At 61.3% G+C, this 57,019-nt stretch carries 55 protein-coding genes and 1 tRNA gene (2 of these 56 cut by a window edge); 27 read left to right on the forward strand and 29 right to left on the reverse strand.

The window, feature by feature from the left end; translation table 11 throughout:
• The 3 genes in view from GJR99_RS04580 to GJR99_RS17565 are tightly spaced (at most 1 nt apart) and all read right to left on the reverse strand, a layout consistent with a single transcriptional unit that may run on beyond the window.
• Window positions 1-1,177, reverse strand: partial view of a b(o/a)3-type cytochrome-c oxidase subunit 1 gene (locus GJR99_RS04580; protein WP_151109725.1) — the 5' portion only. Its footprint begins 590 nt before the window's first position; only the first 1,177 of its 1,767 coding nucleotides appear in the window; the start codon lies at window positions 1,175-1,177; the stop codon falls past the left edge of the window.
• Complete coding sequence (locus tag GJR99_RS04585; RefSeq protein WP_151109727.1) at window positions 1,177-1,710, reverse strand: cytochrome c oxidase subunit II; 534 nt, start codon at window positions 1,708-1,710, stop codon at window positions 1,177-1,179. Before GJR99_RS04585 ends, GJR99_RS04580 begins: the two co-directional genes overlap by 1 nt.
• A 1-nt stretch (window position 1,711) precedes the next feature.
• Window positions 1,712-1,888 carry a hypothetical protein gene (locus tag GJR99_RS17565; RefSeq protein ID WP_228717006.1) on the reverse strand — a complete coding sequence of 59 codons (177 nt, stop codon included), beginning with the start codon at window positions 1,886-1,888 and terminating at the stop codon, window positions 1,712-1,714.
• Between the two features lie 213 nt (window positions 1,889-2,101).
• Between GJR99_RS17565 and GJR99_RS04595 the strand changes: the two genes are divergently transcribed.
• The 6 genes from GJR99_RS04595 to mobA all read left to right on the forward strand — a co-directional run bounded on the left by GJR99_RS04595 (window position 2,102) and on the right by mobA (window position 7,140).
• Window positions 2,102-2,320 (forward strand): hypothetical protein, encoded by a 219-nt coding sequence (locus GJR99_RS04595; protein WP_151109731.1) that lies wholly within the window; start codon window positions 2,102-2,104, stop codon window positions 2,318-2,320.
• A gap of 1 nt (window position 2,321) precedes the next feature.
• Window positions 2,322-3,116, forward strand: a complete 795-nt coding sequence (locus tag GJR99_RS04600) for a sulfite exporter TauE/SafE family protein (protein ID WP_151109733.1) — start codon at window positions 2,322-2,324, stop codon at window positions 3,114-3,116.
• A 2-nt stretch (window positions 3,117-3,118) separates the two neighbouring features.
• On the forward strand, window positions 3,119-5,509 hold the full coding sequence (locus tag GJR99_RS04605) for a heavy metal translocating P-type ATPase (RefSeq protein WP_151109735.1): 2,391 nt from the start codon (window positions 3,119-3,121) through the stop codon (window positions 5,507-5,509).
• A gap of 100 nt (window positions 5,510-5,609) precedes the next feature.
• Window positions 5,610-5,930 (forward strand): hypothetical protein, encoded by a 321-nt coding sequence (locus GJR99_RS04610; RefSeq protein ID WP_151109737.1) that lies wholly within the window; start codon window positions 5,610-5,612, stop codon window positions 5,928-5,930.
• A gap of 137 nt (window positions 5,931-6,067) precedes the next feature.
• Entirely contained in the window at window positions 6,068-6,508 is a 441-nt protein-coding gene (locus GJR99_RS04615; protein ID WP_151109739.1) for a pyridoxamine 5'-phosphate oxidase family protein, read from the forward strand.
• A complete protein-coding gene (mobA, locus tag GJR99_RS04620; protein WP_151109741.1) occupies window positions 6,505-7,140 on the forward strand; it encodes a molybdenum cofactor guanylyltransferase in 636 nt (211 codons plus the stop codon). The genes GJR99_RS04615 and mobA overlap by 4 nt, the downstream gene beginning before the upstream one ends.
• A 165-nt stretch (window positions 7,141-7,305) precedes the next feature.
• Here mobA and GJR99_RS04625 read toward each other — a convergent pair whose 3' ends face one another.
• The 3 genes from GJR99_RS04625 to fdhF form a co-directional block, all read right to left on the reverse strand.
• The gene (locus GJR99_RS04625) at window positions 7,306-7,602 is read right to left on the reverse strand and encodes a hypothetical protein (RefSeq protein WP_151109743.1); all 297 of its coding nucleotides are present in this window, start codon (window positions 7,600-7,602) and stop codon (window positions 7,306-7,308) included.
• A 344-nt stretch (window positions 7,603-7,946) separates the two neighbouring features.
• Complete coding sequence (gene yqeC, locus GJR99_RS04630; RefSeq protein ID WP_151109745.1) at window positions 7,947-8,690, reverse strand: selenium cofactor biosynthesis protein YqeC; 744 nt, start codon at window positions 8,688-8,690, stop codon at window positions 7,947-7,949.
• Window positions 8,683-10,719, reverse strand: a complete 2,037-nt coding sequence (fdhF, locus tag GJR99_RS04635; RefSeq protein ID WP_151113846.1) for a formate dehydrogenase subunit alpha — start codon at window positions 10,717-10,719, stop codon at window positions 8,683-8,685. The genes yqeC and fdhF overlap by 8 nt, the downstream gene beginning before the upstream one ends.
• A gap of 93 nt (window positions 10,720-10,812) precedes the next feature.
• Here fdhF and GJR99_RS04640 point away from each other — a divergent pair, with 93 nt between their 5' ends.
• Window positions 10,813-13,554 carry a cation-translocating P-type ATPase gene (locus GJR99_RS04640; protein WP_151109747.1) on the forward strand — a complete coding sequence of 914 codons (2,742 nt, stop codon included), beginning with the start codon at window positions 10,813-10,815 and terminating at the stop codon, window positions 13,552-13,554.
• On the opposite strand, the gene GJR99_RS04645 is transcribed toward GJR99_RS04640, so the two are convergent.
• The gene (locus GJR99_RS04645; RefSeq protein WP_151109749.1) at window positions 13,529-14,236 is read right to left on the reverse strand and encodes a TVP38/TMEM64 family protein; all 708 of its coding nucleotides are present in this window, start codon (window positions 14,234-14,236) and stop codon (window positions 13,529-13,531) included. The genes GJR99_RS04640 and GJR99_RS04645 overlap by 26 nt on opposite strands.
• An 83-nt stretch (window positions 14,237-14,319) precedes the next feature.
• Between GJR99_RS04645 and GJR99_RS04650 the strand changes: the two genes are divergently transcribed.
• Window positions 14,320-14,763 (forward strand): universal stress protein, encoded by a 444-nt coding sequence (locus GJR99_RS04650; protein ID WP_151109751.1) that lies wholly within the window; start codon window positions 14,320-14,322, stop codon window positions 14,761-14,763.
• Between the two features lie 58 nt (window positions 14,764-14,821).
• On the opposite strand, the gene GJR99_RS04655 is transcribed toward GJR99_RS04650, so the two are convergent.
• Window positions 14,822-15,253 (reverse strand): universal stress protein, encoded by a 432-nt coding sequence (locus GJR99_RS04655; RefSeq protein WP_151109753.1) that lies wholly within the window; start codon window positions 15,251-15,253, stop codon window positions 14,822-14,824.
• 141 nt (window positions 15,254-15,394) lie between these two features.
• On the opposite strand from GJR99_RS04655, the gene GJR99_RS04660 reads away from it, so the two are divergent.
• Window positions 15,395-15,865 (forward strand): HTH domain-containing protein, encoded by a 471-nt coding sequence (locus GJR99_RS04660; RefSeq protein WP_151109755.1) that lies wholly within the window; start codon window positions 15,395-15,397, stop codon window positions 15,863-15,865.
• On the opposite strand, the gene GJR99_RS04665 is transcribed toward GJR99_RS04660, so the two are convergent.
• Window positions 15,866-16,528, reverse strand: coding sequence for a helix-turn-helix domain-containing protein (locus GJR99_RS04665; protein ID WP_151109757.1), 663 nt, complete (start codon window positions 16,526-16,528; stop codon window positions 15,866-15,868).
• Between the two features lie 250 nt (window positions 16,529-16,778).
• On the opposite strand from GJR99_RS04665, the gene GJR99_RS04670 reads away from it, so the two are divergent.
• A complete protein-coding gene (locus GJR99_RS04670) occupies window positions 16,779-17,765 on the forward strand; it encodes a class I SAM-dependent methyltransferase (RefSeq protein WP_151109759.1) in 987 nt (328 codons plus the stop codon).
• 93 nt (window positions 17,766-17,858) lie between these two features.
• Window positions 17,859-17,931, forward strand: a tRNA-Thr gene (locus tag GJR99_RS04675).
• A 253-nt stretch (window positions 17,932-18,184) separates the two neighbouring features.
• Here GJR99_RS04675 and GJR99_RS04680 read toward each other — a convergent pair.
• The 4 genes from GJR99_RS04680 to GJR99_RS04695 form a co-directional block, all read right to left on the reverse strand.
• On the reverse strand, window positions 18,185-18,679 hold the full coding sequence (locus tag GJR99_RS04680; protein ID WP_151109761.1) for a hypothetical protein: 495 nt from the start codon (window positions 18,677-18,679) through the stop codon (window positions 18,185-18,187).
• Window positions 18,680-19,127: 448 nt separating this feature from the next.
• Window positions 19,128-19,358 (reverse strand): Lrp/AsnC family transcriptional regulator, encoded by a 231-nt coding sequence (locus tag GJR99_RS04685; protein ID WP_151109763.1) that lies wholly within the window; start codon window positions 19,356-19,358, stop codon window positions 19,128-19,130.
• Window positions 19,359-19,467: 109 nt separating this feature from the next.
• Complete coding sequence (locus tag GJR99_RS04690; RefSeq protein ID WP_151109765.1) at window positions 19,468-19,668, reverse strand: DUF7542 family protein; 201 nt, start codon at window positions 19,666-19,668, stop codon at window positions 19,468-19,470.
• Window positions 19,669-19,860: 192 nt separating this feature from the next.
• A complete protein-coding gene (locus tag GJR99_RS04695) occupies window positions 19,861-20,436 on the reverse strand; it encodes a DoxX family membrane protein (protein ID WP_191967067.1) in 576 nt (191 codons plus the stop codon).
• A gap of 109 nt (window positions 20,437-20,545) precedes the next feature.
• On the opposite strand from GJR99_RS04695, the gene dph5 reads away from it, so the two are divergent.
• Window positions 20,546-21,358, forward strand: a complete 813-nt coding sequence (gene dph5, locus GJR99_RS04700; RefSeq protein WP_151109767.1) for a diphthine synthase — start codon at window positions 20,546-20,548, stop codon at window positions 21,356-21,358.
• A 146-nt stretch (window positions 21,359-21,504) separates the two neighbouring features.
• On the opposite strand, the gene artA is transcribed toward dph5, so the two are convergent.
• From artA to GJR99_RS04715, 3 genes are all read right to left on the reverse strand, one after another.
• Window positions 21,505-22,437, reverse strand: coding sequence for an archaeosortase A (artA, locus tag GJR99_RS04705; RefSeq protein ID WP_151109769.1), 933 nt, complete (start codon window positions 22,435-22,437; stop codon window positions 21,505-21,507).
• Window positions 22,438-22,615: 178 nt separating this feature from the next.
• The gene (locus tag GJR99_RS04710) at window positions 22,616-25,276 is read right to left on the reverse strand and encodes a BGTF surface domain-containing protein (RefSeq protein ID WP_151109771.1); all 2,661 of its coding nucleotides are present in this window, start codon (window positions 25,274-25,276) and stop codon (window positions 22,616-22,618) included.
• Between the two features lie 280 nt (window positions 25,277-25,556).
• Window positions 25,557-26,336, reverse strand: a complete 780-nt coding sequence (locus tag GJR99_RS04715; RefSeq protein ID WP_151109773.1) for a VOC family protein — start codon at window positions 26,334-26,336, stop codon at window positions 25,557-25,559.
• A 134-nt stretch (window positions 26,337-26,470) separates the two neighbouring features.
• Here GJR99_RS04715 and GJR99_RS04720 point away from each other — a divergent pair, with 134 nt between their 5' ends.
• Window positions 26,471-27,913 (forward strand): MATE family efflux transporter, encoded by a 1,443-nt coding sequence (locus GJR99_RS04720; protein ID WP_151109775.1) that lies wholly within the window; start codon window positions 26,471-26,473, stop codon window positions 27,911-27,913.
• Between the two features lie 23 nt (window positions 27,914-27,936).
• Here the strand turns inward: GJR99_RS04720 and GJR99_RS04725 are convergent, their stop codons facing one another.
• Together GJR99_RS04725 and GJR99_RS04730 are read right to left on the reverse strand one after the other, a co-directional pair.
• Complete coding sequence (locus tag GJR99_RS04725) at window positions 27,937-28,449, reverse strand: TIGR04206 family protein (RefSeq protein WP_151109777.1); 513 nt, start codon at window positions 28,447-28,449, stop codon at window positions 27,937-27,939.
• Window positions 28,446-29,555 carry an OBG GTPase family GTP-binding protein gene (locus GJR99_RS04730; RefSeq protein WP_151109779.1) on the reverse strand — a complete coding sequence of 370 codons (1,110 nt, stop codon included), beginning with the start codon at window positions 29,553-29,555 and terminating at the stop codon, window positions 28,446-28,448. The genes GJR99_RS04725 and GJR99_RS04730 overlap by 4 nt, the downstream gene beginning before the upstream one ends.
• Window positions 29,556-29,750: 195 nt before the next feature.
• Here GJR99_RS04730 and GJR99_RS04735 point away from each other — a divergent pair, with 195 nt between their 5' ends.
• The 6 genes from GJR99_RS04735 (at window position 29,751) to GJR99_RS04760 (ending at window position 33,826) form a co-directional block, all read left to right on the forward strand.
• Window positions 29,751-29,954 (forward strand): VNG_1110C family protein, encoded by a 204-nt coding sequence (locus tag GJR99_RS04735; protein WP_151109781.1) that lies wholly within the window; start codon window positions 29,751-29,753, stop codon window positions 29,952-29,954.
• A 45-nt stretch (window positions 29,955-29,999) separates the two neighbouring features.
• Window positions 30,000-30,365, forward strand: coding sequence for a DUF7541 family protein (locus GJR99_RS04740; protein ID WP_151109783.1), 366 nt, complete (start codon window positions 30,000-30,002; stop codon window positions 30,363-30,365).
• 131 nt (window positions 30,366-30,496) lie between these two features.
• A complete protein-coding gene (locus GJR99_RS04745; protein WP_151109785.1) occupies window positions 30,497-30,856 on the forward strand; it encodes a DUF6684 family protein in 360 nt (119 codons plus the stop codon).
• Between the two features lie 98 nt (window positions 30,857-30,954).
• Window positions 30,955-32,754 (forward strand): cbb3-type cytochrome c oxidase subunit I, encoded by a 1,800-nt coding sequence (locus GJR99_RS04750; protein WP_151113850.1) that lies wholly within the window; start codon window positions 30,955-30,957, stop codon window positions 32,752-32,754.
• 348 nt (window positions 32,755-33,102) lie between these two features.
• Complete coding sequence (locus GJR99_RS04755; protein WP_151109787.1) at window positions 33,103-33,366, forward strand: DUF7520 family protein; 264 nt, start codon at window positions 33,103-33,105, stop codon at window positions 33,364-33,366.
• A gap of 58 nt (window positions 33,367-33,424) precedes the next feature.
• Window positions 33,425-33,826, forward strand: coding sequence for a universal stress protein (locus GJR99_RS04760; RefSeq protein WP_151109789.1), 402 nt, complete (start codon window positions 33,425-33,427; stop codon window positions 33,824-33,826).
• 2 nt (window positions 33,827-33,828) lie between these two features.
• Here GJR99_RS04760 and GJR99_RS04765 read toward each other — a convergent pair whose 3' ends face one another.
• The 9 genes from GJR99_RS04765 to GJR99_RS04805 all read right to left on the reverse strand — a co-directional run bounded on the left by GJR99_RS04765 (window position 33,829) and on the right by GJR99_RS04805 (window position 46,007).
• Window positions 33,829-34,515 (reverse strand): thioredoxin family protein, encoded by a 687-nt coding sequence (locus tag GJR99_RS04765; protein ID WP_151109791.1) that lies wholly within the window; start codon window positions 34,513-34,515, stop codon window positions 33,829-33,831.
• 2 nt (window positions 34,516-34,517) lie between these two features.
• Window positions 34,518-35,261, reverse strand: coding sequence for an ABC transporter ATP-binding protein (locus GJR99_RS04770; protein ID WP_151109793.1), 744 nt, complete (start codon window positions 35,259-35,261; stop codon window positions 34,518-34,520).
• The gene (locus tag GJR99_RS04775; RefSeq protein WP_151109795.1) at window positions 35,258-36,016 is read right to left on the reverse strand and encodes an ABC transporter ATP-binding protein; all 759 of its coding nucleotides are present in this window, start codon (window positions 36,014-36,016) and stop codon (window positions 35,258-35,260) included. The genes GJR99_RS04770 and GJR99_RS04775 overlap by 4 nt, the downstream gene beginning before the upstream one ends.
• A complete protein-coding gene (locus GJR99_RS04780) occupies window positions 36,016-37,176 on the reverse strand; it encodes a branched-chain amino acid ABC transporter permease (protein WP_151109797.1) in 1,161 nt (386 codons plus the stop codon). The genes GJR99_RS04775 and GJR99_RS04780 overlap by 1 nt, the downstream gene beginning before the upstream one ends.
• A complete protein-coding gene (locus GJR99_RS04785; RefSeq protein ID WP_151109799.1) occupies window positions 37,173-38,141 on the reverse strand; it encodes a branched-chain amino acid ABC transporter permease in 969 nt (322 codons plus the stop codon). The genes GJR99_RS04780 and GJR99_RS04785 overlap by 4 nt, the downstream gene beginning before the upstream one ends.
• Window positions 38,142-38,267: 126 nt before the next feature.
• Window positions 38,268-39,566: a substrate-binding protein gene (locus GJR99_RS04790; RefSeq protein WP_154326041.1), complete on the reverse strand. Its 1,299-nt coding sequence runs from the start codon at window positions 39,564-39,566 to the stop codon at window positions 38,268-38,270.
• A gap of 620 nt (window positions 39,567-40,186) precedes the next feature.
• Entirely contained in the window at window positions 40,187-41,797 is a 1,611-nt protein-coding gene (locus GJR99_RS04795; RefSeq protein ID WP_151109801.1) for a long-chain-fatty-acid--CoA ligase, read from the reverse strand.
• 316 nt (window positions 41,798-42,113) lie between these two features.
• A complete protein-coding gene (gene acs, locus GJR99_RS04800; protein WP_151109803.1) occupies window positions 42,114-44,108 on the reverse strand; it encodes an acetate--CoA ligase in 1,995 nt (664 codons plus the stop codon).
• Between the two features lie 198 nt (window positions 44,109-44,306).
• Window positions 44,307-46,007 (reverse strand): acyl-CoA mutase large subunit family protein, encoded by a 1,701-nt coding sequence (locus GJR99_RS04805; RefSeq protein ID WP_151109805.1) that lies wholly within the window; start codon window positions 46,005-46,007, stop codon window positions 44,307-44,309.
• Between the two features lie 270 nt (window positions 46,008-46,277).
• On the opposite strand from GJR99_RS04805, the gene GJR99_RS04810 reads away from it, so the two are divergent.
• The 3 genes from GJR99_RS04810 to GJR99_RS04820 are packed head-to-tail and all read left to right on the forward strand — an operon-like array spanning window position 46,278 to window position 49,856.
• Window positions 46,278-48,203, forward strand: a complete 1,926-nt coding sequence (locus GJR99_RS04810) for a NosD domain-containing protein (RefSeq protein WP_151109807.1) — start codon at window positions 46,278-46,280, stop codon at window positions 48,201-48,203.
• Window positions 48,196-49,032: an ABC transporter ATP-binding protein gene (locus GJR99_RS04815; RefSeq protein ID WP_151109809.1), complete on the forward strand. Its 837-nt coding sequence runs from the start codon at window positions 48,196-48,198 to the stop codon at window positions 49,030-49,032. The genes GJR99_RS04810 and GJR99_RS04815 overlap by 8 nt, the downstream gene beginning before the upstream one ends.
• Window positions 49,029-49,856 (forward strand): ABC transporter permease, encoded by an 828-nt coding sequence (locus GJR99_RS04820; protein ID WP_151109811.1) that lies wholly within the window; start codon window positions 49,029-49,031, stop codon window positions 49,854-49,856. The genes GJR99_RS04815 and GJR99_RS04820 overlap by 4 nt, the downstream gene beginning before the upstream one ends.
• A gap of 24 nt (window positions 49,857-49,880) precedes the next feature.
• Here GJR99_RS04820 and GJR99_RS04825 read toward each other — a convergent pair whose 3' ends face one another.
• Window positions 49,881-50,531, reverse strand: a complete 651-nt coding sequence (locus GJR99_RS04825; RefSeq protein ID WP_151109813.1) for an FAD-dependent oxidoreductase — start codon at window positions 50,529-50,531, stop codon at window positions 49,881-49,883.
• A 285-nt stretch (window positions 50,532-50,816) separates the two neighbouring features.
• Between GJR99_RS04825 and GJR99_RS04830 the strand changes: the two genes are divergently transcribed.
• On the forward strand, window positions 50,817-52,577 hold the full coding sequence (locus tag GJR99_RS04830) for a 2-oxoacid:acceptor oxidoreductase subunit alpha (protein WP_151109815.1): 1,761 nt from the start codon (window positions 50,817-50,819) through the stop codon (window positions 52,575-52,577).
• The gene (locus GJR99_RS04835; protein WP_151109817.1) at window positions 52,574-53,437 is read left to right on the forward strand and encodes a 2-oxoacid:ferredoxin oxidoreductase subunit beta; all 864 of its coding nucleotides are present in this window, start codon (window positions 52,574-52,576) and stop codon (window positions 53,435-53,437) included. Before GJR99_RS04830 ends, GJR99_RS04835 begins: the two co-directional genes overlap by 4 nt.
• A gap of 30 nt (window positions 53,438-53,467) precedes the next feature.
• Here the strand turns inward: GJR99_RS04835 and GJR99_RS04840 are convergent, their stop codons facing one another.
• Window positions 53,468-54,178, reverse strand: a complete 711-nt coding sequence (locus tag GJR99_RS04840; protein ID WP_151109819.1) for a DUF6517 family protein — start codon at window positions 54,176-54,178, stop codon at window positions 53,468-53,470.
• Between the two features lie 351 nt (window positions 54,179-54,529).
• Here GJR99_RS04840 and GJR99_RS04845 point away from each other — a divergent pair, with 351 nt between their 5' ends.
• The 3 genes from GJR99_RS04845 to GJR99_RS04855 form a co-directional block, all read left to right on the forward strand.
• Window positions 54,530-55,897 (forward strand): geranylgeranyl reductase family protein, encoded by a 1,368-nt coding sequence (locus GJR99_RS04845; protein ID WP_151109821.1) that lies wholly within the window; start codon window positions 54,530-54,532, stop codon window positions 55,895-55,897.
• Between the two features lie 120 nt (window positions 55,898-56,017).
• Complete coding sequence (locus GJR99_RS04850; protein WP_151113854.1) at window positions 56,018-56,800, forward strand: aldo/keto reductase; 783 nt, start codon at window positions 56,018-56,020, stop codon at window positions 56,798-56,800.
• Window positions 56,801-56,903: 103 nt separating this feature from the next.
• Window positions 56,904-57,019: the 5' portion of a DUF7333 family protein gene (locus tag GJR99_RS04855; protein WP_151109823.1), read on the forward strand. 76 nt of this gene lie beyond the right edge of the window; 116 of the gene's 192 nt are visible here — the first part of the coding sequence; its start codon is at window positions 56,904-56,906; its stop codon lies off the right edge, out of view.

A 57,019-nucleotide genomic window follows, 5' to 3' on the forward strand; every position in this document is an offset into this window, starting at 1 on the left:
CGGCAGTCCCGACGGTCAGGTGGAAGTGACCGGGAACCCACAGCGTGTTGTGGATGAGGTAGTTGATGTTCATCCCGGCGTTGATCATGCCGGAGAATCCGCCGGCAGCGAACAGGATGCCCGCAAAGGCCATGCCGGTGAACGCAGGGTCACGCCACGGGAGTGCGCCGAGCCACCGGAAGTAGCCTTCGCCGCCGCGCTGTCGTGCACCGTGTTCCATACTGGCGACGGCGGTGAACGCCGTGAGCAACGACGGCAAGAGCAGGAACATCGTGTTCGTCATCGCGATGAACTTGAAGCCCTCTGCGATACCTGGGTCGAGGTACTGGTGGTGAATCCCGACCGGGGTCGAAAGCAGGAGGAACAACAGGAACACGACGCGTGCGAGCGGGTCACTGAACAGGCGTCCGCCCGAGAGTTTCGGAAGGATGGTGTACCACATCATGTACGCTGGCATCAGCCAGAAGTACACGATGGGGTGTGCAAAGTACCAGAACAGCGTTCTGGTGAGAAGCGGATTGACGCTCGGAATCAGTCCGAGCGACCACGGGATGAGGAAGAACACCACCGACACGGCGACGCCGATGGTAGCGATGTACCACATGATCATGGTCGTCAGAACCATGAACGTCTGCAACGGGATGCGTTCGCCCTCGTGGTCCTTGCGCCACACGCGGTACGAGAGGAACCAGTCGGCGCCTGCGAGCCACGTTGCGACGATGAACATCGCCAGCCCGATGTAGAAAATCGGGTGGGCTTGCAGCGGTGCGTAGAAGGTGAACAGCACGTCTGCACTGATTCCGAGGTTCGGGACGAGCCCACCGAGAATCGCAATCGCGGCGAGCGCCGAACCCGTCGTCATCAAGCCGAACCACGCCCACGAGAACAGTTTGCTCTCGGCGGGACGGTCTAGACTCCGTGCGATTGCCCAGTGGAAGAACCCACAGAGGAAGAAGATGGTGAACACGATCGCCAAGAGGACGCCGTGGCCGGTCAGCATCGTGTAGTAGTCCGCGGAGTCGATGACGCGAACGATGTTCGTCCGGTGGAGCGTCTGGACGAGTCCGAAGAACGCGCCGATTCCGAGAGCGACGAACGCGACGAGGAAATTCGCCTTGACGACGGCCGCCTCGTCGGGGAACCTATCGACGAACGTTCGTTGAGACGCAGTCGCCATCAGTTCTCTTCCTCCTGTTGCTGCTGTTCGTACCAACTATCGAATTCACTCTGTTCCATAACGACGAGTTTGCCTTCCATGACGTGGTGGCCTGAGCCACAGTATTCGTTACAAAGCAGCCCGTACTCACCGGGTTCGTCGAACTCGACGGTGAACTCGGCTACCTGGCCAGGAATGGCCATCGTGTTTGCGTTCGTGCCGACGACTTCGAACCCGTGGATGACGTCCGCCGCAGTCACGTGGAACGTGACCGTACTCCCTTCGGGGACGCGGATGGGTTGGGTGGTGCCGGGCTCGAAGACGAACTGACGGGTGACGACGTAGACGTCGTACTGGTTCTCGCCAGTCTTCTCGATACCGGGGTCACCGAACTTCGGATGGTCGTCGAGCGTCGTTGGGTCGACGGTTCCACCCTTGTCGTCTATCATGTCGATACCTGCGCCTGCGGCACCGTACGTGATGGTGCCGATGAACCCAACGATGAGAACGAGCGCGAGTGCGAGCCAAAGTTTCTCGTATGCGTGAATTTCCATCTTAGCCCACCACCGTCAAGCCCCGCCCGAGGAACTCGATGAAGTACATGAACACCCACATCGAGAGTAGGATAACCATGTAGATGAGAACGAGCACGAGCGTTCCGACCGGGTCGAAATCGTCGTGGTCGATTTGGCGGACGATACCGTCGTCGGCCGTCCCGACGATAGAATCCACAGGTGGCTCTGAAGAACTATTTTGAGTCGCCGCATCAGCCGGTACGCCTCCCGAGCCATCTGCCCGTAAGGCAGGGGACGCGGCGCTCCCCTCTGCTGTCGAATCAACGGCCATACACCCTCTTGAGAAAGAACGCCCCTTCAAAGGGACAGGCAATTCTCACCCAGTTAGAATAGGCGAAATCCGAAACAGGGTACTCGCGTATCGACTGATATGGAACTGACTCCGCGCCGTGCTGGAACGGTCGCACTCCTTGCACTCTTACCAGTTATCGTCTTTGGAGCCACGAAAAATCCCCTCGCGGGCGTCGTGACCGCAATCAACGTCCTGCTCATCTCGACCATCATCTACCTGCTCATGAGTCCGACCGAGGGTGGACACGACCACAACCACGACTCGGACCACGACGCAGACCAGGAACACGCCGTCTAAGATGGACGGCGGGGCCACACCGCCCGTACTCCCGGCAAATCCGCCAGAAGCGGTGGCGTTTGTCGTCGTCGGCCTTCTCGCCGGGGCACACTGTCTCGGGATGTGCGGACCACTCGTGAGTGTGTACGCCGAGCGACTGAGCGACCGTGCTGGAACCGATTCGCTCACACTGTATCACGTTCGACAGCACGCGCTGTTCAACGTCGGGCGAGCGCTGAGTTACGCCGCTATCGGTGCGGTGTTCGCACTCGTCGGTGGCCTGTTCTTCGGCGCGTTCGACTCGCTTGCGGCTATCGGAAGCGGTGTCCGTGCGACGACCGGTCTCGTCGTCGGGACGGTGATTATCCTCACAGGAGTTGGCTATCTCGTCGGTCGGTCGGCGGCGATAGACCGACTCACTCCAAAGCCAGTGACGCGCGTGTTCAGGCACGTGAGCGGGTGGGCGACCGCTCGCGTCGACCGACTCGTCGGCGGGCCGCGAATCCTCGGACTGGGGGCGATACACGGACTCCTCCCGTGTCCCATCATCTACCCTGCGTACTTGTACGCGTTCGCCACCGGTGACCCGATTCGGTCGGCCGCATTGCTCGCGTTGCTCGGCCTCGGAACGATTCCGACGCTGTTCCTCTACGGAACCCTCCTCGGACAGGTGTCCCCGCGGCGACGTGCGACGCTCCACCGGGCACTCGGCGCGGCGTTCCTCGTCCTCGGATACATCCCGCTGTCACACGGGTTGATGCTGTTGGGCGTCTCGGTCCCACATATTCACGTACCCTTCTACCAACCCTTCGGGTGAGCATGGCGACGAAAACACGGTCGCGCGGCGAAGATGGCGGCGACGCCAGCGGATGCGACCTCTGCGGCCTCCCGACGCCGACACCACCCGTGACGGGAGACGACGTGAGTGGGGAGTTCTGCTGTCGCGGGTGTCTCGAAATCACTCGGACACTCGGTGACGCAGCGAGCGCCGACCCCGAGACGGTCGAACGCGAACTCGCGGGCGAAGAAGAGTCGGCCCCGGAGAGTGCCGAACGAACCTACATGGCCGTCGATGGGATGCACTGTGCCACTTGCGAGGCGTTCGTCTCTGGCACGGCCCGCCGCTGTGAGGGCGTCTACGCCGCAGACGCGAGTTACGCCAACGACATGGTTCGCGTGACCTACGACCCGGAGTCGGCCAACCTCGACGACCTCTCGGGGACGCTCGCTCGCTACGGATACGGAACACGTGACCCGACCGAACGTGAGGCCGCAGACCGGTCGGACAATCAGGTCGTGCGGTTCCTCATCGGCGGCGGCGTCTTCGGGATGATGGTGATGCTGTGGTACGTCCTGTTTCTGTACCCCACCTACGTCGGATTCTCGCCGGTCGTCGAACTCGGGTCGTTCGACAGCGTGTACATCCTCGGGAACATCTGGGTGATGACGTCTGTCGTCCTCTTTTACACCGGGTTTCCCATCCTTCGCGGGGCACTCGTCAGCCTCCGGGCCGGCCAACCGAACATGGACCTCTTGGTCTCGCTGGCGGCGTCGAGCGCGTACGTCTACTCGACTGCCGCCGTCCTCGTCGGTGAGACGCACGTCTACTTCGACGTGACTGTCGCCATCGTACTCGTCGTGACGCTCGGCAACTACTACGAAGACCGAATCAAGCGAAAGGCGGCCGGGATGCTCTCTGAACTCGCCGCATCGCGTGTCTCCGAGGCCCGCCGTCGAACCTCCGAGGGCGTCGAGACGGTCGCCGTCGATGCCCTCGAACCGGGTGACGTCGTCGAGGTCCGACCGGGAGAACGCGTCCCTGTCGATGGGACAGTCCGAGAAGGGACCGCGGCAGTGGACGAAGCACTCGTCACCGGCGAGTCGATGCCGCGGACGAAACGCCCCGGCGACGACGTCCTCGGCGGCACCGTCGTCACCGACCGACCGCTCGTCGTCGAAGTCGGCGAAGACGCGACGAGTACGCTCGACAGGTTGGTCGAACTCCTCTGGGACATCCAGAGCGCCCGCTCCGGCGTCCAACGACTGGCCGACAAACTGGCGATGATTTTCGTCCCAACCGTGCTCGTCCTCGCGGCACTCGCGTTCGGGTGGACGCTCCTGCGCGGCGAGTCCGCGACGGCCGCACTCCTCGTCGGACTCACCGTCCTCATCGTCTCGTGCCCGTGCGCGCTCGGCCTCGCCACGCCGCTTGCCGTCGCGTCGGGTATCAAAGAAGCCGCGAGTCGGGGAATCGTCGTCGCGTCCGAAGCCGTCTTCGAGGCAGTTCCGGACGTCGACGTCGTCGTCTTCGACAAGACGGGCACACTGACGGACGGCGACATGGCCGTCCTCCGGGTCGATGGCGACGACGACGCGCTTCGCACTGCCGCCGCACTCGAACGCTTTTCGGCACACCCACTGGCGTCGGCAATCGTCGCTGCCGCCGACGAATCCGGTGTCGCGGTTCCGGAAATCGCTGCTGACGACGCCCTCGTTCACGACCGAGGCGTCACCGGAACCGTCGACGGCGACCGAGTCGTGGTCGGCCATCCGTCACTCCTCCGCGACGAAGGAGTCGTCCTCGACACCGACACCGAATCCGCAATCGACGCCGCCCGAGACGAGGGCGCGGTTCCGGTCGCCGTCGGGCGAGGCGACCGGGTTCAGGCAGTTCTCGTCGTCGGTGACGAACCGCGCGACGCCTGGAACGACGTCGTCGCCGCCGTCGCCGCCGACGGTAGACGAGACGTGGTCGTCCTCACGGGCGACTCCGAACGCGCGGCGCGACGCTTCCGTGACCACCCGGACGTGACAGACGTGTTCGCGGGCGTCCCACCGGAAGCAAAAGCCGAGACAGTCGAACGGCTCCGAAGTCGTGGCACTGTGGCGATGGTCGGTGACGGGAGCAACGACGCGCCCGCACTCGCCGCCGCAGACATCGGTATCGCACTCGGAACGGGGACGGACATCGCAGGCGACGCCGCTGACGCGGTACTCGTCGGCCGCGACATCGACGCGATTCCAGCGGTGTTCTCCCTGTCTGCGGGCGTCAACCGACGCATTCGCGGCAATCTGACGTGGGCGTTCGGATACAACGTCGTCGCCATCCCGCTGGCAGCACTGGGAGTACTCAACCCGCTTTTCGCCGCCATCGCGATGGGGACGTCGAGTCTGCTCGTCGTCGCCAACTCGGCTCGGTCACTGGATTGACCACTGATGACTCGAACACTCGTTCGAACCACGTCGCGTATCCACAGTGCTTCTGCCGGGAGCGGACGAATCAAGTTGCTTCGCTTCGTCGTCGGTGACGATGACTGACGACCCCTTCTCGCTCTCGGTTCCGGAGGGGTGGAGCGTCGCCATCGACACGGATACCGACGACGCGAACGGCCGGACCGTCTACGAGTCCCCCGACGAGGACTATCGAGTCGTCGTCACCGAGTTCTCACGCGGGCTCCGACTCTACTGGTGGGTGGATATCTTCGCGTACGCAGGTGGCGAATGGCACCGACGTGAAGTCGGCCTCGGAGACTCGTTCCGAGACCCCGTCACCGTCGCCGACGCTGCGCAGGACGCTCTCGACCGACTCACTCAGCAGACCAGCAGTCTCGAAGCACTCCTCGAGGACTGAGGCCTAGACAGCGAGGACTGACGTCCCAGACAGCAAAGGCCGACGTCCCAGACAGCGTCTGTCCTGAGCCGCTGGTCTGGGGACAGTTCGACTCGACGTGGGCGGCCATTCATGTGTTGGGGGAACGAAGTTAGTGTATGGAAGATATCGAATACGTCTACACGGTGGGGATGGACGACGAAACCATCGCCGAGCGACTGGACGAAGCCTCGTCCGGCGTCCTGTCGCTCGCGGACGACGGGCGAGCGTACGCGATTCCCGTTCACGTCACACTCGACGAGGAGGGTGGCCGGTTGCTCTTCCGCCTGACCGACGACACGCACAGCGAGAAGATGCAGTTCGTCGAGAAAACGAACGAAGCGACGTTCATCTGTTACGACGACTGCGGCGACGAGTCGTGGAGCGTCATGGCGCGCGGGACGGTTCGCGTCCTCCCGGACGACGAAATGCCAGACGAGGCCACCATCAACGAACTGTACGGCGAAGTCCGCGTCTTCGACGAAGACGTGAGAGACCTGCAACTCCATATCGTCGAACTCACGTTAGACGAGTTGACCGGGCGCGAAACGCCGAGATGACGCGCGTCGCCGGCATCATCCTCGCAGGAGGACGGTCACAGCGGTTTGGAGCGGCCGACAAAGCGCTCGCCTCACTCGACGGTGTTCCACTCGTCCGCCGAACCGCCGAGCGAGTGCGGATGGCGACTGCCGAACTCGTCGTCAACTGCCGAGAGGAGCAAGCCGCCGACCTGAACGAAGCCTGTGCGGGTCTCGACCCGACGATGGCTATCGATTCTGCACCCGACACTGGCCCGCTCGGTGGCATCCGAACCGGACTCGACGCGACCGACGCACCGCTGGCAGTCGTCGTCGCCTGCGACATGCCGTTCGTCGACCCGTCTCTCGTCGAATTTCTCGCGGCAGAGGCCGAACGGAGAGCCGCCGACGCCGTCATCCCGCGTCTCGAAGACGGGTGGTTCCAGACGACACAGGCCGTCTACCGAACCGAGACCGTTTCGGCGGCCGCCGAAGTCGTGCTCGAAGACGGCGGCGGCCGAATTCTCGACGCCCTCGACTCACTGGACGTTCACACGGTTGGGCCAGCGGAACTGAAGCGGTTCGACGCGTCTACCTTCGAGAACATCAACACGAAAGAAGAGTTAGACGCCGCCACAGCGAAGATTCGGGCGCAACGAAGCGGCGGCGAGTGAGTGTTTGTGAGGTCGGCCTTCGGCCACGCTACTCTATTAGTTAGGTACGGCCCTGTCGAAGTGTCGTCTTCTGATAGGTTGTCGGGGGCGTGCTGAATAGAGGGCGCATAGTCAGCAATCTAGCGATGGCAAGAGACATCTGCGTGCGACCGTAGTCAGATGCGATTAGCAAACAGCCATCGCAGTCGTTATCCTCGGCTCTCCGCGCTTGTCTTCGGATATGGTGATTGGACCGAGACTGTTACACGCGTTCGTCGGAATGCGCACCCTCTCCGTTACGTTGCCGACGGTGACTACTGCTCCAAAGGCTTCACTCCCGTCGGGGTCGTCGGTGTCTGTGTTGTACACCTGTTTCGAGGAATCCGGTTCAAGAAGATGGCTCTCGTTGTGTACCGTCTCACCTGACATCGTAATCCGGACGTGGACAGTGACGTTTCGCTCTAGGTCGTTCTCGATGTCCACGCTCGCAGGGGCGTGTGTATTCTGCGCTCTCTCGTGCCAGTCTTCAGTTTGTGAAGATGACGAAAACCAACCGGGACCTCCTGAGGTACATCCTGCGAGAATCACGACTAACACAACGACCAACGACAACCGATTCGGGAAAGGGACCACGTTACCGACTACACTCCAGCCACCTTGACGAGTATCTTCTGGTCTGTTGTCAATATCGGGTTCCAGCTACACTCGATTGTTCAGTGTGACCCATCTCGGAACTGGTTTCGCTGCGATGCATATACCCTCTGTCTGTGTCACGCCAATCCTGTCACGTTCTACGGGATTCAACAGCGCCTCAGGTGCGCAGTTCCTCAGTAGATATCGACCACGGGGTCGTCGGCGACGAGACGTGTTGCGACGACGCGGTCTACACGAGGATGTTCGCGGACCCAGCCAGCGACTTTGTCTGCAGTCTGTGCCTCTCCGTCTCCGTCGACCATGTTGAGCACGGGAACGACGCGGGCCGTCTCGGGGACGGCTTTCATTCCACCGCTGTCGCTGGCAAGCACAGCGGCGACGTCCCACGCCGAGAGTTCCTCGCCGATGTCTCGTCCGGTGACGGTGGCGACGAGTTTCGGCCGATGGACGTGTTCTTCGCTGAGTGATTCACCGACGACGCGGACGCTCGCGACCGGACAGACGAGGTCTGTACTGTGGGGAATCTGTGGTTCGTTCTCGCCCGGCGCTTTCAACCACCGCGACCGGGCACCGTCCGCCTTGGTCAACACGACATCGTCCGTCGCCCGACCGACTGCGTCGACAGTGGTTGGGTCGTACCCGCTGTAACGGTCTGTCCGCTCGCGTTCTGGAACGACGCCGAGCGGTCGTGTGTGGCGCTCTGTGACGGCAGTCTCTGGGTCGTCGGTGACGGCGACGTCCGTGACTTCGTCGTCGAAGATGGGGATGCGAACCGTACTCGTGACGACGCCATCGACCGACCGGGCGAGTCGGTAGATGAGCGATTTCTTTCCGCCTGCACCGACGACGGACACGAGGTCGTCGGGCCCGATACCGAGGGCGTCCGCGAGCGTCGTCGCAATCGGTGCCTCAGTCATCGGCCTCGGCGTGGACGGTCACGCGGACGGCGCTGTGTTTGTACTCCGGAATCTTCGCCGTCGGGTCGAGCGCGTCACCGGTCAGTTTGTTCACGAGTGGGTCGGCGTAGTGGAACGTCGTGAAGACGGTGCCGCGGCGGACGGCAGGCGTCACTTCGGCCGCGACGGTGACCGTCCCACGGTCGTTCTCGATGCGGACGCGGTCACCATCTTCGATATCTCGGTCGGCGGCGTCGTCGGGGTGTATCTGAAGCACGTCCTCGCCGCGCATTCGCATCAGGACGCCCGACCGGCGGGTGAGCGCTCCGCTGTTGAAGTGCTGGAGGACTCGCCCGGTGGTCAACACGAGTTCGTCGCCTTCGACCGGGTCTGCTGGGTCGACGTGTTCGACGACCCGAAGCGGGGCAGTCTTCGACCCATTCTCGAAGCTGTCGGTGTGGAGAATCGCTTTCCCGTCGGTCGCCCCCTCCGGGAAGGGCCACCGTTGACTCCCCGTGCCGATACCGTCGTAGGACATTCCGGCGTAGATTGGTGCGACTGCACAGAGTTCGTCGAAGATTGCTTCCGGCGTCTCGGGTGTGTCGAGGCCGGCGACGCGTTCTGCAAACTCCCGGAGGATGTCCAGGTCGGGTCGGGCGTTCCCCGGCGGGTCGGCGTTCTTCCGCATCCGGATGACCTGTCGGTCGGTGTTCGTCACGGTGCCCGACTTTTCGGCCCAGACGCTTCCGGGGAGCACTACGTCTGCGTACTCGGCCGTCTCCGTGAGGAAGACGTCGTGGACGACACAGAACTCCAGTTCCTCGAACTTCGATTTGACCTGATTGGCGTTCGGTTCGGTCACCGCCGGGTTCTCACCGAAGACGTAGGCCGCTCGAATCTCGTCGCCAAATCGGTGGGTTCCTTCGACTTCGGTGAGACCGGGTGTCGCCGGCGGTTCGAAGCCCCACACCTCTGCGACGTCGGCGCGTTCGTCTGCGTCAGTTACGTCGCGGTAGCCGGGGAGAACGTTCGGAAGGCACCCAACGTCGCCGGCCCCTTGCACGTTGTTCTGGCCGCGAAGCGGGTTGACTCCCGTCCCGGCTTTCCCGACGTTGCCGGTGAGCAGTGGCAGGTTGATGAGCGTGTGGACGTTGTCGGTACCGCAGTGGTGTTGGCTCATCCCCATGCCGGTGAAGATGGCCGCTCTGTCTGCCTCACCGTAGAGTCGTGCCGCCTCACGGAGTGCGTCTGGCTCGACGCCTGCGCGCGCTGCTTCCGCGTCGACGTCGAGGTCGGAGAGGTACTCCCGGAGTTCGTCGAATCCAGTCGTTCGCTCCGCGACGAACGCCTCGTCGACGAGTCCTTCTTCGACGATGACGGCCGCCATCGCGTTCAACAGCGGAATGTCGAACCCCGGTTTGACGGGGAGGTGGATGTCTGCACCCTTCGTCGTGGCGTTCTCACGTGGGTCTACGTGAATCAGTTTCGTGCCGGATTTGAGCGCCGGCAGGACGTACGACCGGAAGATGACGGGGTGTTGTTCAGCCGGGTTCGCGCCCGTGACGAGGAACACGTCCGCCTCCATCAAATCCTCGAGCGAGTTCGTCATCGCACCGGCCCCGAAACGGTTGCCCATCGCCGCGACAGTCGAGGAGTGACAGAGTCGGGCGCAGTTGTCGATGTTGTTCGTCCCGAGTTTCCGCGCCGTCTTCTGGAGGAGGTAGTTCTCTTCGTTCGTACAGCCAGACGAGGTGAAAAAGAACACCGAGTCGGCACCGGACTCGGCGAGTATCTGGTCGAACTCGCGTTCGATGACGTCGAACGCCTCTTCCCACGTGGCCTCGACTAATCGCCCGTTGACACGGACGAGCGGTTGCGTCAGTCGGTCTTCGTGTTCTACGACGTCCCAGGCCGCCGCACCCTTCGGACAGAGTTCGCCTTTCTGGTTCACCGGTCCCTTCCACCCGACTGCGTTGCCTCGGTCGGGGTCGTACCGAATCCCGCACCCGACACCACAGTACGGACAGACGCTCTCGTTCGACTCTGCCACTCGGTCGCTCATGGTCGGACCCCACACATACTCGAACGTGCAACGCCAGTGATATTCATCGTACCGCCGGGTACGAGGGGGTAAAAATCGTCGGTGGAGATACGTCCCCGCGTGTCGTTCAATCGAGATGTGCACGAACAGGTCGTCGAGAGTCAGGAGGCAAACGACGGGACCGAAGACGTTCCGTGGCACGCCTTCGAAGCTGAGACGGTCCTCGCTCGGTTCGACGTCACCACGGATGGCCTCGACAGCGACGAGGCCGCCCACCGACTCTCGGAGTACGGGCCGAACGAACTCGCCGAAGAAGACGGCGTCTCGCCGCTTTCGCTCTTCGTCTCGCAGTTCACCGGTCCGCTCGTCCTCTTGCTGTTCGTCGCCGCCGCACTCTCGCTCGCGGTGGGGTTGCTTCCGGGCAGAGAACCGGGGTACACCGACGCGGCCCTCATCTTCCTCATCGTCGTCGGGAACGGAATCTTCGGGTTCATCCAAGACTACCGGGCGGAGAAGGCACTCGAAGCCCTCAGAGAGATGGCGATGCCAGACGCGACAGTCCGACGTGATGGAACTGTCCGCCGGATTCCGACCGACGAAGTCGTCCCCGGCGACGTGCTGGTTCTCGACGCTGGTGACGCCGTCCCCGCCGACGCACGGATTCTCAGCGCGGCCGACTGTCGTTCCGACGAATCCACACTGAGTGGAGAGAGCGTTCCCGTCGGAAAGGGTCCGGCACCCGTCGACTCGACCGCACCGTTAGCCGACCGACGGAGCGTTCTCCACGCGGGGACGACAGTCGTTCGCGGGCGTGCAGAGGCAGTCGTCGTCGCCACCGCGATGGACACCGAACTGGGCAACATCGCAGACCAACTCGGACAGGCACGCGAGCGCGAGACACCGTTCGAACGCGAGGTCGAGCGACTGGGCCGGCGAATCGGCATCGGCATCGTCGGCCTCATCCTCGTCATCGCCACGGTCCAGTTGTTCTTCACCGCGACGGACCCCGTCGTGGTCCTCCTCGTCGCCGTCACGCTCGCTGTCGCGGCCGTCCCCGAAGGACTCCCTGCAGTCGTCACGCTCACACTCGCACTCGGGTCGCGAACGCTCCTCGAACGAAACGCACTGGTCCGGAATCTCGCAGTCGTCGAGAGTCTCGGTGCAGTCGACTTCATCGTCACCGACAAGACGGGGACGCTCACCGAGAACCGAATGACGGTCACACGAGGCTGGCTTCCCGGCGGCCACACGGTCGACCTCGACACCGACACACTCGACCCCGACCCTGCACTCTCGGCACTGCTCACCTGTGGTACCATCTGCAACGACGCCAGCGAACTTGACGACGGCGGCCACCGGGGCGACCCGACCGAAGTCGCGCTCGTCAACGTCGCCAAGACGGCCGGAGTCGACAGCGACCCCGACCGACTCCGTGAGGTGCCGTTTACCTCCGAACGAAAGCTGATGTCTGTCGTCGTCGAGTCGTTCGGCGCACCGGGACCGGGGCCGTTCTCGCTCGTGAAAGGCGGTCCTGAAGTCGTCGTCGAGCGCTGCGATAGAATCCTCGTCGATGGTGAAATCGAGACACTAGACGAATCTCACCGTCGCGCCATCGAAGAGGCGACGGCCGACTTCGCCACCGATGCTCTCCGCGTCCTCGGATTCGCCTACGCCCCCGAAGTCGACCTCTCTGCAGACGACGAGTCGCTCGAATCCGAGTTGGTCTTTCTCGGACTACAGGGGATGACCGACCCACCACGTGATGGTGTCGCCGAGGCGGTGGCCGACTGTCACGCCGCAGGGATTCAGGTGACGATGGCGACGGGCGACACACCACTCACTGCTCGGGCCATCGCCGAGGACGTGGGAATCGACAGCGAGTCGGTCGTCACGGGGGCCGAAGTCGCAGAGATGAGCGAAGACCGACTCCATCGCGTCGTCAAAGAGACTCGCGTGTTCGCGCGTGTCGCGCCCGAACACAAGGTTCGAATCCTCAGAGCGCTCCAAGACCTCGGCTATACGGTCGCGATGACCGGCGACGGCGTCAACGACGCACCCGCCCTCGGCAACGCGGACGTCGGTATCGCGATGGGCGAACGTGGGACGCAAGTCGCACAGGGTGCGTCGGACGTGGTGCTCCGCGACGACAACTTCGTCACCATCCGCGACGCCATCGCGGAGGGCCGCGGTATCTTCGACAACATTCGGAAGTTCGTCAACTATCTCCTGTCGGCGAATACGGGCGAAGTGTTCGTCGTCTTCCTCGGGACGCTCCTCGGGGCGGTGTTCTTCCCCGACGTGTTCAGTTCCAGCACCGCGCTCGTCATCACACCCGTCGCCCTGTTGTGGCTCAATCTCGTCACTGACGGGTTCCCTGCACTCGCTCTCGGAGTCGACCCGAAGTCTGGAGACGTGATGCAACGCGCGCCGCGCCCACAACGTGAGGGCATCCTCGACGCGCGAACCGTCGCGTCTATCGTCGGCATCGGCGTGGCACTCACCGCGACGGGACTGGGTGTGTTCTTCTACGCACTCGCCGAATCCGCCGACCTCGTGGTCGCACAGACGGTGTTGTTCACGTTCCTCGTCACGGCCGAGTTGGTTCGCACACAGTCTGTGCGACTTCGGTATCGCCTCTCTGTGCTGTCGAACCCGTGGCTTCTCGCCGCCGTCGGCCTGTCGCTGGCACTCCACCTCGTACTCCTCTATACGCCGCTTGCAGCACTCTTCGGCGTCGTACCGTTAGGGCTCCGCGAGTGGGGGTGGATTGTCGGCGCGTTCGTCCCGTTCCTCCTCGCCAATCTCGTCTTGGTCTGGGTCAACGACCGGGCGTTCGAGAACTGACCAACGACATCAGTTGTTCGCGGTAGAGGTAGCCGAGAACCGACGCCGAGAGGAGAATGGCGACGAAGGCGGCGGTGAGTACTGGGTCGTCGTTGGCGGCCGCAGAGCCAGCGAGGTTCACGAGGAGGAATCCCGGCAGTCTGCCGACCGCGGCGATAGCGACGATACGTCGAATCGGGATATCCGTGAGTCCCGCCGCAAAACAGAGTGCGTCGTCAGGGAGGCCGGGGACGAGAAAGACCACGAAGAGGACGGTGAGGCCGTGACTCGCCATCGCGTCGTCGAACACGGTGAGCGCGTCGGCGGTGACGACACGTTCGACGTACGGTCGACCGAACTGCCGCGCGAGACCCGCCGCCAGCGCCGTTCCGATGACGATGCCGACCATGCTGTAGACCGTCCCCCAGAACGCTCCAAAGAGATAGCCGCTCGCGAAACCGAGTGCCTGACCGGGAACCGGTGCGACGAGCACCTGTACGATTTGGACGCCGACGAAGGCCAGCGGTGCCAGCACACCCACGCCGAGAAGGACCGCCCTGAGTTCTCGTGGGTCTGCGAGGAACGGGAATCGATTGACGAGAACCGACCCGACAGTGAGCACCACGGCGGCGAGCACGACGACGAGGAGAATCGTCCGCCACCGGTCGGTCTTCGTCTCGAAGAGAGACGGCACTCGGAACACAAGGCGTCGATTGTCCGCCGTGGACAAAAAGCCCGCCGCGCACCGCGAGAGTGTTTTTGTGTCGAGAGAGCGTAATGACACCCATGCCCGATGTAATCCTCGTCGCTGTCGATGGGTCACCGCTGTCGAAGCGGGCGTTCGAACAGGCACTCTCCGACGCCGAATCAGAAGTCATCGCCCTCCACGTCATCGACCCGACCGACCCAGGGTACAGCGCACCGCTCGATGTCGACGTGACGCTCGAACCCCTCCACGGGTCCGCAGAGTGGTACGAACGTGCGAACGAACTCGCTGACGAGATATTCGAAGAACTCACTGCACTCGCAGATGGGACCGGCATCGACGTCCGGACCAAGACGGTCCGTGGCGACCCTGCCCGGAGTATCGTCGAGTTCGCAGAGAGGGAAGCTGTAGACGCCATCTACGTCGGTGGGCACGGCCGAACCGGCGAGACGAACCTCCTCCTCGGAAGTGTGGCGGAACTCGTCGCGGGTCGTGCGTCCGTCAGCGTGACCGTGGTCCGCTGAGACACCACCTCACTTCTCGTCGAGAGCGTAAATCGCTCCTCGTCGAGAGCGTGGTACTCTACGCGTCACCGTCAGCGGGGGCGGGCGGCACGCACATCACTGGCACGTCCGAGAGCCTGACGACCCGCTCTGCGACGCTGCCGATGAGATACCGCTCGAGACCACTCGTCCCGTGGGTCCCCATCACCACGAGGTCGATGTCGCGTTCGGCTTCGTAGTCGACGATGACTTCGTGCGGAAGTCCAACGCGAATCTCTGTCTCGACAGGCACGTCCCGCGCGGCGGCGAGGTCGGCGATAGTACCGACTGCTGTCTCGCCCCGTGTCTCCGAGTCGTCGTCTACAGAGACGTCGGCGTGGGACGTCCGCACGTCGACGACGTAGAGGACGTGGAGTGCCGCGCCGTACGTCGCCGCTAAATCGACCGCGTACTCGGCGGCACGCACCGCGTGGTCGCTTCCGTCGGTCGGGGCGAGGATGTGGTCGAACATGTCAAACGAGACGCGTGGAGAACCGATAAAACCGGGCGCTCACACGGCGTGACAGTCCGATTCCGCTCCGTTCTCGGGAGTCGAGAAGTGATAATTCGGCTTATGCTGGCCGCAGTCGTACATACTACTGGGGTGTCAGGTATGCAATACACCGATTCACGGACTGCGGAACTCTGGATTCGACCGATACGAGATGGACTCGGAGAGGAACACCAGACGCTCATCGTTCGATTAGAGCGCCTCGTCAGCGAAGGCTATCTCGAGGACGTGTGTCTCCGGACGTGGAACCACAACGTCGACGTCGAGGCGGACACTGCCCCGTCGAAACGCGAAGGACTCATCCGCGAGCGACTCGCGGCGTTCAGACAGTGGGCGCGGAAAGAAGGAGTCGAACTACCGTCTATCGAGGAACACGCGAGAGTCGGGGAAGGCCGAATGGGACCTGCTCACGACACCATCGTCCTCCCGCAGACGCTCATCGCTATCTTCCACGGCGACACCGTCGAAGCAGTCTATCCGCACGTCCGTGGTGGGCGGATGAAGACGACCGGTGACTGGCTCGAAGACGTCGAGTCGTCGCTCGGCATCCAAAACGAAACAGTCGACGTGTAGCTACCGGTTCGAGGGGATATCCGAGCAGACGGTCGACGAAACCAGCGTCGCCACCCCCCGACGGAGGCGTTCGGAGGCAGATTGCGTCGAGATGTCGAGTTCCTCGGCGATGTCCGAGAGTGACACCGAACGCGGAACTTCGAAGTAGCCCGTTTCGGCGGCGAGTGTGAGCAGTTCCTGTTGCTTCTTGCTCAGCCCGTAGCCGGTCGTACTCTCGGTGTCTCCGCGGTAGATACTTCGAACGTTCATCTCCAGTCCCATCTCACGACAGCGTTCTCGGTAGCGAACGAGCGCCTCTCTGTCCGGAAATCGCATTCGTGTGTGGATTCCTTCGGCGTTGAACGCGATGTCGAGGCGGCAAGACCCGACTTCGACGTCGTTGGGGTAGACGACTGCGCTCGCGTCGTCGGAGATTTGGACTCGATAGAGTCGCCGCTCCGGAAGCGACTCCATCAGTTCGAGACTCTCGACTGTCTCGTCGGCGTCCAACCCCGATTCGAACGCCTCGAAGTCACCACCGCTGGCCCACAAGAAGAGAACTGGGCGCTCAGGGTCTGTAGCCACGGCCTGTTCGACGTCGAGTCGCATCTCCGGTGCAGACTCGAGCGCGTTCGTCAAGGGGAGAGATTCACTCGTGATAGTGAACTCCGCGATGCAACTCATCTTTCAGTGCCAACGTAACGAAGATTATAAAATACAACTCCTTCGACATTCAGCTACAGGTCGCGAAAGCGGGCCCCGGGCGAGGCCCAACCGTTGTCAGAGGCACGCCCACTGGCACGACAGTAATGTCTGTTCGTGGGCGTGCTCACATATTACGTCGCTGAGGGTATAGGTATTCCCTGATTTGTCAAGCCATTATATACCCGTCGCGAAACGTCACCCTTACTCTGAATCGGGCAGTGGTGGAGATATGAACGTCCCCTGTGTTCGTGTTCCTCGGGAGTCGGGTGAAGCGACGCGACAGCGCCTCGCCGATTTCGACCTGTTGGACCACGACCACCAGATAACCGTCGTGGAGGGGTATCTCTACATCCCCGTGGTTTCTGCCGACGACGTCCCCACAGAGTTCGACGTGGTCGAGTACGAGTCGCCCGACCGTGAGACACAGACGACGCCGACAGATATCCTCGGCTACGAACCGTCGTACGAACGACTCGGTGACATCGTCATTCTGGACGAAGACGACCCCGAACGTGCCCGTGAGATTGCCGACGCAATCGTCGAATCCGACCTCAAGGCAGCAACTGTCGTCAACCGTGCTTCGAAGATCAAAGGTGAACTTCGCGTCCGTGACTGGGACGTCCTCGTCGGAGACTCGACAGAGACGGTCCATCGGGAGTACGGAACCGAACTCCGACTCGACATCGACTCGGTCTACTTCTCACCTCGTCTCGCGACCGAGCGCCATCGCGTCGTCCAGCAGGTTCGTGAGGGAGAACACGTCTTCGACATGTTCGCCGGTGTCGGCCCGTTCGCCGTCCCGGCCGCAAAAGCCGGGGCCGACGTCGTCGCCTGCGACCTGAACGAAGTCGCTGTCGAGTATCTCCGTGAGAATGCGGAGCGAAACGACGTGACCGAGCGCCTCACCGCGATTCACGGAGACGTCCGCGATGTCGCCGACGAGTACGACGGGTGGGCAGACCGCCTCATCATGAACCTCCCCCACAGCGCCAGTGAGTTCCTCGACACCGCAGTTCGACTCGCTGGTGACGAATGTGTCGTCCATCTCTACGACATCCAGCACGAAGACGACCCGTTCGGACCCGGCCTCACCGCGGTTCGGGCCGCCGCCGAAGACGAGTACGATATCGAGGTTCTCGAAGAGAAAATCGTCCGCTCGTACGCCCCCCACGAGTACAACGTCTGTCTGGACGTTCGCCTGACGAAGCGGCCGTGAGGAGACGTGGTGACGACCGACAGACACGGGGTTGATTCGCAAGTCTTAATTACGTAACCGGGGTACGAAAGAATGCGTTTGGAAGCCCACCGCGCCGGTGTAGCTCAGCTGGCAGAGCGATTCCTTCGTAAGGAATAGGCCGAGGGTTCAAATCCCTCCACCGGCTCTTTCTACCGAACACAGTGAGGTTGAAGAGCCTCGCGTGGGGGGATTTGAATCAGGTCGGAGCTTGCTCCGACCGTGGTTCACAATCCCCTCTACCGGCTTCAGTCTCAAAGGCTAAATTCGGCCTCAACGCGCCGGTTTTCTGTCGAATTAACATCCACCAGTCGACCGTCTCGTGAGTCGACTAAACGTGCGGGCCGGGCCAGTCACCGTGGCGTTCGTTTGATGGTGATTCCTGGTGGCGCTCACCTATATCAGAGCACTTCTGCACCCAGCACCACGTGCGTTAGTTCATCAAGTTGTTCGACTTCTCCAGTGTAACGTATATCGAAGTCCACAGTAATCTCAGCAGAAAGGTTGGAGAGATAATCCCGACCGTTTGAGAGACGATAGTTCTCATCCGCCATGAAATCCGCATACAGAATGACATTCGCCCTATCGCCTAATCTTGCGTTCGTGAGTTTGCCCCGAACACCAGCTTGGCGGAAAACTGTACCTTCGTCGTAGTACTCCACGTCGCTGAGTGTGATAATATCGCCGTTTAAGTAGACGATAGTGAACTCCTCTGTGAATTCAACAGGCACAGTATTCCTTACAGGTGTGGAAGTTGAAGTCGAAGTCTGTGCCGTCGTTGCGTCATCACTACCAGTATCTTCACTACCGGTATCATCAGCAAGACAACCTGCGAGTGCGAGCGTGGTTATTGTTCCAATACTTGTCAAATATTGTCGTCGAGAGGCGATGGTCATGTCTGAATCACCCCGCTAATGCGGGACGCGCCGTCACGGAATCGAACCATGAGTGAACCATTCGGCGTTGTGGGGGTGGAAGACAGATGAACCCAATATAATACCAGCAGAGTCGTCTTGCTGTGAACATCGCAATCCGCTACATGACAATACAACTATGATAACGATAACTATTACCAACGAAACCAACCAAAATCGACTAAGAGGTTCTCTCAGCGTTCTTCGTACAGTCTAGTTTGCGCGTATCTGAAAATATTACGGCGTGTCATTCTGAGTAATTAATATGTGTGAGGAGTCGAGTGGTGTGGGTGACGAATCGACCGACCATCTGTGGCCGTCGCTCACGAGTGGTAGAATCAGGGAGCGTCGCAAACGAAGTGAGCAGAGCGACCGAGGTTCAAATCCCAGTCACAGACGACGTACCTCTCCACAGAAAACCAGCCCACTCTCACCCCAGAATAATACACGTCCGCGTTCGGCCCACGCCGTCTATCGACTGAATCTCGTCAGAGATGAGTCTCAACAGGTCCTGTTCTGACTCGGCTTCGACTTCGGCGATGACGTCGACTTCGCCGGCGACGATGTTGGCTTTCCGAACCTTACCGAGTTCACGGAGTTCTTCGACGACGTTCTGTGAGGTTCCACCACCGGTCTGAATCGTGACGTACGCTTGGACCATTGGTAATACTACTCTGTCAACCAGCATAAACAAGAGTCACGACCGGACAGAGACACAGAAACCGAACGAGCACCGTCGTTGTTCCGTCTCTACAGAGACGGCCACACCGTTACAGGTCTGGAATGCCACAGACGCCCGCTTCCTCGCCCATCTTCTCGACACCCGGCGCGAAGCGACCCAACTCCCACTCTGGGTCGTGGCCCGTCTCTTCGCGGTGGGCTTCGATTCGGAGGCGTGCGTCAGCGAGTTTCGAGAACGTCTCTTCGAGGCCGCAGGCGGGGCAACGCACCGTGGCGCGAGGGTCCGTCATTGTTGGTACAGTACACAGCAAGAGACGTAATACTGTCGGGTTGGGGGTTTTAGTCGGTTTATAAACACTTCAATCGAGAAGCTCGATTGTGAGCAAAGGGCACGTGATGCAATACTGATAGAGAGCGGAGCCGCGTGGGAGAGCGAGACTGTGCAAAAATGGACTCGTACCTCGGTGACTGGGGCGAAGACGTCAACCCATCACGAGGCTCATCCACCGGTTTTTCTTGACGAACTCCATATTCTCGAGGTACGCGTCCACGCCGAGGATTCGACCGGCACCGAAGGCACCGAGGCCGAACAGTAACACTGCGTAGACGATGTGGTCGTCGACGACCCACCCGTGGGCGAGTGGGAGGCCGGCCAGGATACCGCCTTCGAGTGATGCTGCCCAGTAGAACAGCATCAAGATTGCACCCCAGAACGCGTTCCAACGGACGAACGCGCCGAGGATGAGTCCCAATCCGGTGAGGGTGAGACCCCACATGTTCAGTTGGTCGATGAGCGGGTTCCCGGCCATCGACCCGAAGAACCCTATGAGGGGGTTCCCAGGCGGGATGGCGTTCGCAAGGAATCCGGCCGCAGTCCAGTTGTTCGATGGGTCCGCGTCCAGATACGTGACGAGCTTCGTCACCCCACCCTGGAAGAGTGTCCACCCCATCACGATTCGCATGATGAACAGCGAGAGACCGACCCACCGTTCTGAATATTCGAACGTTACGTCCTGTCCAAACAGTTTCGTCTCTAGTACACGGCTACTCGTTGCCATACAGAGGAAATATTTACCGTCAGCATATAATAATGTGTTGGAGATTCCCACACGAAGCCGCGTCGTCGTCGGTCAGGCCGCTTATCTTCGCCCGCGATAGAGGAGAACCATGCTCACCTTCATCGGACTCGGACTCTTCGACGAGCGGTCTATCACCGTCGAAGGACGGGAGGCACTCGCTGCTGCCGACCGTGCATTCGCGGAGTTCTACACGAGTCACCTCGTCGGAGCGTCTGTCGAAGACCTCGAATCCTACCACGACATCGATATCGAAGTCCGCGACAGAGCGGGCGTCGAACAGGACCCAGAACCGATTCTCGACGCCGCAGCAGAGGAGAACGTCGTATTTCTCACCGCCGGCGACACGATGGTCTCGACGACACACGTCGACCTTCGGCTCCGTGCCGAAGAACGCGGCATCGAGACACGACTCATACACGGTGTGACCGCACAGTCTGCCGCCAGCGGACTGACTGGGCTTCAGAACTACCGCTTCGGGAAAGCAGTCACACTCCCGTTCCCGTACGTCCACGGCGGCGACCCGGTCCCGAAGAGCGTCGTCGAATCACTCGAAGCGAACCGCGAGCGAGGACTCCACACGCTCGTCTATCTCGACATCAAAGTCGACTGGGAGGGTCGCCGCGGTGTCGAAGTCGACGGCGACGAATACATGTCCGCAGACTACGCCGCCGAGTTGTTCGCAGAACACTGGGACGGCGACGCCCTCGGTGTGGCAGTTTGCCGAGCAGGGAGTCCGAACCCGGTGGTTGCCGCGGACCGACTCGGCGAACTCGCCACCCGTGATTTCGGTGACCCGCTCCACATGCTCATCATCCCCGGTGAGGTCCACCACGTCGAAGCAGATGCACTGATGGCACTCGGGAACGCACCAGCGGAACTGTTCGACCTCGACGACCGCTAGGGTCTCGAATTCTCTCTGAGTCCCCCTCCACGACGACCGAGAGTGTAAGCCACACAGAGCGCAGTGGAGTGAGGGAACACAGTTGGTAACACACCAAAATACGGGACTATCCGACGAACGAAACTGTCTGAAACGGGTCTATCCGATTAGGCGCGCGGGTCGTTCGGTCCCTCGACTCCGAGTTCACTGCGTAGGTCGTACTCCTCGCCGGTGATCATGTACAAGATGTCCTCGATGACGGTGAGAAGTTCTGGAACCTCACGGACCACGAGATACGTGATTCCGACGAGCGCGACGACTGCCAGCACCTGACTGATGATTCGGTCGGAGATGAAAAACGACACCAGATACGGGTCCGAAGACCCAAACAAGAACAGAATCTCGTCGACGAACAGGTGGAAGTACTGTTTTCCGACAGAAATCGTGATGAACGTCGTCCGGAGCAGGTTTAGCGCGTAGATAATCGGGACCGCGATGGCTAACGCACGGAACTTCCGACGGAGTGGTGCGTCGACGGCCGTGATGAGTCCCGCAAAGATGGCGATACTTCCAAGTCCCGTACACGCGAGTACGACGGCTATCTCGATCCGGTGACTCCCCTGCATCCACAGGAACGTGTTCAGGTAGCCTTCGTCGCCAGGAATCATCGTCGTCGAATAGCCGAGAGACTCGATGAGGAAGTTCGTCTGTGCAGCGACGGACTCCATCAAGATACCACGGGGTGCAGAAATCGTCGTTCCAAAGAGTGTCAACGCGGGAATCGTCTCGAACGGCAGGTAGACGAGACCCATCGCAGCAACGGCGCGAGAGAGGACGAACAACGAATCACGACCACTGTAGAGAAGCCAGCCAGTGTACAGCGATGCTGGAACTGCGACGATTGTCAGGATACCCTCGATGTAGCTCTTGTGGACGAGTGTAAAGTGCGGGATGAGTTGGAGCCAGAAGAGAGCAAAGACGACCCACGCTGCGGCCATCACTCGCCGCGCGAGATCTCTGTCGCGTCGGTTTGCGACCACGCCAGCGACGAACGTGGCGATGGCCACCCACGCGAGAATGTCGGAGAGCAGACCGGGCATACGTGTTGGAAGACGTGGACGAAATAAATCCCTTGTCGTTCCGTGCAGCGGTGGCGCTCGACCGGTCGAAAACCGTGACAGTATCGGTGGGTGATACGCGACGATGCTGCCGCTCAGCGGTCAGCGTCGATAAAGAAAGTTGAGGGAACCGGGAAACCCGGTTAGTTAGGAATCGACGTTAGTCGCGGCGGACTGCGAGGAGTGCCGCAGCGACGAGAGCGACGAGAGCGACTGCGATGCCGAAGCCAGGGGTGCTGGATTCGGTCGTCGTCTCAGCAGGCTCTTCGGTCTGCTCTTCCGTGGTCGTCTGCTCTTCCGTGGTCGTTTCCTCGGTGGTGGTTTCCGTGGTCGTTTCCTCGGTGGTCGTTTCCTCGGTGGTCTCTTCCGTGGTCTCCGTCTCAGTCTGGACGTCGCCAACGTTGCCGTCGGCCTTGACGTCTGCAGCGTCACCGGAGTCGACAGAGACGGTCACCGTGAACTCGTCGCCGGACTTCTGCTCGGAGAAGTCGAAGGCGGCCGAGTAGGAACCGTCAGCCTGGACGGTTGCCGAGCCGGTCTTGAGGAAGCGTGGCTGGGTGTCGCCGGTGGACTTCACGCGGAGCGTGAGTTCCGTACCGGGTGCGACCGTTGCCGTGCCCGAGACCGTCTGCTCAGCGGATGCCGTGACGTTGACTGGGTCAGCGTCGAGGCCGAGTTCAGGAGCGACGACTTCGTATTCGGCGGAGACGGACTCGCCGTCTTCGACGTCAGAGAGGTCGCCTTCGAGGACGGTGAACGTCGCGTTGAACGCGTCGTCGTCAGCAACGTCGAGTTTGTCCTCGTCAGCTGCGTCTGCGTTGTAGAATTCCGTGCGCGTACCATCGATTTCAGAGAGATCGTACACGAAGAAGTACGTGTCATTCTCGCTGTCAGCGATGATCGTTGCTTTGGAGTCGTTCAGAACCTTAGGCTCGCGGTTCGGGCCAGGGTTCGTCTGTTCGATGGAGAGGTTGGTCTCGTCGGTGAGCATGTCCGTCTCGTATGCGCCTTCGAGACCGGTTGCGACAACCTGGTGGACGACGACGTCGCCGTTGGCGACGGAGTCAGTCTGCGTCAGGGTTTCGCTGTCGATTGCGCTGTAGACGTCTGCTGCTTCAGTGAGGTCTGCGGCGTCACCAGTTGGTGCCGTCCAGACAGCCTGACTGTCCGTGCTGCGCTCTTCGAGGACGAGGGTGCCGACGTTGTCGGCGTCGCCGCCCGTCGAGACTTCGAGATCGTAGTCGCCAGCGTCGAGGACGGTGGAGACTTCGGTGTCGACGTTGTAGGTTCCAACCGTGTCGTCGCCTTCAGCTTCGAACGTGTTCGAGCTGTCGACGTCGTACGAGTTGAACAGGAGCGTGACTTCGCCGTCGTCATCTTCGTCGGTGACGTTGACGTTAGCCGTGTAGCCAACGCTGTCGCCGCCGATCATGACTTCAGCGTCGCTCGTGCCCTGAAGCGTCACGGTAATCTCTGCGATGTCACCGACCTGTTCGGTGGTGACCGAGGTTGCGAAGTCGGACGAGGAGTCCGCAGCCTTCGAGACTGCAACGGAGTCCGATTCAGCGGAGACACCGGAGAAGGTGTCGGTCACTTCGACGGTGAAGTTACCCGCTTCGTCGGGCGTCAGCGTGTAGGCGTAGACACCCTGGCCGTTGAGGGTTGCGTCGTCGGAGTCGACGACGTCGCCGTCATCGTTGACGAGGTCGACGTTGACATCGCGCTCGCCAGCGTTGGCCGAGACTTCGCCAGTGACGTCGTCATTGGTCGTGACTTCGGTTTCGTCGACGGAGACAGAGAGGCCGAGGTCACGCGTGATGACGGATGCGTTGGCCGTGTCGCCGTTGTTGAACGTAACGTTGTATTCGCCGAGGTCGACGTTCTCCGAGTTGAAGACGTAGACCTGGCTGTTGGTGCCGGTGGAGCCCTCGAAGAAGTACGAGGAGTCGACACCGGAGATTTCGACTTCTTCAGCAGCCGTGTTGTTGGTGAATGCGACGTTCTCGCCCTTGTAGGCGGAGATTTCCATGTCACCGTCGTCGAGCGTCGTGGACGCGACGGTCACAGTCTCGTTGGAGCCTTCGGCGGAGCTGGTGTACGCGTTACCTGCGTCGTCCGTGACACCAGAGCCGAGGTTAACGACGACGTCGCCAGTCTGGAACTCAGCGAGGTCGACGACGACACGACCGTTCGTGCCGTCCGACTCGATCTTCGTCGTGTAGTCCGAATCCTCGAGTGCCTCGTCGTCAACGTAGACGTCGATGTCGTCTGGTTCAACCGTGTCCAGGTCCTCGTTGAAGGCGAGTTCGATGATGGCGCCTTCGGTCGAGTTCTCGTACTCCGTTGCGGAGAGGAGCTTGGGTGCAGCCGTGTCGATGGTGAGCAATCCGGTCGACGTGTTGTTGGCCGACGTACCGACGGTGAGGGAAGCGTTCTCGACAACGGCCAGATCGTATGTGCCGTCGTCGAGGCTGCCAACGGAGAGGTTCTCCATCGCAGCGTCAGTGTCAATGTAAGAAACACTGGAGTTCATAGCCGATGGCTCGCCAGAGTCATAGACGCCGTCTTTGTCAGCGTCAACCCAGACATAGAGCCCGTCGCCGTCCGTGGATCCAAACGCGTCGTTGCTAGCCGTTACATCCTGAAGGATTGTACTGTCATCAGCGTTGACGGTGACACTCGCACCGGTATCAGTACCGTTGAGGTCAACGCTTGTACCATCCGCAGCAGCACTGCCCGAGAACGCGATGGAGCCGGCGAAAACCGAGAAGACCATCAGCGCCGCGAGGAGCACTGCGCGAATCTGTTTGTTGCGTGTCATTGTTTGTAGATGTGTCTGCAGTCGGCGAGGCAGCTTTCTTCCCGAACACGCCCCGGGGTAGGTCAGGGCGGGGGGTTACTCGCTGGTATCACCTTGGGTAGGGGTACGGCCGGACCTATCTGCCGACATTATAAATGCTTTGTGTATCTTCCTGGTATAGATACATTCAAATACGTCAGTCTATCTGCACTATTGATAGGTTCAAAGACGTAGACGTGGCCGTGTTCGGGCGATAAACGGAGAGAAGAAACGTCGTCGAAGGGACGACCCAGACTGGTATCTATTCGGGCGATTCGAAGTCGGCGGGGATGAGTTCGACTTCGTGACCGTCCTGGTCCTTCGTGAACGCGAACATGTCGTCACAGGACTCGGGGTCGCGGTAGTCTTCGGCCTCGCGTTCCAGCAACGTCTCCCAGTAGTCGTGGAGGTCGTCGGCGCGGACGGCGAGGTGGCCCCAGGCGTCACCCATCGTGTACGAACGGCCGTCGTAGTTGTAGGTGAGTTCGACCGCCATCGCTTCCTCGGCGGCGCCTTCGGGCTTCAGGAAGTAGTTGGCGAACGTGTCGGACTCCCAGCGACCGGTGTGTTCGTACTCGAACTTGCGGGTCCAGTAGCCGAGTGCTTCGTCGGCGTCCTCGACGCGAATCATCGTGTGGTCGAGGCTCCACTTGGCACCCTGGTCGCGCTGGACGATTTCGACTTCGTGACCGTCGGGGTCTTTGACGAACGCGTAGCGGCCACCACAGGATTCTGGGTCGCGGTAGTCTTCGACGCCTTCGTCCATGAGCTGCTGATACGCTTCTTCGAGTTCACCCTCGGGCACACGGACCGCGATGTGTCCCCAGGCGTCACCCATCTCGTAGGTGTGGTCTCCGTGGTTGTAAGTGAGTTCGAGGACGGCACCTTCCTCGTGGAGGTCTTCGGGACCAAGGTAGACGTTGGTGAACGTGTCGGCCTCCCAGCGACCTTTCTCTTCGTAGTCGAGGTGCGTCGTATACCAGTCGAGCGACTCGTCGAGGTCTTCGACACGGATCATCACGTGGTCGAGGATTCCGGACATACACGACAACTGTGTCGCACTGGCGAAAAACGTACCGGACGCGGAACCCATCGTCGATGGTTGTCACACGGCGTCTAACGGGAGCTCAAGACGTTACGTGCCGCATAAGTACTTCCCACAATTACGATTTAGTCGTGCCTTCGGTCCCCAATCCTGTCCGACTCCTCATCGTCGGTATCGGACTGGCGCTCTCCCGTGTCGGCCTCCTCGACCGAGAGCGTGCGGTCCGCACCGCCGACCTCGCGTGGCCCCGAATCGTCACCGGCATCGCGCGGATGTCGAAGAACGCGGTGGACGTGGCGATGGTCGGTATCGCCTCGGGAACAGTCGCAATCACTGGGGTCGGGTTCGCAGGACCGTTCTGGGGACTCGCATTCGCCCTCGGTGGTGGTATCGCGGGCGGCACCATCGCACTCGTCTCCCAGCGGTACGGTGCCGACGCGATGGACCAGTTGGGGCTGGCAGTCAGGTCGAGTGCGCTTCTCACCGTGGTCGCCACGCTCCCGGTCACGGCGATTTTCTGGCTGTATCCGACCGAACTCATCTCGCTTCTGAGTAACAACGCCGAAGCCATCGAACTGGGAGCGGACTATCTCAGAATCGTCGGCATCGGCGTCCCGTTCGCCGGGTTGAACCTCATTGGGAGTCGTGTCCTCGTCGGTGCCGACGACGCCTACACCGCGATGATTCTCCGCGCGAGCGGGGCCGTCGTGAACATCGGCCTCAACGCAGTGCTCATCTTCGGCCTTGGAATGGGTGTCGAAGGGGCGGCACTCGGGACGGTGCTTTCGAACGTCGTCGTCACCAGTGCGTTCACTGTCGGCCTCTCTCGTGGGGCACTGCCTGGTGTCGGACAGTTCCCCGTCACTATCGACCCCTTCGGGACGTTCGTCGACGTCGACACGCTTCGTGACCTCGTCGAGATCGGCCTCCCGGTGATGGGTCGAGGACTCGTCTGGACCGTCGCCGAGTTCCCTATGCTTGCGATTCTCGACAGTTTCGGCCCCGACGTCGTGGCGGCGTTCGTCATCGCCCGCCGTATCTGGGGACTGATGAACACGCCCGGTTGGGGCTTCGGACTCGCGTCGTCGAGTCTCGTGGGGCAAGCACTCGGGAAGAACGACGAGCAGGTCGCAGAAGCCTACGGGAACGAAGTCATTCGCTTCGCCGTCGCCACGTATCTCGTCTCGGCCGCCCTCGTCGCGATATTTGCCCGCCCAATCGTCCTCGGATTCGTCAGCGACCCGACCGACCCCGCAGTTCCGATCGCGGTCAACCTCGTGTACGTCGCGTGTCTGGCCGTCGTCCTCCAAGGCGTCTCGGGTGGGTCGGCCGGCCCCCTCGACGCCAGCGGCGACACACAGTGGACGTTCGGCAGCCAGTTCGTCGGAATGTTCCTCGGGTCGATTCCGCTCGCGTACGTCGGGTCGGTCACCTCGCTCGGACTCGTCGGCCTCTACCTCGCGTTCGTCGCCGAAACGTCGATTCCCGCCGCGCTCAACTACTACCGATTCCGTTCGGGGACGTGGAAAGCAGTCAGCATGAACTACCGACCCGAAGCGACTGCAGACGACTGACTGGGAGTCGCGGGCGCTTCGGTTCAGCGACTCGTCGCTTCCTTGTGCGACCAGTAGACGAACCCAGCGACTGCCCACAGAACGACCGTCCCGAGTGGCCACGCGGTCCGGCCGGGTTGAACCGAAAAACCACGCGCAACCTCGAGTTGTGTCACTCCTGCGAGCGCGAGGCCCGCTGCCGTAATCCGAACGTCTTCTCGTCCGAAGATTGTCCCAGAGAGTGCACTGGCGACGGCCACGACGTAACACACGACGCCGACCGGCCAGACGAGAATGTAGTCGGGAAGCCCTGCCGTGTATCGGAAGAAGAAGTCGGTGATAGTCGTGATGCTCAGTGGAGACGGGGTGAGCAGTCCCCAGGCGAAGAGCAACGTCGTCGCCCCTGTCGAAAACGTCTGGACGGACCACGGCACGACGCCGACGACGAGAACGAGGACGAGTCGAACCGGGTTCGAGACCGTGAGAGAGGAAAACGCGAACCGAGACGTGGACTGGGCCGAGTCCTGCGGGGCGTCTTCCCGCGTGTCGGTCGTCACCGCTGGGCGATGATGCGGAGGACGTCTTCGTCTTTCAGTACGTGGTCGCGGCCGACCTGTTGTTCGTCGTGTTTCGCACTCGGCCCGGAGACGCGAGCGAATCGGAATCGCTCGTCGAGTTTCGCGCCGAGTTCGTGGATGGCGTCGTCGATAGTGTCGCCTTCACGGAGGATGAGCGGTTCCTCGTAGTCGACACCACGGCCGGGTTTGTCCATGTAGATGCGGATGAGGCCGAGCGCCTCCCACATCTCTTCTTTCAGCGCGTCGAGTCCTTTCTCGGCCTCGGCGCTGATGTACGTCACTTCGTCGGGGTCGAGACCGACCTCTCGGAGGTTCTCCTCGACCGTCGGAAGGTAGTCCTTGTCGATGAGGTCGGCTTTGTTGACGGCGACGATAGACGGGAGGTAGACCCGATTTTTCATGATGCCGTCGATGAGTTCGTCGATGGTCGTCTCGCCACGGAGCGTCACTTCGGCGTTGACGAAGCCGTGTTCTCGGAGGACGCCCTTGATGGTCTCTTCGTCGAGGTCGACACTGTCACTCTTCGTGACGTTGATGCCGCCTTTTCCTTTCTTGTTGATAGAGAGATTCGGCGGTGTCGTGTCCAGCCGAATCTTGTTGGCGTAGAGTTCCTCTTGGAGTCGCTCGTACCGGTCTATCTCGAACACCGAGAGCATGAAGACGACGAGGTCGGCGGTTCTGACGACAGATAACACCTCTTTGCCGCCACCACGACCACCTGCTGCGCCTTCGATGAGCCCAGGGACGTCCAGAATCTGGATGTTCGCACCTTTGTACTTCAACATCCCTGGGTTCACGTTGAGCGTCGTGAACTCGTACTCACCAGTCTCGCTGTCGGCGTTGGTGAGTGCGTTGATGAGCGTCGACTTCCCGACGCTGGGGAACCCGACCAGCGCGACAGTCGCGTCGCCAGTCTTCTCGACGGCGTATCCTTGGCCGCCGCCGGCAGAACTCTGGTTCTCGAGTTTCTCTTTCATCTCCGCGAGTTTCGCCTTCAGTCGACCGATATGCGCCTCTGTCGACTTGTTGTAGGGCGTATTGGAGATCTCCTCGCGGATCTCTTCGATGTCCTCCTCCAGTCCCATTGTCCTTTCTTCCGCCGCGTCCGTCGAAAAACCCTTTCCTTCGAACTCGAGGTTCCATCGCGAGCGGTACCGACCACAAAAAAGTCTCTTGGTCGCTGTGAACAACTCACAGTCGTTGTTCGTGCGTGCACGCGCACGACCGAAAGAAGTTCGTCACGATTATACTGAGCGAATCCAACCCGTGATTAACGACCGATGCCGAGTCCCGGAACGCTCCGAGATAGCACACAGATCATCCTCTCGTACGAACTTTTGGAGGACGTCCGCGAAGAAATCGAATCGGAGTTCGTCGTCTCGGTCCACGCGCACACCGACGAGACGTGTCGAATCATCGGGAGTCCAGTCGAGATTCGAGCGGTCAGCGACTTTCTCACTCGGCACGGTATCTCCGTTCGATAACACCCGTTCCGAAGGGCTTGTAACGACACAGTCCAACTGACGGGTATGGACGAAGCGCCGGGACTCTCCGACCAGTACCGCACGGCCAGTCCATGGCCGGTGTTCGTCGCGCTCGGAATCCCCATCTCCGAAATTGGCCTCCTATTCGACCTGTTTCCACTCGCCGTCGGCGGTTTGCTCTTGTTCACCGGGAGTATCGCAGGGTTACTTCGCGAGTCGGGCTACGTCGAATCGACGATGCGTTCGCTCGTCGTGCTCTCTGCAATCCTGTTCGCGTTCGGGGGCGCCCTCGTCTTCACCGATGTCAACCTCGTCACCCGTGGATACGCCGTCATCGTCGCTGGAGCGTTACTGCTCGTCGGCGGTGTCGTCTTCGAACTGTTCGTCTTCGAGCAACGACAGTCCATCTAACGCACGACTCGAGTAGTACGTCGGCGCGAGGGACGGCGATTCACGTCGCTCATTCGGCACGGCGGAGGCAAAATTCGTGTTCTCACGAGAAACCAACAATCTATTTCAACAGCGTCCCCCAGTATCTCGGTATGGCAAGTAAGACCTTCGACAAGGATACCATGCTCGACCTGACGGTTAACATGGTTCCGTTGGTCATCATCCTGTTCTTCGTCGTGGGGTTCTCTGTGTTCAACCCCTTCGGGTTCGAATCGCTCGCGTCGGGGCTTCAGTACGGGATTTTGATCGGCTCGTTCGTTCTGCTGGCAGCCCTCACGTACCTCTCGGGGAAAGCCATCGCAGGCTCCGAGAAAACTGACACCGTCTACCTTCCGGGGCAGGCGACCGTTCCCGGTGCAACGCCACTCCACGGTGAGCACGAGGACGCAGCGGCAGAAATCGAAGAATCGGCTGATGCAGAAGCTGTCGAATCGGCGGAAGGCACGGCTTAAAGTCCCTTTTAGCGCAGGGCGTTCCCGAACCTTTCATTACCCTGCACTCCCCAGGCACTTCCATGGAGGTTAACGGACAGCTAGTACTGACGGTTCTGATGGGGCTCTTCCTCATCGCCGTCGCCGCGTGGCTCGCGCGGGTCGAAAACTGGCGGTCGTACACCCCGCTTGCGGGCGCTGGGGCCGTCGGAAGCACAGAGCAGTACGTCTCGGAGGAAAAGCCATCCGGGGTTATTCGCTGGTTGACGACTGTCGACCACAAGGACATCGGGATACTCTACGGTGCGTACGGGCTCATCGCATTCGTCGTGGGTGGCCTGATGGTCGTCGTGATGCGCCTCGAACTGGCCGACCCTGCGAGCACACTGATTTCGAACACATTCTACAACTCGTTGCTGACGAGTCACGGGATTACCATGCTCTTCCTGTTCGGGACGCCCATCATCGCGGCGTTCTCGAACTACTTCATTCCGCTTCTCATCGGCGCGGACGACATGGCATTCCCGCGTATCAACGCGATCGCGTTCTGGTTGCTGCCGCCGGCGGCACTACTCATCTGGGCCGGGTTCTTCCCGATTCCGGACGTCATCCCGGCACAGACGGCGTGGACGATGTACACCCCGCTTTCGGCTGGTGTCGGCTCTGGTAACCAGATGAACGCCGGTGTGGACCTGATGCTTCTCGGTCTGCACCTCTCTGGTGTCTCAGCGACGATGGGTGCCATCAACTTCATCGCGACCATCTTCACCGAACGCAACGAGAAGGTTTCCTGGGCGAACCTCGACATCTTCTCGTGGACCATCCTCACCCAGTCGGGCCTCATCCTGTTCGCGTTCCCGCTTCTCGGGAGCGCCATCCTGATGCTGCTTCTCGACCGGAACTTCGACACGATGTTCTTCGCAGTCGAGGGCGGCGCGATTCTCTGGCAGCACCTGTTCTGGTTCTTCGGCCACCCCGAAGTCTACATCCTCGTGCTCCCCCCGATGGGACTGGTGAGTCTCATCCTCCCCCGCTTCGCGGGTCGTCGCCTCTTCGGGTTCAAGTTCGTCGTGTACTCCACGCTCGCCATCGGTGTGCTCTCGTTCGGTGTGTGGGCCCACCACATGTTCGCAACGGGCATGGACCCCCGTCTGCGCGCCTCGTTCATGGCCGTCTCGATGGCCATCGCAATTCCGAGTGCAGTCAAGACGTTCAACTGGATTACGACGATGTGGAACGGGAAGATTCGCCTCACGACGCCGATGCTCTTCTGTATCGGCTTCGTGTCGAACTTCATCATCGGCGGCGTGACGGGCGTCTTCCTCGCGTCGATTCCGGTGGACCTCGTGCTCCACGACACCTACTACGTCGTCGGTCACTTCCACTACATCGTCATGGGCGCTATCGCCTTCGCTGGCTTCGCCGGACTCTACTACTGGTTCCCCATCTACACCGGCCGGATGTACCAGACCACGCTCGGTAAGTGGCACTTCTGGCTGTCGATGGTCGGCACCAACCTGACGTTCTTCGTCATGGTCCTGCTCGGCTACGGTGGCATGCCGCGTCGCTACGCGACCTACCTGCCGGAGTTCGCGACGCTCCACCAGATTGCGACGGTCGGTGCGCTCATCCTGTTCGTCGCCCAGGTAATCTTCGTCTGGAACTTCGTCCAGTCGTGGCTCGAAGGCCCCAAGGTCGAAGACGGTGACCCGTGGGACCTCGCAGACGACGACCTCGTCACGTCCGAGTGGCACTGGTTCGACCGCAAACTCCAGACGGCCATCGCAGACGGCGGCGAAGAAGAAGCAGAACTCGCAACCGACGGCGGTGAGCGAATCGACGATTCGCAATCCACGTCGGATGTCTCATCCGACGGCGGCGACCCGGTCGCAGAGACCGACGCCACCTCGGACGAGTAAACGCGAACACTCCGTTTCATTTTTCGGCGACTACCTTCGAGAGCGAACGCCCTCGTCGGTTCTCGCGTCGAGCGGCCAGGTGTTTTGAACTACGAAGTCGCTCACCACCGGTCTCGACTGAAAAGTGCACCCGCTGCGCGTCGGTAGCGACTGTTCCGAAGACCAGACGCGATTCAGATGACGAGGAGGATACCTACCACGAACATCAGTATCGCGACGGCCCCGAGGATGATTCCGAGGATGTCCGTATCCGACATACTGAGCAGTTGCGACTGTTCGGCTAAAGGTTCGTCGGTGCGGCCGACCGGAACGAAAACTGCTAACCACGCGCGGTCCAGAGCAACTGTCGTGAGTTCGAACGTCCGCGGTCAACGGTTCGTCCTTGGGTTGTACGTCGCACTCGTCTCTTTCGCGGGTCTCGCAGGCTTTCTCACCGGGACGTTCGTCTCGGGACTGTCTCCCCCTCGGTTCCTGTTTTTGATTCCGTTTCCGGCGACACCGCTCGGATTTGCAGCCTACGGTGCGTTGACCATCGCTCTCGTCCTCGGAATCCCACTCGTCTTCGTGGTCGTCGTCTCGGCACGAATCGACGACGCGGCGAGCGGCCGGTGACCGAACACGAACGAACGTTCGTCACAAATACTAAGCCCTGCCACTGGGACGTGATAGTATGTATCACGTAGTAATCGGTGTCGACGACGACGCAGAACACGCACTCGCGTGCGTCGAAGCAGTTGCAGACCTTCCCGGAGAGGCCTCGGAGAAGGAAGTGACGCTCATCCACAGTTTCACAGACAACCCGAGCGGCGCTTCGGCGACCCAGATTCACTCGGTTCGCGAGGCGAGTGAGTTCCTCGAAGAACAGGGAATCACCTACGACGTCAACGAGTCCTCGGGCGACCCGGCAGAGGTCATCATCGAGTTCGCCGAAGAAGAAGACGCAGACCTCATCGTCACGGCCGGACGCAAACGGTCGCCGGCAGGGAAGGCACTCTTCGGCAGTGTCACACAGACGGTGATTCTGAACTCCGACCGCCCCGTCATGGTGACGGGAGAGACGAAACGGTCGTAAAACTAGTAGACGCGGCCGAAGATATCCGACACCTCGTCGGGTGACCGTCGGCCGGACTCGTGTTCTTTTAGGTCGCCTGCACGGAAACAGAGAATCGACGGTGCCGCATCGACGTCGAACGTGCGACAGAACTCACCGACTTCCTCGCCGTCGACACCTGCGATGGCGACGCCATCCGGGACGCGTTCGAGGAGTGCGTCCAGTTCTTCTTTCATCGCGTCACACGGCGCGCAGTTTCGCCGCCACACGGTGATGACGGCGTCTGGGTTCTCCTCGAGGAACGCTTCGAACGTGTCGTCGGCGAGCTCGGTGAGTTCCTCTGGGACCGACGACGAGGGGGTTATCTCGACGAGCAACCCGGCCATGACGACCAGGAGGTCTTGTTCGACAGGGATGTCGAGGAACGACTGTGTGGCGAGATACGCGACGACGTCCTCCCTTCCGATGTCGAACTTCTCGATTCGCTCGTTGGCCGTCTCGGAGTCGAGTCCGAACAGTTCGGCGACGGTGTTTTCGAACTCCTCGTTCGAGACGGCACCGTAGATGTCGTGGTAGATCGCCAGCGTCTTCTCGAACTCGTCGGTCGTCGTGAGCGTCCCGTCGGGAGCCTCCTCGACTGCACCGGCGGCGATGAGCGTATCGAGGGCCGTCTCGGGGTCGGCGTGATGGTTGGGGTTCGTCGCTGCCATCGTCAGACCCCCAGATAGCGTTCGCGCGTCTCCGTGTCGTCACGGAGTTCGTCGGCACTTCCGTCGAAGACGATTTGACCCTGGTCGATGACGTAGGCGCGGTCTGCGAGTTTGATGGCCGCAGCGGCGTTCTGTTCCACGAGGAGAATCGTCGTCCCCGCGTCACTGATGCGCTTGACCGCGTCTTCGACGTCCTCGATGATTTTGGGTGCGAGTCCCTCGTACGGTTCGTCGAGGAGCATCAGGTCGGTGTTCTGCTTCAGCGCCCGCGCGATGGCGAGCATCTGTTGTTCCCCGCCAGAGAGCGTCCCTGCGCGCTGGTCTTTCCGTTCGTCGAGTCGAGGGAACTGGTCGTAGACCTCCTCTGTGGACATCCCCGTGCGCCCGAACGACAGCGACCGCCCCCACGTGTTGGACTTGTTGTTGACGACCTCTGCGAGGTGCAGGTTCTCGGCCACAGAGAGGTTCGGGAAGATACGTCGCTCTTCGGGGACGAGCGAGATTCCTTTCACGGAGACGTCTTCTGCGGGGACGCTCGTGATGTCGTTACCCTTGAACCGGATGGCACCCTGCCGAACGTCCGGCGGCGTCGCGCCAGCGATACACCGGAGTGTGGTGGTCTTGCCAGCGCCGTTGCGTCCGAGAAGCGCACAGATTTCGCCCTCCTCGACGTCCATCGAGAGTTCACGGATGATGTGGCTCTCGCCGTAGTAGGCGTCGATGGCGTCGATTTCGAGGAGACTCATATCTCGACACCTCCGAGGTAGGCCTCTTGAACGGCCTCGTTGCCTCGAATCTCGTCGGGCGTCCCTTCTGCGATGATGCCACCGCGACTGAGGACGACGATGCGGTCGGAGATGCTGAAGACGATTTCCATGTCGTGTTCGACGAGGACGAACGTGAGTCCGTGGTCACGCTTCACCTGCTCGATGAGTTCGACCGTCGACTTCGTCTCTTCGGGAGACATGCCGGCGGTCGGTTCGTCCATGAGGAGCAGGTCCGGTTCACTGGCGAGTGCGATTCCGATCTCCAGACGACGCTTGTCACCGTACGGGAGGTCGGTGGCGATGGTGTCTGCTCGTTCGAGTAGTCCAACCGAGTTGAGCGTGTCTCGCGCGACGTCGTGAACGTCGGTGAGCGCGTCACGGTGTCTCAGGAACTCGAAGCCGAACGCGCCGCGCTCGGCCGCGAGTGCCGCAATCTCTGCGTTCTCTCGGACCGTGAGGTCCGGGAAAATCGACGCGGTCTGGAAGGACTTCGAGACCCCCCGTTGGACCACCTCGTGCGGTTCGAGGTTGACGATAGACTCGCCTTTGAACCGAATGTCGCCGCTCGTCGGGTCGAGGCGGCGCGTGATGAGGTTGATGAGCGTCGACTTGCCGGCCCCGTTCGGACCGATGATAGAGACCCGCTCGTCTTCTTCGACGGTGAGGTTGACGTCGTCGGTCGCGACGAGGCCACCGAACTCTTTGACGAGGTTCTCAGTTTCGAGGAGCGGCATTATCGCTCACCCCCCATACGGTCGGAGACGAACGTGCGGACACGTCCGATGATACCCCACAGACCGTCTGGAACGACCCAGACGACTGCGACGAAGACGATACCGAGGAGCAAGTGCCAGTAGAAGCCGAAGTCTTTGATGAGTACAATGTCAGTGAAGGGAATCGTCAGTGCCTGGACGGTGCTGACGATGTTCTCGATGTAGAGGTAGACGCCGACCCCGAGGACGGGACCGAACATCGAACCTGCACCACCGAGGACGGTCATAACGACGATGTCACCGGACTCCGTCCAGAACAGTGACTGGAGCGGGACGTACGCCCCGTGGATGGTAAAGAGGCTTCCCGCGATGCCGGCGAAGGCGCCGGAGATGATGAACGCCATGAGTTTGTACCGCCAGACGTTGAGTCCGACGAACTCGGCGCGCTGTTCGTTCTCGCGAATCGCTCTGAACACCATGCCGTACGGTGAGTTGAGGATGCGGTACGCGACTGCGACTGCCGCGACGAAGATGAAGCCAACGAAGGCGTAGAGCCAGGTCCCGAGGAGCATCCCACCGATAGACGGGATGTCGGCTTCGAGGTGGATGACCCCGAAGAGGTTTCCAACGTCGACACCGGTCAACCCGTTTTCACCGTTGGTCAGGAACGCCAGCGGCGACGCCGCCATGAAGTACATCATCTGGGCGAACGCCAGCGTCAGGATGGAGAAGTAGATTCCCCCACGTCGCAGTGAGAGGAATCCGAGGAGCCACGCGAGGAGTATCGCAAAGAGCGTCCCCGAGACGACCATCACGATTGGGTCGCCGCTGATGTTCTTGGCGACGATACCGGAGGCGTAGGCCGCACCGCCCCAGAACGCGGCGTGACCGAACGACAGCAGTCCAGTGTAGCCGAGGAGCAGGTCGAACCCGATGGCGAAGATGCCCCAAATGAGAATGAGGGTCGCCAGACTCTGATACCCCTGCAGGAAATCGGAGACGACGGGTGCACGGGCGAATAGCCACGGGAAGACCGCGACGAAGATGGCCGTGAGACCGACCACCGTTCCTTCTCTGCCGCGGAGCTGTTCCCAGCGACCAAAGAGGTCGCTTCCGACGAGCGCTTCGCTCGAACTCGGGTTCGCGTCTTTTGCGTTTGGATTTGCGTCTTCTTCGCTCATGGTGCCACCTCCTCGTCACCGAGGATACCCTGTGGTCGCGTCAGGAGGACGATTGCTGCAATCGCGTACAGGCCGACTTGCGACCACGCAGGCGCAAGCGACACGAGTGCGGCCGTCGTCAGTCCGAAGACGATTCCACCGACGACTGCGCCGGCGATACTGCCGACACCACCGATGACGACGGTGAGGAACGCCGGAACGAGGATGTTCGTCCCGATAGTCGGGTTGACGACGTTCAGCGGACCGCCGACGACGCCGGCGACACCCGCGAGTGCCGCACCGATACCGAAGACGACGATGTACGGACGGGTGATTTTGATGCCGAGCAGTCGAACCATCTCTGCGTCACGGGTCCCTGCGCGGACGACCAGACCGAAGTCGGTGTACTCGACCATGATGTAGACCAACGCGACGAGGACGGCCGTGATTCCGATGACGTAGAGACGCCATTGCGGGAAGTTCCCGACGATGGGGAGTGCAACCGGTCCAGAGACGGGAATCCCTGCGAACGACCCGAACGAGAGAATGGTTTCTGGTTGGTCGAACGGGAGACTGTTACTGCCGAAGAGGATGCGGAACAGTTCTTGAACGACGATTGCGAGACCGAACGTCACGAGAATCTGGTCGGTGTCTGGGCGGTCGTAGAACGGCCGGGCGACGAACCGTTCCATCAACAGGCCGACGACGAACACCAGAATCGGGACTAACACCAACGCGGCGAAGAAGCCCAAGTCGAGGCCGAACGTCGTAAAGCCCCATTCGAACAGTTTCCCGTTCGACAGCGAGATGTTCAGTGCGATGAAGACACCCGCGTAGGTGCCGATTAGGTACAGCGCACCGTGTGCGAAGTTGACGAACTTGAGGGTCCCCAGAATGATGGAGAGACCGACAGCCAGTAAGACGTAGATTGCACCCTGCTGGAGTCCGTTGAGCAGGATGAGGATGATGTCGGAGAGGATGCTCACGACCGACCACCTCCACGTCTGCGATTTGAGACAAGTTCTACCATGGGTGTGTTACTCTTTCTCATTTACGTATGCGTAGTTGTCTGGGATTAACTTTCATTAATATAACGATGGAGGCAGGGAGCCTTACTCGTAGGAACCGAGTTCACACTCGGCGGCCGGACCTGCGTCGCATGCGTAGCCGAGATCGTCTCGGCTGGTGATGTTGACGATCTCGTAGTACTTCCCAGATTCCTGCTCGGAGCCTGGGAGACCTTTCACGACGGGCACGTCGCGCTGTGCTTGGTGGTCGCACCCACGCATAACCTCCGAGCCCATGCCGATGTTGTCGTACTCGTAGTCTTCCAGCTGCTTGATGACTTCTGGCGGGTAGAACGTGCCTGCACGTTCGACTGCCGCAGCGTACTGGAGCGTCTGTGCGTACGCGACCTGTGCCGGACCGGATGGAACGCGGTCGTATTCGCTCTGGAACGCTTCGGTGAACTCTTTCGACGGTGCGTTGTCGATCTGAGAGTCCCACGCGAGCGTCCCGTAGACGTTCTCGATTGCGCCGCCTGCTGCTTCTGCCATCGGACGGTTGTACAGCGGGACGATGATTTCCATATCCTCGTTGATACCCGCGTCGACAGCCTGTTGGATGGAGTTTGCACCGTCGAGGCCGTAGTGGTTGAGGATGAGGACGTCCGCACCGGAGCTCTGTGCTTCGGAGAGGTACGTCGAGTAGTCCGTGGTCCCGAGCGGGGTCGCGACGGACTCGACCTGTTCCCACCCGGCGACGTCGGTCATGAACTGGTTCATCGACGCCTGCTGAGTCTGGCCCCAGCTGTAGTCGGCGTAGAGCTGGTAGAATTTCAGCCCCTCACCGTAGGCCTCTTTCACGACCGGTGCCAGCGCCTGCCCGGTCATGTACGCGTTGAACATCTCGCGGAAGGAGTAGCGGACACAGTCCTTGCCGGTGGTGTCGTTCGAGTGCGTCAGACAGGCCATGAACATGACCTTCTCGTTCTGACACAGCCCTTGGACTGCGATTGCCACCGCAGAGGACGACCCACCGGAGATCATGATTGCGTTGTCACGCTGAATCATCCCCGAAGCGGACTGTCGTGCCTGGTCTGCGTCGGTCGCCGTGTCGCCGTCTACGTAGTCTATCGTGTAACCGACGACGCCGTCGCCCGAGAGGTCGTCGAACTGGGAGTCTACCCAGCCGCCACCCTCGTTGAGGTGCTTCACCGCGAGCTGGTACGCTCGAAGTTCGTCTTCACCTTCAGAAGCGTACGGTCCAGACTGTGGAACGTTGAACCCGAACGTCGCCGTGTCTCCTTCGATTGGGTAGTTCCCGAGCGAGGGGTAGTCTTCACCGTCACCGCCGCCGTTTCCATCACCATCTCCGCCGCCGCCACCTGTACAACCAGCCAGACCTGCCAATCCAGCTACACCAGTTGCCTTTAGCACATCTCTACGGTTGAGTGGCTTGGTATCCCGTGCCATAGCAAAACCGGCGGATAGATGGTTAATAATTGTTATGTATTAATACCCTTTAATTTGTATTAGGTATAACCCAATAACTCGGGGCATAATAGTATGCTAACAATACACATACTTCAAAAATCTGATGGTGGTTCGAACTTCGCGTGTGGTCCGTCTCCCTAATCCTCGAATCTACCGAGAGTCAGTAGACGTAGCACAGGTGTTGGGTACTGACTTGACACATTCGAAGCCTATCAGATAGAAACGATGTGTAGGCAATTCACTAGATTCAGAGCGAAAAGCGTCGGTAACAATCTTCATTCAGACACGTCCGGACGACTCTCTAAATTCGGTGACACTCCTCCTCCGTTTACTGTCATTGTGATTTCACCAGCGCTCGATTCGTGCGCTCCCCAGTCTCGTTTTCTCGTCCAGTTCAGCCATCGTAGCACGACCTACCGGGGGGCCGACTGCGAGTCGAACGTCGCCGTTGGTCGTCTCTCTTTCGTGCGGCTCGAATGCCCACCAAATTCGGCAGTGTCGACCTCTTAGAAGGCTAAAAAAGCCCTCGCAGCGGATTATCCCTCTCCGACCATCCGGCCTTCGTCTTCCCACTCTTGCTCGCGGAGTTCGTACTTCTGAATCTTCCCGGTCGCCGTCTTCGGCAGTTCGGCGACGAACTCGATCTCTTTGGGGAGTTTGTACGTCGCGATGCGTTCTCGACAGAACTCGACGAGGGCCTCCGCAGTCGTGCCCGGCGCGTCCGGGTCACCGCTTCTCGGGACGATGAACGCCTTCGGCGATTCACCCCACTCGTCAGATGGAATCGGGATGACCGCCACGTCGGCGACGCTCTCGTGGTCGAACAGGGTGTCTTCCAACTCGATACTGGAGATGTTCTCACCGCCGGAGATGATGATGTCCTTCTTGCGGTCCTGGATGCTGATGAACCCATTTTCGTCCACGACAGCGAGGTCACCCATGTGGTAGTAGCCCTCCAGTCGGGCGGTGAACGCTTCTTCGGTCTCTTCGGGCTTGTTCCAGTACTTGTCCATCACCTGGTTGCCGGCGACGACGATTTCGCCGATACTCTGCCCGTCTCTGGGCACGTCGTCGCCGTCTTCGTCGACGACGCGCACGTCGGTTCCGAGGTAGCCGATACCCTGTTTCTTTTTCACACCGAATCGGTCGCCGTCGCCATCGAGGAACCGCTTCGCTTCGGACGTGGTGATGAGCGGACCCGTCTCTGTTGCCCCATAGACGTGCATGAGACGCCATCCGAACTCGTCTTCGACCGTTCGAATCGTCGCTTCCGGTGGAGCCGCACCGGCCGTCGCTGCACGAACCGGGTTCGCTCCAGTCGTCTCGACGCCGCCCTCGTCGCGGTAGTGTTTCATCAAGATGTTCAACACCGTCGGCGCGGCGCAGAGATACGACACGTCCTCGGTGCGGATGGCGTCGAGGACGTCCTCAGCATCGACACCACGCGTACAGATGTGCTTCGCGCCGTGTCCGGTGATGGCGTAGATGTGGCCCCACCCGTTGACGTGGAACATCGGGAGCGTCCACAGGTAGACGTCGCCGTCCGAGATGTCCTGATGCATCGAGATGAGGTAGGCGTGAATCGTCTCCGCCCGGTGCGTTCGACAGACACCCTTCGGGTCGCCGGTCGTCCCCGAGGTGTAGTTGATGGTGATTATCTCGTCTTCGGCCATCTCCGGTCGGTCGTACTCGGTTGACTCGGCGACGATGTCGTCGAACTCTAACCAGTCACCGTCGACCTCGCCTGCGTCGTTCGTGACGAAAACCTCCGTCGGAACGTCGTCTCGAATCTCCTCTATCTTCTCTGCGAACGCGTAGTCCGCGTAGATCGCTTTCACGTCGGCGTCGTTGAGCATGTACTCGAAGTCCGCCGGGACGAGGCGGTAGTTCAGCGGCATGTGGACGCCGCCGAGTTGCATCGTCCCGTAGGCCGCCTCGAGGTGATAGTGCGTGTTCGGGTCCAAGACGGCGACTCGGTCGCCTTTTTCGACGCCACGCGACTGCAACGCCGCCGAGAATCCGTCTGCCCGTTCGCCGAGTTCCGCGTAGGAGAACCGTTCACCTGTCGTCGCGACGACCGCCTCCTCGTCGGCGTAGTACCGACGGGCACGGTCGAGGAATTCGGTTACCAGGAGTGGTTTTTCCATACGTGCTGACCTACACTAACGTTAGAGATAAATATGCGGGGTGGTGCCACGCAACGTGGTGTGGCGGCCAGCGTTGGTCCCTCTTCTCCTGTAATTGGGTAGCCACTGACGGGTCGTCAGCTACGTCAAAAAGAGAAATCGGGCAATCGGAAAACTGGGGGAATCAGAAAACTGGGGGAATCGGAAAACTGGGGGAATCAGAAAACCGGGGGAATCGGAAAACCGGGAAACCGGAGACCCGGAGAATCAGAAAACCGGGAAACCGGAGACCCGGAGAATCAGAAAACCGGGGACTCGAGAGAACGAGAAGCCGACGTTAGTCGGACTGGGCCTTCCGCTGAATCTCTTCGACGATTTCGGGGTTCCGAAGGGTCGTCGTGTCGCCGAGTTCCTCGCCGTTGGCAATCTCTTCGAGCAGGCGACGCATAATCTTCCCAGACCGGGTCTTCGGCAGTTCCGGCGTGAAGACGACCGCTTCGGGGCGTGCGATTGGGCCGATAGCGTCTTCGACACCCTTGACGATGCGCTTGCGCATCTCGTCGTCTTCTTCCTGTCCTTCTTCGGTGATGACGTAGGCGTACACCGCCTCGCCTTTCACTTCGTGGTTGCCGCCGACGACTGCCGCCTCTGCGACGCCTTCGACACCGACGATAGCAGACTCTATCTCCATCGTCCCGAGGCGGTGGCCAGAGACGTTGATGACGTCGTCGACACGTCCGAGGATAGTGATGTAGCCGTCTCCGTCGATTTTCGCGCCGTCTTCGGGGAAGTAGACCCAGTCGTCTGGGTCGTCGCTGTCGGTGTCAGAGTACTCCCGCCAGTACTCGTTGATGAAGCGCTCGTCGTTCTTGTAGAGTGTTCGGAGCATCCCCGGCCACGGTTTGTTGACCGTGAGATAGCCAGCGCGACCCGCGTCGACTTCCTCGCCTTTCGTGTCGACGATCTTTCCGTCGATACCCGGAAGCGGTGGGCCTGCAGAGCCGGGTTTCATCTTCTTGACGCCCGGAAGCGTCGTAATCATCATGCCGCCGGTCTCGGTCTGCCACCACGTGTCCACGACGGGGCAGTCTTCGTAACCGATGTGTTTGTAGTACCACTTCCACGCACGGGGGTTGATGGGTTCGCCGACCGTTCCAAGCAAGCGGAGACTCGACAGGTCGTGTACTTCGGGGTACTGACTGCCCCACTTCATGAAGGCACGAATCGCCGTCGGTGCCGTGTAGAAGATGTCCACGGCGTACTTCTCGATGACGTCCCACAGGCGGTCACGGCGTGGGAAGTCGGGCGTCCCTTCGTACATCACCGTCGTCGTCCCGAGTGAGAGTGGGCCGTAGACGATGTACGAGTGACCGGTAATCCAGCCGATGTCTGCCGAACACCAGTAGGTGTCTTCTTTCTCGATGTCGAGGACCGCGTGCGAGGTCCACGTCGCGTACGCGAGGTAGCCACCGGTGGTGTGTTTGACACCCTTCGGTTGGCCCGTCGTCCCGGACGTGTACATCAAGAAGAGCATGTCTTCGGCGTCACGCTGGACCGGGTCGACGCGCTCGCCGGCGTGGTCGGCCAGCAGGTCGCCCCAGTCGTGCTGGTTGCCACGGAGTTCGTGGCCGAATCCGTCGTCTCCCAGTCGGTCGACGACGACGGTGGCTTCGACACCGTGGTCGACACCGTCGAGACCCTCGTTAGCCTTGTCGAGGTGGTCGAGGGCGTCACCGCGGCGGTAGTAGCCGTCACACGTGACGAGATACTCCGAATCGGCCGAGTTCATCCGGGTCGCGAGTGCTTCTGCAGAGAAGCCTGCGAAGACCACCGAGTGTGGTGCACCGATACGGGCACACGCGAGCATGGCGATGGGGAGTTCCGGAATCATCGGCATGTACATCGTGACGACGTCGTCTTCTTCGACGCCGAGGTCACGCAGTGCCGCCGCGAACTCGTTGACCTCTCGGTAGAGGTCCTGATACGTATACGTCCGTGTCTCGCCGTGTTCACCTTCCCACTTGATGGCGACACGGTTCTTGTCGCCGTTTTCGACGTGGCGGTCGACACAGTTGTACGAGACGTTCAGCTTGCCACCCGTGAACCACTTGTAGAACGGTGGGTTCGAGTCGTCGAGTACCTGGTCGTACGACTCGTCCCAGTCGAGCATGTCGGCCGCTCGTTCCCAGCTCTGTGGCCAGTTCTCTTCGAACTCTTCGTAGATTTCGGGGTCGGAGACGTTCGCCTGTGCGACGAACTCCTCGGAGGGTTCGAACTCCTCTTGTTCAACCAGCCGTGCCTCTAGTTCTCCATCACCGTCACCGTCTACCATAGTACGTGCTAACCAATAGAATCATCCATGATAAATCTATGTAGTTCGGCAGTTAGGGCGTGCGGTTTTCACGCGACGGGTCGCCGATGCGTCGAGTAAACCGGGCGGCCAACGCTCAGAGTTTACGACGGCACTGGCTGGCGGTGATGACACACCTTCAACAGAACGGAGAACGGGTACGGTGGGCTGTTCCGGGCGTTACATCACGCCAATCGTCTCACGGTAGGTGCCGAACTCTTCGGCGAACACGTCCATGATTTCGCCCATCGTGACGTACTCCTTGACCGCATCGACGAGCACTGGCATGACGTTCCCACCGCTCTCGACGGTCTCTCGGAGTTCTTCGAGTGCTGCTTCGACTGCCTCGTCGTCGCGTTCATCTTTCACGGATTCCAGCCGTTCGAGTTGACGGTCCTGAACTTCCTCTTCGACGTGCAGGAGGTCCAGTCGAGTGTCGTCTTCGGTGGCGTACTCGTTGACGCCGACGACGACTTCTTCGCCGTCTTCGACACGTGACTGGTACTCGTAGGAGGCTTCGCCGATCTCCTTGTGGTAGTAGCCTTCGTTGATGCCGGCGAGGACGCCGTCGCGGACAGAGCCGTCGCCCATCTCGCGAATCTCTTCGATGTAGGCCATCGTCTCTTCTGCTATCTCGTCGGTGAGTTTCTCGACGAAGAAACTGCCGCCGAGTGGGTCGATGACGTCGGCCGCGCCCGACTCTTCGGCGATGATTTGCTGGGTTCGCAAGGCGACGGTGACTGCCTCTTCGGAGGGGAGCGCCAGCGCCTCGTCGAAACTGTTCGTGTGGAGTGACTGCGTCCCACCGAGGACGCCCGCGAGCGCCTGAATCGTCACGCGGACGATGTTGTTGAGTGGCTGTTGGGCCGTCAGCGATTGGCCCGCCGTCTGGGTGTGGAACTTCATCTGTTTCGAGCGCTCGTCTTCTGCGCCGTACCACTCGGACATCACGTCGTGGTAGATGCGGCGGGCGGCACGGAACTTCGCGACCTCCTCGAAGATGGAGTTGTGCGAGTTGAAGAAAAACGAGAGTTGCGGTGCGAACTCGTCGACGTCGAGGCCGCGGTCCATCGCGTCTTCGACGTAGGCAAAGCCGTCTGCAAGGGTAAAGGCGAGTTCCTGAATCGCGGTCGACCCAGCCTCACGGATGTGATAGCCAGAAATCGAGATGGGGCGGATTCGCGGCGTCTCCTCGGCGGCGAACTCGACGGTGTCGGTGACGAGTTTCAGCGAGGGTTCCGGCGGGATGACCCACTCCTTCTGCGCAATGAACTCTTTGAGCATGTCGTTCTGGAAGGTGCCGCCAATCTGGTCGCGAGAGACACCGCGGTTGTCCGCAAGCGCGACGTACATGGCGAAGACGACGGGAGCAGAGGGGTTGATAGTGAACGACGTGGTCACGTCTCCGATGTCGATGCCGTCGAAGAGAATCTCCATGTCGCGGAGGGTATCGACTGCGACGCCCTCTTTCCCGACTTCGCCGTCGGAAAGCGGATGGTCGGAGTCTTTGCCCATGAGCGACGGCATGTCGAACGCCGTCGAGAGACCGGTCTGGCCGTTCTCGATGAGGTAGTGGAATCGTTCGTTCGTCTCCCGCGCGGTCCCGAATCCGGCGAACTGCCGCATCGTCCACGTTCGGCCACGGAACATCGTGGGGTACACACCGCGTGTGTAGGGTGCTTCGCCAGGGAAGCCGAGGTCCTCCTCGTAGTCGATGTCGGCAACGTCTGTGGGCGTGTAGATGTCGTCTACTTCGTGATTCGAAACGGTTGCGAACCGGTCTTTCCGCTCCCCACCTTTCTCGAGGAAGGGGTCACGAGTATCCGACTCCCACTGGTCGCGCGCCTCTCGAATAGACGCTAACTCCTCATCGTCGTACATGCTCGGAATTCAGTATGGACGATGATTAATGATTCGGGTCGATTCACACCCGATAGACGAGACCTTTCGACGTACGAACCGTCGGCACACAACCCTTCGACGTACGAACCGTCGGCACACACCCCTTCGACGCACAGACCATCGTGCATATCACTCCTCGGTGCCGTAGCCCCGAGCATGTGTGACTGTACGAACGAGACGGAGCTCCTGGCGGCGGGCCGCCGCCGTGGAGTCGTCCTCGGCGCGGGGGTCGCCGGAGGCTGACTGCCGATGGCGATTGTTACCCCGTCTGCGACCAAGTGGGTCGCCGGCGTGACGACCCTCGTCCTCGTCCTCGCGAGCGTCTCGTTCGTCGTTCCTGCCGCAGGAACCGTCTCGCCCGTCCCGTTCGACGACACGGTGAAGACCGGCGGGACGGCGGTCGATATCCGCCTCTCGGAGGTCGAAGGCTTCGAAGTTCCCGTCGCGCAGGTTCACTTCTCTCGGTACCGCTACGTCATCGGATACTACGACGTGACCACGGCCGCGGCCGATATCGCGTCGCCCGAGAGCGCCCGGCAGTTCGGAGACCCACTCGCCGTGTTCGTCTCCGACTACGCGACCGTCTCGCCGGTCGTCGACGACGACGGCTACCTTCGGACGCAACACAACCGACAGCCAGGATGGGTCGAGGCGTCCGAGGCGTCGTTCGTCGTCGGTTCGTCGGCCCGTGTTCCCTCCGGACCCATCGCCGTTCCGTTCTCTGATGCCGACAACGCACAGTCGTTTGCCGACCGATACGGCGGTGAAGTCGTCGGCTGGCAGACGTTCCGCGAGCGTTCGGAGAGCACACTCGAAACCCGACTCGCCGCCTTCGAGGCGTCTGTCACCGCCCACCACGACTGGGCCAATCAGACCGTCACTGCGAGTGATTCGCTCTTCGACCGGCCCGTCTCGACCGTCGTCGGAGAAGACGCGCCGACCGTCGAGGCGGCCGTCGAGTCCGCCCCCGCGAACACCGCCGTCTACGTGCCGCCGGGGAACTACTCGGTCGATACGGTCGAACTGAACCGCTCTGTTACCCTCGTCGGTGCCGGCCCGGAGACGCGACTGGTCGGTGACGGAAACGGCAGCGTCGTCCACGTTCGGGCCGACAGGGGGGCCGTGGCGAATCTCTCGATATCGGGCGTCGGGTCGGTCGGTACGCGACGCATTCAGGCGACCAACGAGTCGGTCGACTGGGACACTCGCGTCCAACTCGCGTACGGACGCGGCGACGCCGGTATCGTCCTCGACGGGGCGAACGACTCCGCAGTTCGCGGCGTCCACATCGACACGCCCGCGAGTGGAATCATCGTCCGCGAGAGCGCCGACAGCGTCCTCGCGAATCTCTCCATACAGGGCGCAGAGACGGCCTCCGAGGGCTTCATGGGCGTCGTCCTCATCGGAGAACGGTCGGTCGTCGAAACCTCGACGTTCCGCGACGGGCGCGACAGCGTCTACACGCACCGCGCCGACGGGAGTGTCGTCAGAAACAACCGCATGGAAGGCGGCCGCTACGGCGTCCACGAGATGTACACGTCGGACGTGCTCGTCGCCGGTAACGTCGTCCGCGACAACAGAATCGGCGTCATCATCATGACGCGCCCAATCGGTAATCTCGTCGTCGGAAACGACGTTCGCAACGCTAACTTCGGCTTCATCCCCGCCGGGAGCGACACCTACGTCGCAGACAACGTCTTCGCCGACAACGAGTACGGCATGGACGTCAGCGGCGACCGGCAGGTGTACGTCCGAAACACCGTCGTCGGAAACGACGTGGGCGTCCGCGGGAGTTCGACGTTCCCGACGAACGTCGTCGTCCACAACGATATCGTCGGCAACGACCGGCAGGTCGAATCGAAACTCGGCCCGATGCGGACGTGGACGCGCGACGGAGAAGGCAACTACTGGGGTGACTTGCCACTCGAAGACGCCGACCGCGACGGCGCGTACGACCGAGCGTTCCAACCCTCTGGTCCGGTCGATTCCGAACTCGGCCGACACCAGGCGGCGCTCACGCTCTCGCGGGCACCGATGATGGACGCATTACGACGTGCACGCGACGACGTCGCCGGCCTTCGCGGGTCCGGCGTCGTCGATGCCGCACCGCGAACGACACCGGTTCGCCCGGACGTCCTCACGACGCTCAACACGACGGAGGAAACCGATGCCTGATGGAGAGACACCCGCCAACGAGGCGACAGAGACAGTAGCCACAGCGCAGCCGAACGACCCGGCGACGGCGACGACCACCGGGGCACCGGAGGCGAACCCCACCCCCGGTCCCGATTCGTCGGCGTCACACCCGGCCATCGAAGCGACCGGGCTGAGTCACGCGTTCGGAGACGTGCGCGTCCTCGAAGACGTGTCGCTGTCGGTGGCACCCGGCGAAATCGTCGCACTCGTCGGCCCGAACGGGTCCGGTAAATCGACGCTCTTGCGGTTCCTCGCGAAGGTCCGCGCCCCCGACGAGGGGACGGTTACGATAGGCGAGGCCGGCGAGACGCGCGTGGGCTATCTCCCCCAGCAACCGGGGTTCCGGTCCGGGTTTTCTGCCGAAGACACACTCCAGTTCTACGCCCAGTTCGTCGACGACGAAATTGACGTGCCAGACATCCTCGACCGAGTCGGTCTCTCGGGTGCGGCGAATCGGCGGGTCGAGGCGCTCTCCGGCGGGATGACCCGTCTGCTCGGCCTCGGACGTGCACTCGTCGGCGACCCGGACGCCCTCGTCCTCGACGAACCCGCGAGTGGGCTCGACCCCGGAATGGTCGAACGTCTCTTCGGCATCGTCTCCGACCTCGCCGCCGATGGAACTGCAATCATCCTCTCGTCGCACAATCTCGGGCCGGTCGAACGCACTGCGGACCGCGTCGTCGTCCTCGACGACGGCAGATTCGTCGCGGACGCCCCGCCCCGCGAGATAGTCGAATCGGCCGGTGCGGCCGACCTCCAGACTGCCTTCGGGACGCTCGTCTCGACCGACGGGGTGGACGGCAGATGAGCGACGCGCCTCCCCGCACGAACGACCGGCAGGACCTCGTCGCAATCGCGACCCGCGAACTTCGGACCGTCGTTCGAACACCTGCAGTCGTCGCGCTGTCTGTCGTGTTCGGACTGACCGTCGTCGCCGTCACCGCCGCGGGGTCCGGGTCACGAGGCGGATACGTCCCACTCGTCCTCGACCTGGTGCCCTTCGTGGAGGCGCTCGTCCCACTCCTCGCGTTCGCGCTCTGTTATCGCGCGGTGCTCTCGGACCGACAGGCCGGCGAACTCGACGTCCTCAGGACGTTCGACGTCTCTCGACCCGCCTACGTCGGCGGCGTCTTCCTCGGGCGGAGTCTCGCCCTCGTCACCGTGGTCTTCGGGTCACTTCTCGTCGCGGCCGCGATGGTTCCGGTGCTGTCGCCCGACAAACCGACGTTCCTCGCGTTGAACGAGGCGGCCGACTCACCGGTTGCGTTCGTCCGATTCGCTGTCCTCGCCGTGTTGTTCGCACTGGCGACGGCGGCCGTCGCACTCGCAATCTCTGCGGCGGCGCGCACCGCGAGACAGGCACTCGCCCTCGCCATCGGGTTGCTCGTCGCCTTCCTCGTCGGCGTCGACGCAGCAGCAGTCGCTGCACTCGCTTCGGGGACCGTCGGCATCGACGCCGTTCCGTACATCCTCGCGGTGAGTCCGAACGGAGCGTTTCGGTCGCTCGTCTTCGGCGTCGCCGTCGAGACGGGCGGCGCCGTGTCGCCACTCACGGCACTGTTGGGACTCGGCGGGTGGGTCGTCGGTGCGCTGGCAGTGGCCGTCGTGACGGCGTGGCGCCCCGTCGAATGAGAACCGAGAGACTGGACTCCGTCTTCAGCCGAAGTTTTCGACTTTCGCCGCGTCGGCGTCGCCGCCGGCCGCTTCGAGCGCCTCGATTGCGGCATCCACGAACGAAGCGAACCCGTAGACGAAGACCTGTTCCTCGTCGACGTCGTCGCCGGAGAGTGCGTCTGCGACAGCGTCTGTCAGGTCTGCCTCGTCGTCCGTGACGACGACAGACGCACCGGCGTCGCTGAGGGCGTCGAGTCGCGTTTCGTGCGCGGGCGCGTCGTCAAGGTATACGACTGCGGCCTCGTTTCCGTCTGCGACGGCCGCTTCGGCGATACCGACTGCCGGACCGATACCTGGGCCGCCAGCGAGGACGACCACGGAGGCTTCGCCATCGTAGTAACTCTGGCCGAAGGGTCCCGAGAGGTCGATGGTGTCGCCCGCTGCCAGCGATTCGAGGTGGTGGCTGAACGGTCCTGCTTCGTCGGGGTCGATACCGACGGTCACTTCGAACGTATCCGTGACGCCGGGCGACGAGAGCGTGTAGAAACGGGCGTACGATTCGTCGTCGATAGTTGCGGAGAGTTTGACGAACTGGCCCGGTTCGGCCTCGAACTCCGCTGGCGTCTCGAACTCGATAGCGACCGTTCCGGGTCCGACGTCGCGGACCGCAGCAACGGTGACGGTTGCGTCCATGGGCCCGCTTCGGCGCACGCTCACAAGGGCCTTGCCTTCCACCTCGGCTACGGTCAGCTATCCCCCCACCGGAAACCGGTCAACGTTGCCGCGAGGCGCCGAGATTCGGCGTAATTGGACATACGTCCACCCATCTCCGTGAGAGTGCCTAATCAAACAGCATGTGGGGCTGAAAAATACACTCTCGAGGGGGTGTCGTGACGGTATTCGTTGATTGACGACAGCGATTATTTACACAAATTTTCAGAAGGCTTTTGACCCGGCTATGGGTAGATTTCACTCAGCATGCCTGCGGACTTCAATTGGGCCATCGGCGGCGAGGCTGGCGATGGCATCGACTCCACGGGGAAGATTTTCGCTCAGGCACTCTCCCGGGCTGGACGTCACGTGTTCACGTCGAAGGACTTCGCATCGCGAATCCGCGGCGGGTACACCGCGTACAAGGTTCGGACTGCCATCGACCCCGTACAGAGTGTCGTCGACCGTCTCGACGTACTCATTGCACTAACACAACGAACAATCGACGAGAACCTCGACGAGCTCCACGACGGGTCGGTCATCATCTACGACGGTGACCGCTCGACGATGGCTGACGTCGAAATCCCGGAGGGGATGATTGGGCTGGACGTTCCCCTCAAAGCACTCGCCGAGGAAGCAGGTGGCGCTATCATGCGCAACGTCGTCGCACTGGGTGCGGCGTGCGCCGTCGCCGACTTCCCCATCGAGAACCTCGACAGCGCACTCAAGAAGCGCTTCGGTGGCAAGGGTGAGGCCATCGTCGAGAACAACAAGAAGGCTGCCCGAGCAGGCCTCGAATACGTCAACGAGGAGTTCGACTACGAGTTCGACTACGACCTCGAGACGACGGACAACGACTACGTCCTGCTCAACGGTGACCAGGCCATCGGCATGGGTGCCATCGCCGCTGGCTGTCGCTTCTACGCTGGCTACCCCATCACGCCCGCGACCAACGTGATGGAGTACCTGACTGGCCGTATCGAACGATACGGTGGCCACGTCGTGCAGGCGGAGGACGAACTCGCCGCCATCAACCTCGCACTCGGTGCGGCACGCGCCGGTGCGCGCTCGATGACGGCCACCTCCGGTCCAGGTATCGACCTGATGGCCGAGACGTTCGGCCTCGTCGCCACCTCGGAGACGCCGCTCGTCATCGTCGACGTCATGCGCTCGGGTCCCTCGACGGGGATGCCGACCAAGCAAGAACAGGGCGACCTGAACATGATGCTCTACGGCGGCCACGGCGAGATTCCGCGCTTCGTCGTCGCACCGACGAGCATCGACGAGTGCTTCTGGAAGACCGTCGAGGCGTTCAACATGGCGGAGAAGTACCAGCTTCCGGTCTACGTCGCGGCCGACCTCGCGATGGCCGTCACGGAACAGACGTTCCCGCCAGAGGCGTTCGACATGGACAAAGTCGAAATCGACCGCGGCAAGGTCGTCGACGACGACTCCATCGACGAATGGCTCGACGAGAAGGGCCGGTTCCAACCGCACGCCATCACCGACGACGGCGTCAGTCCGCGCGCGTTCCCCGGCACGAAACAGGGCGCACACATGTCGACCGGTCTCGAACACGACGAACTCGGACGCCGGACCGAAGACCGCGAAATGCGCGTCGAGCAAGTCAACAAGCGCGACCGGAAGGTCGAGACGGCGAAATCCAGCGAAGACCTCTCGCCGCGTGAGTTCGGCAACCCCGACTCCGACTCGCTCATCATCTCGTGGGGGTCGAACGAAGGTGCACTCGTCGAAGCACTGGACTTCCTCGAAGAAGATGGCGTCGACGTTCGTATCCTGTCGGTCCCGTACATGTTCCCGCGACCCGACCTCACCGAGGACGTCGAGGCGGCCGACGACGTCATCGTCGTCGAATGTAACGCGACGGGTCAGTTCGCCAACGTCGTCGAACACGACACGTTGACCCGTGTCAAGCGCATCAACAAGTACGACGGCGTCCGCTTCAAGGCGGACGAACTCGCAGACGAAATCAAAGCTACCCTCGAGGCAGAGGAGGTTTCCGCATGAGCTCAGACGTTCGCTTCACCGACTTCAAATCCGACAAGCAACCGACCTGGTGTCCCGGCTGTGGGGACTTCGGGACGATGAACGGCATCATGAAGGCGCTGGCCAACTCCGGCACCGACCCCGACAACACGTTCGTGGTCGCCGGTATCGGCTGTTCCGGTAAAATCGGGACGTACATGCACTCGTACGCCATCCACGGCGTCCACGGGCGCTCGCTTCCCGTCGCCGCTGGCGTCAAACTGGCTAACCCCAACCTGACCGTCGTCGCCGCCGGTGGTGACGGTGACGGGTACTCTATCGGTGCTGGCCACTTCATCCACGCCGTCCGCCGCAACGTCGACATGGCCTACACCGTCATGGACAACCGTATCTACGGCCTGACGAAGGGTCAGGCGTCGCCCACCTCGCGCGAGGACTTCGAAACCTCGACGACGCCCGAAGGCCCACAACAGCCGCCGGTCAATCCGCACGCACTCGCACTGGCCGCCGGTGGCACGTTCATCGCGCAGTCCTTTGCGACTGACCACAAGCGTCACGCCGAAATCGTCCAGCAGGCTATCGAACACGACGGCTTCGGCTTCGTGAACGTGTTCAGCCCGTGTGTCACGTTCAACGACGTCGACACCTACGACTACTTCCGCGACAACCTCGTGGACCTCGCGGACACCGACCACGACCCGACCGACTACGACGCCGCCAAAGAGAAGATTCTCGACTCCTCGAAGGAGTACGAGGGCGTCATCTACAAAGACGAGAGTTCGGTCTCCTACGAACAGAAGTTCGGCGTCGACGAGAACATGTCCGAGATTCCGTCGGGCGCTCCCGACGACGCGATGGACCTCGTCCGCGAGTTCTACTAACTCGCCGACGACCCACTTCGGTCGACCGGCCTACCTCGACGGCCCCAATTTCACCGTTCTTTCGACCGTCCCCGGATGCTCGATAGCGCTCGCCAGCGACGCAATCGCGTCTGTCTCGTCTACGCTTGCTTCGTGGACCCCGATGACGACGACGACGTCGTCGTCGTGTTCGACCGTCGCGACGTGGATGCGGACTTCTGCGCTGCCACCCTCGTAGGCGACTGACTCACCATCGATGGTGGTCTCACCCGCTTCGACGACGACTGTTCCTTCGTACGTGACGAGTTCCGTCTCCTCTCCGAGTATCGTCACGTCCCGGGCCGACACCTCACGCAGGCCGTTGACTTCGGGGACACTACCCAACGCCTGTGCGTCCGAGAGAAGTTCGAGGCCGGTTCCAACGAGTTCGCGGTTGCCGAGGTTCGCAATCGGATTCACCGACTGCCCAGCGACCTGCCGGTTCGGCGACGAGACGACGGCGAGGGCGGTAATGTCGTCGTCCGCTGTCGTCTTCGAGTACCCAGCGACCCACACCTCGACGCCGACAGTCTGTGACGCGGGTCCGGCCCCAACGTCGTACGCGAAGGGGACGACGGTGCTGTTCCCGTGGACGTATCCGTGTGATTCGTACGCCGACGCGGGAATCGTCGCGGGTTCGGCGGCGATGGTCGTCGTCCCGCCGAGGCACCCGGCGAGGACCACGACGAACGCGAGTGCAACGGCAGGTCTGGTCAGTCGCATGACGCCTCTAGAGGTGCTCGACGGGCATGACAGTCTCGCTTCGGCAGAAAATCGAGCCTCGAGACAGGTTCGTCACGTTACGCATCCGCGTTGCGGTGGGTGACGGTGTCGTGTTCGTGTTCGTGTTCAGTTTAGTCCAGTCCAGGCCAGGCCAGTCGGCGGTTCTGATGGAGGCGACAGTTCGGGAGACCGCCATTGGAGTGCAATCACGAGACACCTCAAACTGCACGTCGAACCGGGTCGGGAACCACCATCGCAGGGAGATTTCGGAACAACTCTCGACAGCGGACCCTCAGTTGTGAGGTATAGATACGGTCGTTTTTTATTACGTCAGCATCAACACCGGTTGATATGCCAGCGGAATCCTACGACATGGTCGTCGTCGGCGGAGGAACGGTGGGTGCCTTCGCTGCAGCGACGGCCGCCTCGGAAGGCCTCGACGTGGTCATCGTCGAGCGAAAGTCCGAGGAGGATAAAGGAGACATTGCCTGTGGTGACGCAATCAAGGGCAAGAGCACCTTTCCCGACGTAATCGACCTCGACTACCTGAAAGAAGAAGCGTTCACCAACCAGAACATCCGACGCGCCATCTTCGAGAACCCACAAGGAGACGACCTCGAAGTCGAGTTCGGCGCGCCCGGTGCGGTCCTCGACCGCAAACGCTACGGTGAAATCATCCTCGAAGAGGCCGAACGCGTCGGCGCAGACATCCACTTCGAGACCGTCGTCCAGGACGTCGTCCAAGACGACGACGGCTTCGTGACGGGTGTCCGAGCAAAGCGCAACGGTCGTGTCGTCGAGTACGACGCCGAAGTCGTCATCGACGGCGCAGGGTCGCTGTCCATCCTCCAGGACAAGACCGACTTCACCGGAACACGATTCGACACCAACGTCTCCTACCAGCAGTTCTGTTCTGCCTATCGCGAAGTGATGGAGGTCCCCGACCCGGTCGACTACCACGACGCTATCGTCTTCGGCCCCACCGAAGAACTCGGCTACGTCTGGTACTTCCCGCGCTCTCCGACCGAAATCAACGTCGGCCTCGGCTTCCAGATGAACAAGCCGCCGATGAAACTCGTCGAAGACCTCAAGAGACACGTCGCCGGTCGACCCGAGTTCGAAGCGGCGACAGTCACGAGCAAACTCGGCGCTGCACTTCCGACCCGCCGGCCTTACGACTCGGCCGTCGCAAACGGCTTCATCGCCGCAGGTGACGCCGCAGGGCACGTCAACCCGACGACCGGCGGCGGTATCCCCGGTGCGGCGAAGTCCGCTCACTGGGCCGTCAAGCGCGCTGTCAAAGCTATCTCTGAAGGTGACGTGAGCGAAGCGAACCTCTGGGAGTACAACCGCGACGTGATGACGGACTTCGGCAAGCGATTCGCCGCCGTCGACCTCTACAACATCTGGGGCGGTGCCCACGACGTAGACGAACTGACGCGAGTCGTCGCCTCCGTGCCCGGCCAACAACTGGCCGACGCGCTCAGCTCCGGTTCCTCGTCGATGAGTCTCGGACTCAAGATAGAGACGCTCGTCAAGTCGTTCGGCCACTGGGGCAAACTCTACGAACTCTACAAGGTCAGCAAACTCGCCGACGAGATTACGGACGTCTACAACGCCTACCCATCACGGCCGGGTGCCTTCGAGTCGTGGCAAGCGAGTCGTGACGACGTGATGGACCGACTGTACGACCTCTCCGGCGCAGAACCGAAGTACTGACTGTCCACAGAGAGTCGGAAAGATACGACACCTTCCGGAACCGATTTTCTTCTCCCGCCGTACGGTTCAGGTGTGACTGAACACTCCACTTCCGGAGACGACGTACCGACGGCAAACGGCATGCCGATGCTGGGCCTCGGCACGTGGGAGAACACCGACCCCGACGAGTGTACGAACGCTGTGAAGACGGCACTCGAGATGGGGTATCGCCACATCGACACCGCACAGATTTACGGGAACGAAGCGGAGGTCGGTGCCGGCATCGCCGCCGCAGACGTCGACCGTGAGGACATCTTCCTCGCGACCAAGGTCTGGATAAACGAACTCTCGCACGACGACGTCATCGAGAGCACCGAAGAGAGTCTCGACAAACTCGGCGTCGACTACGTAGACCTGCTGTACGTCCACTGGCCGGCCCGCGAGTACGACGCCGAAGAGACGCTCGACGCCTTCGACACGCTCGTCGAGAAGGGACTGACGAAACGAATCGGCGTCTCCAACTTCGAACCCGAGCAGGTCCGCGACGCTGTCGAGCGGTCCGAAGCGGGCATCTTCGCCAACCAAATCGAACTCCACCCACTCCTCCAGCAAGACGAACTCCGCGACGTCTGTGCCGAGGAAGGCGTCGAAATCGTCGCCTACTCCCCGCTCGCCCGTGGGAAGGTGTTCGACGTGGACGTGCTCTCGGACATCGCCGAGAAACACGGCGTGAGCGAACCACAGGTGTCGCTCGCGTGGCTTCGTGAGAACGGAATCACGGCCATCCCGAAGGCGACGAGTGAGGCACACATCAGCGACAACTGGGCGTCGCTCTCGCTCGAACTCGACGAGGAAGACATAGAGGCCATCGACGCCATCGAACAGGTCGACCGCCGGGTCGACCCCGACTTCGCTCCCTGGTAACCTCCCGACGAGTCCGCTTTTTCCGAGTTGGCCACATGCCGATAAGTCCGCTTTTCCCGAGTTGGCCACAACTGATTTGTTACCCGAGTCCTGACGAATTCGCATGAAATTCGACTTGCCAAAGACAGTCGCACTGCTCGTCAGTCTCGTGGTCCTCGGGACGGCGGCGCTCATCGGGATGGGGGTCATGGCGACGAGTACCGTGTTGATGATGGTGAC

It is taken from the genome of Haloferax marinum (assembly GCF_009674625.1).
GTDB lineage: Archaea > Halobacteriota > Halobacteria > Halobacteriales > Haloferacaceae > Haloferax > Haloferax marinum.

Coding starts and splice junctions, on each gene's coding strand:
- GJR99_RS04585 (WP_151109727.1), bottom strand. CDS start 1,710: ATGGAAATTCACGCATACGAGAAACTTTGGCTCGCACTCGCGCTCGTT.
- GJR99_RS04595 (WP_151109731.1), top strand. CDS start 2,102: ATGGAACTGACTCCGCGCCGTGCTGGAACGGTCGCACTCCTTGCACTC.
- GJR99_RS04600 (WP_151109733.1), top strand. CDS start 2,322: ATGGACGGCGGGGCCACACCGCCCGTACTCCCGGCAAATCCGCCAGAA.
- GJR99_RS04605 (WP_151109735.1), top strand. CDS start 3,119: ATGGCGACGAAAACACGGTCGCGCGGCGAAGATGGCGGCGACGCCAGC.
- GJR99_RS04610 (WP_151109737.1), top strand. CDS start 5,610: ATGACTGACGACCCCTTCTCGCTCTCGGTTCCGGAGGGGTGGAGCGTC.
- GJR99_RS04615 (WP_151109739.1), top strand. CDS start 6,068: ATGGAAGATATCGAATACGTCTACACGGTGGGGATGGACGACGAAACC.
- mobA (WP_151109741.1), top strand. CDS start 6,505: ATGACGCGCGTCGCCGGCATCATCCTCGCAGGAGGACGGTCACAGCGG.
- yqeC (WP_151109745.1), bottom strand. CDS start 8,690: ATGACTGAGGCACCGATTGCGACGACGCTCGCGGACGCCCTCGGTATC.
- GJR99_RS04650 (WP_151109751.1), top strand. CDS start 14,320: ATGCCCGATGTAATCCTCGTCGCTGTCGATGGGTCACCGCTGTCGAAG.
- GJR99_RS04655 (WP_151109753.1), bottom strand. CDS start 15,253: ATGTTCGACCACATCCTCGCCCCGACCGACGGAAGCGACCACGCGGTG.
- GJR99_RS04660 (WP_151109755.1), top strand. CDS start 15,395: ATGCAATACACCGATTCACGGACTGCGGAACTCTGGATTCGACCGATA.
- GJR99_RS04665 (WP_151109757.1), bottom strand. CDS start 16,528: ATGAGTTGCATCGCGGAGTTCACTATCACGAGTGAATCTCTCCCCTTG.
- GJR99_RS04670 (WP_151109759.1), top strand. CDS start 16,779: ATGAACGTCCCCTGTGTTCGTGTTCCTCGGGAGTCGGGTGAAGCGACG.
- GJR99_RS04680 (WP_151109761.1), bottom strand. CDS start 18,679: ATGACCATCGCCTCTCGACGACAATATTTGACAAGTATTGGAACAATA.
- GJR99_RS04685 (WP_151109763.1), bottom strand. CDS start 19,358: ATGGTCCAAGCGTACGTCACGATTCAGACCGGTGGTGGAACCTCACAG.
- GJR99_RS04690 (WP_151109765.1), bottom strand. CDS start 19,668: ATGACGGACCCTCGCGCCACGGTGCGTTGCCCCGCCTGCGGCCTCGAA.
- GJR99_RS04695 (WP_191967067.1), bottom strand. CDS start 20,436: ATGGCAACGAGTAGCCGTGTACTAGAGACGAAACTGTTTGGACAGGAC.
- dph5 (WP_151109767.1), top strand. CDS start 20,546: ATGCTCACCTTCATCGGACTCGGACTCTTCGACGAGCGGTCTATCACC.
- artA (WP_151109769.1), bottom strand. CDS start 22,437: ATGCCCGGTCTGCTCTCCGACATTCTCGCGTGGGTGGCCATCGCCACG.
- GJR99_RS04710 (WP_151109771.1), bottom strand. CDS start 25,276: ATGACACGCAACAAACAGATTCGCGCAGTGCTCCTCGCGGCGCTGATG.
- GJR99_RS04715 (WP_151109773.1), bottom strand. CDS start 26,336: ATGTCCGGAATCCTCGACCACGTGATGATCCGTGTCGAAGACCTCGAC.
- GJR99_RS04730 (WP_151109779.1), bottom strand. CDS start 29,555: ATGGGACTGGAGGAGGACATCGAAGAGATCCGCGAGGAGATCTCCAAT.
- GJR99_RS04735 (WP_151109781.1), top strand. CDS start 29,751: ATGCCGAGTCCCGGAACGCTCCGAGATAGCACACAGATCATCCTCTCG.
- GJR99_RS04740 (WP_151109783.1), top strand. CDS start 30,000: ATGGACGAAGCGCCGGGACTCTCCGACCAGTACCGCACGGCCAGTCCA.
- GJR99_RS04745 (WP_151109785.1), top strand. CDS start 30,497: ATGGCAAGTAAGACCTTCGACAAGGATACCATGCTCGACCTGACGGTT.
- GJR99_RS04750 (WP_151113850.1), top strand. CDS start 30,955: ATGGGGCTCTTCCTCATCGCCGTCGCCGCGTGGCTCGCGCGGGTCGAA.
- GJR99_RS04760 (WP_151109789.1), top strand. CDS start 33,425: ATGTATCACGTAGTAATCGGTGTCGACGACGACGCAGAACACGCACTC.
- GJR99_RS04765 (WP_151109791.1), bottom strand. CDS start 34,515: ATGGCAGCGACGAACCCCAACCATCACGCCGACCCCGAGACGGCCCTC.
- GJR99_RS04770 (WP_151109793.1), bottom strand. CDS start 35,261: ATGAGTCTCCTCGAAATCGACGCCATCGACGCCTACTACGGCGAGAGC.
- GJR99_RS04775 (WP_151109795.1), bottom strand. CDS start 36,016: ATGCCGCTCCTCGAAACTGAGAACCTCGTCAAAGAGTTCGGTGGCCTC.
- GJR99_RS04780 (WP_151109797.1), bottom strand. CDS start 37,176: ATGAGCGAAGAAGACGCAAATCCAAACGCAAAAGACGCGAACCCGAGT.
- GJR99_RS04795 (WP_151109801.1), bottom strand. CDS start 41,797: ATGGAAAAACCACTCCTGGTAACCGAATTCCTCGACCGTGCCCGTCGG.
- acs (WP_151109803.1), bottom strand. CDS start 44,108: ATGGTAGACGGTGACGGTGATGGAGAACTAGAGGCACGGCTGGTTGAA.
- GJR99_RS04805 (WP_151109805.1), bottom strand. CDS start 46,007: ATGTACGACGATGAGGAGTTAGCGTCTATTCGAGAGGCGCGCGACCAG.
- GJR99_RS04810 (WP_151109807.1), top strand. CDS start 46,278: ATGGCGATTGTTACCCCGTCTGCGACCAAGTGGGTCGCCGGCGTGACG.
- GJR99_RS04815 (WP_151109809.1), top strand. CDS start 48,196: ATGCCTGATGGAGAGACACCCGCCAACGAGGCGACAGAGACAGTAGCC.
- GJR99_RS04820 (WP_151109811.1), top strand. CDS start 49,029: ATGAGCGACGCGCCTCCCCGCACGAACGACCGGCAGGACCTCGTCGCA.
- GJR99_RS04825 (WP_151109813.1), bottom strand. CDS start 50,531: ATGGACGCAACCGTCACCGTTGCTGCGGTCCGCGACGTCGGACCCGGA.
- GJR99_RS04830 (WP_151109815.1), top strand. CDS start 50,817: ATGCCTGCGGACTTCAATTGGGCCATCGGCGGCGAGGCTGGCGATGGC.
- GJR99_RS04835 (WP_151109817.1), top strand. CDS start 52,574: ATGAGCTCAGACGTTCGCTTCACCGACTTCAAATCCGACAAGCAACCG.
- GJR99_RS04840 (WP_151109819.1), bottom strand. CDS start 54,178: ATGCGACTGACCAGACCTGCCGTTGCACTCGCGTTCGTCGTGGTCCTC.
- GJR99_RS04845 (WP_151109821.1), top strand. CDS start 54,530: ATGCCAGCGGAATCCTACGACATGGTCGTCGTCGGCGGAGGAACGGTG.
- GJR99_RS04850 (WP_151113854.1), top strand. CDS start 56,018: ATGCCGATGCTGGGCCTCGGCACGTGGGAGAACACCGACCCCGACGAG.